The organism is Citrobacter sp. GW821-FHT07H02 (assembly GCF_059418505.1).
Genome location: NZ_JBWKPZ010000003.1, coordinates 286,054 through 343,724 on the forward strand (window position 1 = coordinate 286,054; position 57,671 = coordinate 343,724).

58 protein-coding genes (2 of these 58 only partly in view) are annotated in these 57,671 nt (G+C 53.5%); 20 read left to right on the forward strand and 38 right to left on the reverse strand.

Annotated elements, in window-relative coordinates; all coding sequences use genetic code 11:
• Positions 1-356 carry the 3' end of a formate-dependent phosphoribosylglycinamide formyltransferase gene (gene purT, locus AC07NP_RS06635; protein WP_494659945.1) on the forward strand. 823 nt of this gene lie to the left of the window's left edge, so 356 of the gene's 1,179 nt are visible here — the last part of the coding sequence; its start codon lies beyond the left edge, outside the window; the stop codon is at positions 354-356.
• 61 nt (positions 357-417) lie between these two features.
• On the opposite strand, the gene kdgA is transcribed toward purT, so the two are convergent.
• The 3 genes from kdgA to zwf all read right to left on the reverse strand — a co-directional run bounded on the left by kdgA (position 418) and on the right by zwf (position 4,618).
• Positions 418-1,059 (reverse strand): bifunctional 4-hydroxy-2-oxoglutarate aldolase/2-dehydro-3-deoxy-phosphogluconate aldolase, encoded by a 642-nt coding sequence (gene kdgA, locus AC07NP_RS06640; protein ID WP_162383794.1) that lies wholly within the window; start codon positions 1,057-1,059, stop codon positions 418-420.
• Positions 1,060-1,096: 37 nt separating this feature from the next.
• A complete protein-coding gene (gene edd, locus AC07NP_RS06645; RefSeq protein WP_494659946.1) occupies positions 1,097-2,908 on the reverse strand; it encodes a phosphogluconate dehydratase in 1,812 nt (603 codons plus the stop codon).
• A 234-nt stretch (positions 2,909-3,142) separates the two neighbouring features.
• Positions 3,143-4,618 (reverse strand): glucose-6-phosphate dehydrogenase, encoded by a 1,476-nt coding sequence (gene zwf / locus AC07NP_RS06650; protein ID WP_203358151.1) that lies wholly within the window; start codon positions 4,616-4,618, stop codon positions 3,143-3,145.
• A gap of 355 nt (positions 4,619-4,973) precedes the next feature.
• Between zwf and AC07NP_RS06655 the strand changes: the two genes are divergently transcribed.
• Both AC07NP_RS06655 and pyk read left to right on the forward strand, forming a co-directional pair.
• Complete coding sequence (locus tag AC07NP_RS06655) at positions 4,974-5,843, forward strand: MurR/RpiR family transcriptional regulator (protein ID WP_192611897.1); 870 nt, start codon at positions 4,974-4,976, stop codon at positions 5,841-5,843.
• Between the two features lie 93 nt (positions 5,844-5,936).
• Positions 5,937-7,379: a pyruvate kinase gene (pyk, locus tag AC07NP_RS06660; RefSeq protein WP_494659947.1), complete on the forward strand. Its 1,443-nt coding sequence runs from the start codon at positions 5,937-5,939 to the stop codon at positions 7,377-7,379.
• A 48-nt stretch (positions 7,380-7,427) separates the two neighbouring features.
• On the opposite strand, the gene lpxM is transcribed toward pyk, so the two are convergent.
• The 15 genes from lpxM to yceD form a co-directional block, all read right to left on the reverse strand.
• Positions 7,428-8,399 (reverse strand): lauroyl-Kdo(2)-lipid IV(A) myristoyltransferase, encoded by a 972-nt coding sequence (gene lpxM / locus AC07NP_RS06665; protein WP_494659948.1) that lies wholly within the window; start codon positions 8,397-8,399, stop codon positions 7,428-7,430.
• A 177-nt stretch (positions 8,400-8,576) separates the two neighbouring features.
• Positions 8,577-10,010, reverse strand: coding sequence for a PTS glucose transporter subunit IIBC (gene ptsG / locus AC07NP_RS06670; protein ID WP_494659949.1), 1,434 nt, complete (start codon positions 10,008-10,010; stop codon positions 8,577-8,579).
• A gap of 294 nt (positions 10,011-10,304) precedes the next feature.
• Positions 10,305-11,102: a metal-dependent hydrolase gene (locus AC07NP_RS06675; protein WP_494659950.1), complete on the reverse strand. Its 798-nt coding sequence runs from the start codon at positions 11,100-11,102 to the stop codon at positions 10,305-10,307.
• A gap of 10 nt (positions 11,103-11,112) precedes the next feature.
• A complete protein-coding gene (holB, locus tag AC07NP_RS06680) occupies positions 11,113-12,117 on the reverse strand; it encodes a DNA polymerase III subunit delta' (protein WP_494659951.1) in 1,005 nt (334 codons plus the stop codon).
• Positions 12,114-12,755, reverse strand: coding sequence for a dTMP kinase (gene tmk, locus AC07NP_RS06685; RefSeq protein ID WP_494659952.1), 642 nt, complete (start codon positions 12,753-12,755; stop codon positions 12,114-12,116). The genes holB and tmk overlap by 4 nt, the downstream gene beginning before the upstream one ends.
• Positions 12,745-13,767 (reverse strand): cell division protein YceG, encoded by a 1,023-nt coding sequence (gene yceG / locus AC07NP_RS06690; RefSeq protein ID WP_494659953.1) that lies wholly within the window; start codon positions 13,765-13,767, stop codon positions 12,745-12,747. The genes tmk and yceG overlap by 11 nt, the downstream gene beginning before the upstream one ends.
• Positions 13,768-13,769: 2 nt before the next feature.
• Positions 13,770-14,579, reverse strand: coding sequence for an aminodeoxychorismate lyase (gene pabC, locus AC07NP_RS06695; protein ID WP_494659954.1), 810 nt, complete (start codon positions 14,577-14,579; stop codon positions 13,770-13,772).
• 162 nt (positions 14,580-14,741) lie between these two features.
• On the reverse strand, positions 14,742-15,983 hold the full coding sequence (fabF, locus tag AC07NP_RS06700) for a beta-ketoacyl-ACP synthase II (protein ID WP_494659955.1): 1,242 nt from the start codon (positions 15,981-15,983) through the stop codon (positions 14,742-14,744).
• Positions 15,984-16,073: 90 nt separating this feature from the next.
• Positions 16,074-16,310 carry an acyl carrier protein gene (acpP, locus tag AC07NP_RS06705; RefSeq protein WP_000103754.1) on the reverse strand — a complete coding sequence of 79 codons (237 nt, stop codon included), beginning with the start codon at positions 16,308-16,310 and terminating at the stop codon, positions 16,074-16,076.
• Positions 16,311-16,464: 154 nt separating this feature from the next.
• Positions 16,465-17,199: a 3-oxoacyl-ACP reductase FabG gene (fabG, locus tag AC07NP_RS06710; protein WP_203358162.1), complete on the reverse strand. Its 735-nt coding sequence runs from the start codon at positions 17,197-17,199 to the stop codon at positions 16,465-16,467.
• A 12-nt stretch (positions 17,200-17,211) separates the two neighbouring features.
• Positions 17,212-18,141 carry an ACP S-malonyltransferase gene (gene fabD / locus AC07NP_RS06715; protein WP_494659956.1) on the reverse strand — a complete coding sequence of 310 codons (930 nt, stop codon included), beginning with the start codon at positions 18,139-18,141 and terminating at the stop codon, positions 17,212-17,214.
• Positions 18,142-18,156: 15 nt separating this feature from the next.
• Entirely contained in the window at positions 18,157-19,122 is a 966-nt protein-coding gene (locus tag AC07NP_RS06720; protein ID WP_203358164.1) for a beta-ketoacyl-ACP synthase III, read from the reverse strand.
• 76 nt (positions 19,123-19,198) lie between these two features.
• A complete protein-coding gene (gene plsX / locus AC07NP_RS06725; protein WP_203358165.1) occupies positions 19,199-20,278 on the reverse strand; it encodes a phosphate acyltransferase PlsX in 1,080 nt (359 codons plus the stop codon).
• Between the two features lie 201 nt (positions 20,279-20,479).
• Positions 20,480-20,653, reverse strand: a complete 174-nt coding sequence (gene rpmF, locus AC07NP_RS06730; RefSeq protein WP_000290724.1) for a 50S ribosomal protein L32 — start codon at positions 20,651-20,653, stop codon at positions 20,480-20,482.
• A 16-nt stretch (positions 20,654-20,669) separates the two neighbouring features.
• Positions 20,670-21,191 carry a 23S rRNA accumulation protein YceD gene (yceD, locus tag AC07NP_RS06735; RefSeq protein WP_192611884.1) on the reverse strand — a complete coding sequence of 174 codons (522 nt, stop codon included), beginning with the start codon at positions 21,189-21,191 and terminating at the stop codon, positions 20,670-20,672.
• Between the two features lie 197 nt (positions 21,192-21,388).
• Here yceD and AC07NP_RS06740 point away from each other — a divergent pair, with 197 nt between their 5' ends.
• On the forward strand, positions 21,389-21,973 hold the full coding sequence (locus AC07NP_RS06740; protein ID WP_192611883.1) for a Maf family protein: 585 nt from the start codon (positions 21,389-21,391) through the stop codon (positions 21,971-21,973).
• 80 nt (positions 21,974-22,053) lie between these two features.
• Here AC07NP_RS06740 and rluC read toward each other — a convergent pair whose 3' ends face one another.
• Positions 22,054-23,007, reverse strand: coding sequence for a 23S rRNA pseudouridine(955/2504/2580) synthase RluC (rluC, locus tag AC07NP_RS06745; RefSeq protein WP_203358166.1), 954 nt, complete (start codon positions 23,005-23,007; stop codon positions 22,054-22,056).
• A gap of 572 nt (positions 23,008-23,579) precedes the next feature.
• Between rluC and rne the strand changes: the two genes are divergently transcribed.
• Entirely contained in the window at positions 23,580-26,807 is a 3,228-nt protein-coding gene (gene rne, locus AC07NP_RS06750; RefSeq protein WP_494659957.1) for a ribonuclease E, read from the forward strand.
• A gap of 255 nt (positions 26,808-27,062) precedes the next feature.
• Here the strand turns inward: rne and flgL are convergent, their stop codons facing one another.
• From flgL to flgB, 11 genes are all read right to left on the reverse strand, one after another.
• Entirely contained in the window at positions 27,063-28,016 is a 954-nt protein-coding gene (gene flgL / locus AC07NP_RS06755; RefSeq protein WP_494659958.1) for a flagellar hook-associated protein FlgL, read from the reverse strand.
• 15 nt (positions 28,017-28,031) lie between these two features.
• Complete coding sequence (flgK, locus tag AC07NP_RS06760; protein WP_494659959.1) at positions 28,032-29,675, reverse strand: flagellar hook-associated protein FlgK; 1,644 nt, start codon at positions 29,673-29,675, stop codon at positions 28,032-28,034.
• 64 nt (positions 29,676-29,739) lie between these two features.
• Entirely contained in the window at positions 29,740-30,690 is a 951-nt protein-coding gene (flgJ, locus tag AC07NP_RS06765) for a flagellar assembly peptidoglycan hydrolase FlgJ (protein ID WP_494659960.1), read from the reverse strand.
• Entirely contained in the window at positions 30,690-31,787 is a 1,098-nt protein-coding gene (locus tag AC07NP_RS06770) for a flagellar basal body P-ring protein FlgI (RefSeq protein WP_203358170.1), read from the reverse strand. The genes flgJ and AC07NP_RS06770 overlap by 1 nt, the downstream gene beginning before the upstream one ends.
• Positions 31,788-31,799: 12 nt before the next feature.
• Positions 31,800-32,498 carry a flagellar basal body L-ring protein FlgH gene (flgH, locus tag AC07NP_RS06775; RefSeq protein WP_494659961.1) on the reverse strand — a complete coding sequence of 233 codons (699 nt, stop codon included), beginning with the start codon at positions 32,496-32,498 and terminating at the stop codon, positions 31,800-31,802.
• A 57-nt stretch (positions 32,499-32,555) separates the two neighbouring features.
• The gene (gene flgG / locus AC07NP_RS06780) at positions 32,556-33,338 is read right to left on the reverse strand and encodes a flagellar basal-body rod protein FlgG (protein WP_162378993.1); all 783 of its coding nucleotides are present in this window, start codon (positions 33,336-33,338) and stop codon (positions 32,556-32,558) included.
• Positions 33,339-33,351: 13 nt separating this feature from the next.
• Positions 33,352-34,107 carry a flagellar basal-body rod protein FlgF gene (flgF, locus tag AC07NP_RS06785; protein ID WP_301698630.1) on the reverse strand — a complete coding sequence of 252 codons (756 nt, stop codon included), beginning with the start codon at positions 34,105-34,107 and terminating at the stop codon, positions 33,352-33,354.
• Positions 34,108-34,127: 20 nt separating this feature from the next.
• The gene (flgE, locus tag AC07NP_RS06790) at positions 34,128-35,381 is read right to left on the reverse strand and encodes a flagellar hook protein FlgE (RefSeq protein WP_494659962.1); all 1,254 of its coding nucleotides are present in this window, start codon (positions 35,379-35,381) and stop codon (positions 34,128-34,130) included.
• A gap of 26 nt (positions 35,382-35,407) precedes the next feature.
• Positions 35,408-36,106, reverse strand: a complete 699-nt coding sequence (gene flgD, locus AC07NP_RS06795) for a flagellar hook assembly protein FlgD (protein ID WP_276292104.1) — start codon at positions 36,104-36,106, stop codon at positions 35,408-35,410.
• Positions 36,107-36,117: 11 nt separating this feature from the next.
• Positions 36,118-36,522 carry a flagellar basal body rod protein FlgC gene (flgC, locus tag AC07NP_RS06800; protein ID WP_192611873.1) on the reverse strand — a complete coding sequence of 135 codons (405 nt, stop codon included), beginning with the start codon at positions 36,520-36,522 and terminating at the stop codon, positions 36,118-36,120.
• 3 nt (positions 36,523-36,525) lie between these two features.
• Entirely contained in the window at positions 36,526-36,942 is a 417-nt protein-coding gene (gene flgB / locus AC07NP_RS06805) for a flagellar basal body rod protein FlgB (protein WP_162378998.1), read from the reverse strand.
• Between the two features lie 158 nt (positions 36,943-37,100).
• Between flgB and flgA the strand changes: the two genes are divergently transcribed.
• From flgA to flgN, 3 genes are all read left to right on the forward strand, one after another.
• On the forward strand, positions 37,101-37,760 hold the full coding sequence (flgA, locus tag AC07NP_RS06810; RefSeq protein WP_494659963.1) for a flagellar basal body P-ring formation chaperone FlgA: 660 nt from the start codon (positions 37,101-37,103) through the stop codon (positions 37,758-37,760).
• A gap of 95 nt (positions 37,761-37,855) precedes the next feature.
• Complete coding sequence (gene flgM / locus AC07NP_RS06815; RefSeq protein WP_203358174.1) at positions 37,856-38,149, forward strand: flagellar biosynthesis anti-sigma factor FlgM; 294 nt, start codon at positions 37,856-37,858, stop codon at positions 38,147-38,149.
• A 4-nt stretch (positions 38,150-38,153) separates the two neighbouring features.
• Positions 38,154-38,576, forward strand: coding sequence for a flagella biosynthesis chaperone FlgN (flgN, locus tag AC07NP_RS06820; protein ID WP_192611870.1), 423 nt, complete (start codon positions 38,154-38,156; stop codon positions 38,574-38,576).
• An 82-nt stretch (positions 38,577-38,658) separates the two neighbouring features.
• Here flgN and murJ read toward each other — a convergent pair whose 3' ends face one another.
• The 4 genes from murJ to rimJ form a co-directional block, all read right to left on the reverse strand.
• Positions 38,659-40,194, reverse strand: a complete 1,536-nt coding sequence (murJ, locus tag AC07NP_RS06825; RefSeq protein WP_494659964.1) for a murein biosynthesis integral membrane protein MurJ — start codon at positions 40,192-40,194, stop codon at positions 38,659-38,661.
• 167 nt (positions 40,195-40,361) lie between these two features.
• Positions 40,362-41,285, reverse strand: coding sequence for a Gfo/Idh/MocA family protein (locus AC07NP_RS06830; protein WP_494659965.1), 924 nt, complete (start codon positions 41,283-41,285; stop codon positions 40,362-40,364).
• A 1-nt stretch (position 41,286) separates the two neighbouring features.
• Positions 41,287-41,940 carry a YceH family protein gene (locus tag AC07NP_RS06835; protein WP_494659966.1) on the reverse strand — a complete coding sequence of 218 codons (654 nt, stop codon included), beginning with the start codon at positions 41,938-41,940 and terminating at the stop codon, positions 41,287-41,289.
• Between the two features lie 26 nt (positions 41,941-41,966).
• Positions 41,967-42,551: a ribosomal protein S5-alanine N-acetyltransferase gene (gene rimJ / locus AC07NP_RS06840; RefSeq protein WP_203358178.1), complete on the reverse strand. Its 585-nt coding sequence runs from the start codon at positions 42,549-42,551 to the stop codon at positions 41,967-41,969.
• A gap of 236 nt (positions 42,552-42,787) precedes the next feature.
• Here rimJ and mdtH point away from each other — a divergent pair, with 236 nt between their 5' ends.
• The 9 genes from mdtH (at position 42,788) to AC07NP_RS06885 (ending at position 49,520) form a co-directional block, all read left to right on the forward strand.
• Complete coding sequence (mdtH, locus tag AC07NP_RS06845; protein WP_494659967.1) at positions 42,788-43,996, forward strand: multidrug efflux MFS transporter MdtH; 1,209 nt, start codon at positions 42,788-42,790, stop codon at positions 43,994-43,996.
• A 143-nt stretch (positions 43,997-44,139) separates the two neighbouring features.
• Positions 44,140-44,700 (forward strand): lipoprotein, encoded by a 561-nt coding sequence (locus AC07NP_RS06850; protein ID WP_203358180.1) that lies wholly within the window; start codon positions 44,140-44,142, stop codon positions 44,698-44,700.
• 103 nt (positions 44,701-44,803) lie between these two features.
• Positions 44,804-45,850 (forward strand): dihydroorotase, encoded by a 1,047-nt coding sequence (gene pyrC / locus AC07NP_RS06855; protein WP_494659968.1) that lies wholly within the window; start codon positions 44,804-44,806, stop codon positions 45,848-45,850.
• A 75-nt stretch (positions 45,851-45,925) separates the two neighbouring features.
• Positions 45,926-46,171 carry a DNA damage-inducible protein I gene (gene dinI / locus AC07NP_RS06860; RefSeq protein WP_203358182.1) on the forward strand — a complete coding sequence of 82 codons (246 nt, stop codon included), beginning with the start codon at positions 45,926-45,928 and terminating at the stop codon, positions 46,169-46,171.
• A gap of 289 nt (positions 46,172-46,460) precedes the next feature.
• Complete coding sequence (bssS, locus tag AC07NP_RS06865; RefSeq protein ID WP_203361288.1) at positions 46,461-46,715, forward strand: biofilm formation regulator BssS; 255 nt, start codon at positions 46,461-46,463, stop codon at positions 46,713-46,715.
• A gap of 113 nt (positions 46,716-46,828) precedes the next feature.
• On the forward strand, positions 46,829-47,947 hold the full coding sequence (gene solA / locus AC07NP_RS06870; RefSeq protein ID WP_494659969.1) for an N-methyl-L-tryptophan oxidase: 1,119 nt from the start codon (positions 46,829-46,831) through the stop codon (positions 47,945-47,947).
• 52 nt (positions 47,948-47,999) lie between these two features.
• Positions 48,000-48,113, forward strand: coding sequence for a YceO family protein (locus tag AC07NP_RS06875; RefSeq protein WP_162380555.1), 114 nt, complete (start codon positions 48,000-48,002; stop codon positions 48,111-48,113).
• A 262-nt stretch (positions 48,114-48,375) separates the two neighbouring features.
• Positions 48,376-48,948 (forward strand): cytochrome b, encoded by a 573-nt coding sequence (locus tag AC07NP_RS06880; RefSeq protein WP_494659970.1) that lies wholly within the window; start codon positions 48,376-48,378, stop codon positions 48,946-48,948.
• Entirely contained in the window at positions 48,945-49,520 is a 576-nt protein-coding gene (locus AC07NP_RS06885; protein ID WP_203358185.1) for a YceI family protein, read from the forward strand. The genes AC07NP_RS06880 and AC07NP_RS06885 overlap by 4 nt, the downstream gene beginning before the upstream one ends.
• A 50-nt stretch (positions 49,521-49,570) precedes the next feature.
• Here the strand turns inward: AC07NP_RS06885 and trhO are convergent, their stop codons facing one another.
• Positions 49,571-50,623 carry an oxygen-dependent tRNA uridine(34) hydroxylase TrhO gene (trhO, locus tag AC07NP_RS06890; protein ID WP_494659971.1) on the reverse strand — a complete coding sequence of 351 codons (1,053 nt, stop codon included), beginning with the start codon at positions 50,621-50,623 and terminating at the stop codon, positions 49,571-49,573.
• Between the two features lie 220 nt (positions 50,624-50,843).
• Here trhO and AC07NP_RS06895 point away from each other — a divergent pair, with 220 nt between their 5' ends.
• From AC07NP_RS06895 to AC07NP_RS06905, 3 genes are all read left to right on the forward strand, one after another.
• Positions 50,844-51,764, forward strand: a complete 921-nt coding sequence (locus AC07NP_RS06895) for a Kdo(2)-lipid IV(A) acyltransferase (RefSeq protein WP_203358187.1) — start codon at positions 50,844-50,846, stop codon at positions 51,762-51,764.
• A gap of 148 nt (positions 51,765-51,912) precedes the next feature.
• A complete protein-coding gene (mdtG, locus tag AC07NP_RS06900) occupies positions 51,913-53,118 on the forward strand; it encodes a multidrug efflux MFS transporter MdtG (RefSeq protein ID WP_494659972.1) in 1,206 nt (401 codons plus the stop codon).
• A gap of 118 nt (positions 53,119-53,236) precedes the next feature.
• Positions 53,237-53,608 (forward strand): MysB family protein, encoded by a 372-nt coding sequence (locus AC07NP_RS06905; RefSeq protein ID WP_494659973.1) that lies wholly within the window; start codon positions 53,237-53,239, stop codon positions 53,606-53,608.
• On the opposite strand, the gene AC07NP_RS06910 is transcribed toward AC07NP_RS06905, so the two are convergent.
• From AC07NP_RS06910 to mdoG, 3 genes are all read right to left on the reverse strand, one after another.
• Positions 53,609-53,848, reverse strand: coding sequence for a YceK/YidQ family lipoprotein (locus tag AC07NP_RS06910; RefSeq protein ID WP_370552275.1), 240 nt, complete (start codon positions 53,846-53,848; stop codon positions 53,609-53,611). It lies immediately after the preceding gene.
• 62 nt (positions 53,849-53,910) lie between these two features.
• Entirely contained in the window at positions 53,911-56,439 is a 2,529-nt protein-coding gene (gene mdoH, locus AC07NP_RS06915; protein ID WP_494659974.1) for a glucans biosynthesis glucosyltransferase MdoH, read from the reverse strand.
• Positions 56,432-57,671: the 3' portion of a glucans biosynthesis protein MdoG gene (gene mdoG / locus AC07NP_RS06920; RefSeq protein WP_494659975.1), read on the reverse strand. 296 nt of this gene lie beyond the right edge of the window; only the last 1,240 of its 1,536 coding nucleotides appear in the window; its start codon lies off the right edge, out of view — the gene reads right to left on this strand; it ends in the stop codon at positions 56,432-56,434. The genes mdoH and mdoG overlap by 8 nt, the downstream gene beginning before the upstream one ends.

Here is a 57,671-nt window from a genome sequence, read left to right on the forward strand (position 1 = left end):
TTATCTTCAGCGAGGTGTCTCCCCGTCCACACGACACCGGGATGGTCACGATGATCTCTCAGGATCTGTCGGAATTTGCTTTGCACGTGCGCGCCTTCCTCGGCCTGCCCGTTGGCGCGATTCGTCAGTATGGCCCTGCCGCCTCGGCCGTGATCCTGCCGCAGCTCACCAGCCAGAATGTGACGTTTGAGAATGTGCAGGCGGCGGTTGGCGCCGGTCTGCAGGTACGATTCTTTGGGAAACCAGAGATCGACGGCACCCGTCGCCTGGGCGTCGCGCTGGCAACCGGCGTGAGCGTAGAAGAGGCCATCGCACGTGCGAAAGATGCCGCCGCTCAGATAAAAGTCAACGCATAAAAAAACGGGCCAAATGGCCCGTTCTGGCAAAGCCCGGTGGTGTACCGGGCTTTATATTCACTTACTGTTTCGCGCCTTCTACCGCTTCGCGAGCCAGTTGAGTAATGCGGTCGTAATCACCCGCTTCCAGCGCATCGGCCGGAACCAGCCAGGAACCACCGATACACAGCACGCTTTTCAGCGCCAGATAATCACGGTAGTTAGCCGGAGAGATACCGCCAGTCGGGCAGAAACGCACCTGAGAGAACGGACCCGCAATCGCCTGCAGCGCTTTGGTGCCGCCGTTGGCTTCCGCCGGGAAGAATTTGAACTCTTTCAGACCGTAGTCCATACCCAGCATCAGTTCAGAAACGGTGCTGATACCCGGAATCAACGGGATCGTCCCTTCGGTTGCCGCTTTCAACAGAGGCTCGGTCAGACCCGGGCTAATAGCGAACTGCGCGCCAGCTTCAGTGACTTCTGCCAGCTGCTGCGGGTTCAGTACGGTACCCGCACCGATAATCGCGTCTGGCACTTCTTTGGCAATCGCGCGGATAGCATCCATCGCACATGCGGTACGTAAGGTCACTTCCAGAACGCGCACACCACCTGCAACCAGCGCTTTTGCCATCGGCACCGCGTGTTCCAGTTTATTCACCACAATCACCGGAACTACCGGGCCCGTGGTCAGGATTGCTTCCGCACTTGTTTTCCAGTTTTTCATCAGAGTTTTTCTCTCGCCTGATTACAAAATTTTCGTTTTAAAAAGTGATACAGGTTGCGCCCTGCTCCGCACCGGAGAGTTTTTCGCGCAACGCGCTGAACATCTCACGTCCTGTCCCTACTCTTGATGAGCTCAGATCCGGGATGTGAGGCTGGCGAGCGGCAAGTTCCGCTTCATCGACCAGCAGAGTCAGTTCACCTGTCTGTCCGTTCACACGAATGATGTCGCCATCGCGCACTTTCGCCAGTAACCCACCATCGTAAGCTTCCGGCGTGACATGGATTGCTGAAGGCACTTTACCTGAAGCACCGGAAAGCCGTCCATCGGTAACTAACGCAATTTTGAAACAACGGTCCAATAATACACCAAGTGGCGGCATGAGTTTGTGCAATTCTGGCATTCCGTTCGCTTTTGGTCCCTGATGGCGTACGACTACCACGCAATCACGGTCCAACAACCCGGCCTCAAATGCCGGTAATACGTCGTGCTGGCTCTCAAAGACAATGGCTGGTGCTTCAATGATCTGGTTTTCAACCGGTACCGCAGAGGTTTTCATCACTGCACGTCCCAGGTTGCCGCTCAGCACTTTCGTCCCGCCGTGGTGCGAGAACGGCTTATCAAAGGTGGCAATAACATTGCTATCAAGAGACTTCGCAACCCCTTCACGCCAGTCCAGCTCGCCATTGTTCAGCCACGGTTCCAGGGTATAACGAGACAAGCCAAAGCCCGCCACGGTGTTGACGTCTTCATGCAGCAGGCCCGCGTTCAGCAGTTCACGCATCAGTACAGGCACCCCGCCCGCCGCCTGGAAGTGGTTAATGTCCGCCGGGCCATTTGGGTAGAGGCGAGCCATCAGCGGGACGACATCTGAAAGGTCGGAGAAGTCATCCCAGTTGATCACAATACCGGCGGCGCGCGCCATTGCCACCAGGTGCATGGTGTGGTTGGTTGAGCCGCCCGTCGCGAGCAGCGCGACAATACCGTTCACCACCACTTTTTCGTCAATCATTTTACCGACAGGCATCCATTCGTTGCCGTTGCCGGTCAAACGCGTCACCTGACGGGCTGCCGCCGCGGTCAGTGCTTCACGTAGCGGCGCATCGGGATGCACAAAGGAGGAGCCCGGTAATTGCATCCCCATAAACTCCACCACCATTTGGTTGGTGTTGGCGGTACCGTAAAACGTACAGGTGCCTGGCGCATGGTAAGAGGCGGCTTCGGATTCCAGCAGCGCCATACGGTCAACCTTACCTTCGGCATAAAGCTGGCGAATACGAACTTTTTCTTTATTTGGCAGGCCGCTGGCCATCGGGCCAGACGGCACGAAAATAGACGGCAGATGACCAAACGAGAGCGCCGCCATCGCCAGCCCCGGGACGATTTTGTCACACACGCCGAGGAATAACGCCCCATCGAACATGTTGTGCGACAGCCCGACCGCCGCCGACATGGCAATGACTTCGCGACTCAGGAGTGATAATTCCATTCCATCCTGGCCCTGGGTCACACCATCGCACATCGCAGGCACGCCGCCCGCCACCTGACCAATCGCATTCGCCTTGTGCAGCGCTTTGCGGATAATCTCAGGGTAATGCTCATAAGGCTGATGCGCAGAAAGCATGTCGTTATAGGAGGTAATGATCGCGATATTGTTACGCAACATGCTTTTCAGCGACGCTTTATCGTCGGGTTGGCACGCCGCAAATCCGTGCGCCAGGTTTCCGCACGCCAGCTGGGAGCGGTGAACCGTCGACGTTTTCGCTTGCTCAATACGGGCAAGGTAGGCAGAACGTGTCTTGTGAGAACGTTCGATAATACGTTGTGTTACGCGTAACAAATTCGGATTCATAGAGGCTCCTAAAATTTATCTGTCCGGGCCGCAGGATTACCAATGTGTTTCATCAGGGTTAAATAATGCTGAAACGCTTGTAAGCCGTAGCTCAGGGGCAAAATCGTTTCAGTCAGTGTAATAAAAAAAGCCCCGCGGGTGAATCCACGCGGGGCTTAAAAGTGCAAAAATTATTCTGCAATCTGTGTTAGATCATGTTACCGGTAAAATAACACCGTCGTGACAGATGAAGTTTTACTCAAATTCATTCCAGGAACGACCATCGCGGGTGATCATCGCCACTGAGGCAACCGGTCCCCACGTTCCCGCCTGATACGGCTTCGGCGCGTCGTTATCCATCGCCCAGGCTTCTGTGATGGAGTCGACCCATTTCCATGCTTCTTCTACTTCGTCACGGCGCACAAACAGCGCCTGAATGCCCCGCATGGTTTCCAGCAGTAAACGTTCATAGGCATCCGCCAGATGCGTCTGGTTGAACGTTTCGGAGTAACTCAGATCCAGCTTGGTAATTTGCAGGTTATGTTTATGATCCAGACCCGGGACTTTATTGAGTACCTGAATATCCACGCCTTCATCTGGCTGCAAACGGATCGTCAATTTGTTCTGCGGCAGATCCTGCCAGGACTCTTTGAACAGGTTGAGCTCCGGCGTTTTGAAGTAGACGACCACTTCAGAACATTTGGTCGGCAGTCGTTTGCCTGTACGCAGGTAAAACGGCACGCCCGCCCAGCGCCAGTTATCGATATCGACACGAATGGCGACGAACGTTTCGGTATTGCTGCTCTTATTCGCCCCCTCTTCTTCCAGATAACCCGGCACTTTTTTACCTTGCGCGAAACCGGTGGTGTACTGGCCACGAACCGTTTTTTCACGGACGTTCGAACGGTCGATACGACGCAGCGATTTCAGCACTTTCACTTTTTCATCGCGAATACTGTCAGCGCTCAGATCGGACGGCGGTGACATGGCGATCATGCACAGAATTTGCAGCAGGTGGTTCTGGATCATGTCGCGCATCTGGCCGGCCTGGTCAAAGTAGCCCCAGCGACCTTCAATACCCACCTCTTCCGCCACGGTGATTTCCACGTGATCGATGGTGCGATTGTCCCAGTTATTGACGAACAGGGAGTTGGCAAAACGCAGCGCCAGTAAGTTCAGAACCGTCTCTTTGCCGAGATAGTGGTCAATACGGTAAACCTGGCTCTCGTCAAAATATTCACCCACCTGGTCGTTGATTTCACGAGAGGTGGCCAGTGATGTGCCGAGCGGTTTTTCCATGACCACGCGCGCAGGCTTAGCATTCAGCTTCGCCTCGCCTAACCCTTTGCAGATTGCGCCAAAGGTGCTGGGCGGCATCGCAAAATAGTTAATGGTGGTGCGCTCTTTTTGATCCAGCATCTCCCCCAGGCGGGAAAAGGCTGCGGTATCGTTGACATCCAGATTGCAGAAATCCAGGCGACCACTCAGGGTATCCCACAAACCTTCATCAATTGTTTCCTTCATGAAGGTTTCGAGCGCTTCGCGTACCACCTTGGTGTAGGCTTCTTTATCCCAGTCAGCACGACCAACCCCAATAATGCGGGTATCCGGGTTTATCTGACCGGCTTTTTCCAGTTGATACAGGGAAGGCAGCAATTTACGACGCGCCAGGTCGCCTTTCGCGCCGAAAATGACCAGGTCACATGCCTGGGCTGTTTGCGTTACCGCCATGTCATTCTCCTCAGTTAACTATCCTGGTACTTCTGCCAGGTTATAGTTGTAATTTTATTACAGTGCACTGTACTGCTTTTACGTAATTCCGGAAACCGTAAACACTTATCCACCAGTGCGATCCCGGCTTGTCAGGCGTTTTGCGGCATGTTCAGCCACAAAACGGATAAAAAAGTCGTCGTTTTCACACACGTAGCCGACAGCTAAAATCAGACGTCGATCATGTAATGAAAAAAAACAACAACTATTCTATCCATTTTGCCCCCTTAATGGGCACCCGGGGGTAATATCTAACAAAATTGCCTCTCGATTTCCTATATCTCAGAAATCGTCGTCACCATGAGTTTTCTACATCATGAATATGCTGGAAAAAATCCAGGTACAACTGGAACATCTGAGCAAGTCAGAACGCAAAGTCGCCGATGTTATTCTTGCTTCCCCTGATCAGGCCATCCACTCGAGTATTGCGACGCTGGCCCTGGAAGCGAATGTCAGTGAACCTACCGTAAACCGCTTCTGTCGCAGCATGGACACGCGCGGCTTTCCTGATTTTAAACTGCATCTGGCGCAAAGTCTGGCAAATGGCACGCCCTATGTTAATCGCAATGTGGATGAAGATGACAGCGTTGAGTCCTACACGAGAAAAATCTTCGAATCCGCGATGGCCAGTCTCGATCATGTCCGCCAGTCGCTTGATAAATCTGCGGTGAATCGCGCGGTCGATCTGCTGACGCAAGCGAAGAAAATTTCCTTCTTCGGCCTTGGTTCTTCCGCCGCCGTGGCACATGACGCCATGAACAAATTTTTCCGCTTCAACGTTCCGGTCATATACTCCGATGATGTTGTCCTGCAACGCATGAGCTGTATGAATTGTAGCGATGACGACGTCGTTGTGCTCATTTCACACACGGGCAGAACCAAAAGTCTGGTGGAGCTGGCGCAGCTGGCGCGCGAAAACGATGCGATGGTGATTGCACTGACCTCTGCCGGAACGCCACTGGCGCGCGAGGCCACATTAGCGATTACACTTGATGTACCGGAAGATACTGACATTTATATGCCTATGGTCTCTCGACTTGCTCAACTGACCGTGATAGATGTGCTGGCAACCGGATTTACTTTGCGTCGCGGGGCAAAATTCAGAGATAACTTGAAGCGCGTCAAGGAAGCGCTTAAGGAATCGCGTTTTGATAAAGAACTGCTCATAAGGAGCGATGACCGCTAAAAGCAATAACATGCACACCCTTTTCGTCATCCGGCGTTATATCCGGATCAATGTTCACGCAACACCAAGTTGTTTCAGTCAACGGAGTATTACATGTCCAGAAGGCTTCGCAGAACCAAAATCGTTACCACGTTAGGCCCGGCAACTGATCGCGATAACAACCTTGAGAAAATTATCGCTGCGGGTGCGAACGTCGTACGAATGAACTTCTCTCACGGATCGCCAGAAGATCACAAAATACGCGCTGATAAAGTTCGTGAGATTGCCGCAAAACTGGGGCGTCATGTGGCAATTCTGGGCGATCTCCAGGGGCCAAAAATTCGCGTATCGACCTTCAAAGAAGGCAAAGTATTCCTGAACATCGGCGATAAATTCCTGTTAGACGCGAATCTGGGGAAAGGCGAAGGCGATAAAGAAAAAGTCGGTATCGATTACAAAGGCCTGCCCGCTGATGTTGTTCCTGGTGATATCCTGTTACTCGACGATGGTCGCGTACAGCTAAAAGTCCTGGAAGTTCAGGGCATGAAAGTCTTCACCGAAGTGACCGTCGGCGGCCCACTCTCCAACAACAAAGGCATCAACAAGCTCGGCGGTGGCCTCTCTGCAGAAGCGCTGACCGAAAAAGACAAAGCGGATATCGTCACTGCAGCGCAAATCGGCGTTGATTATCTGGCCGTCTCCTTCCCTCGCTGCGGCGAAGACCTGAACTATGCGCGCCGTCTCGCAGGCGAAGCTGGCTGCGATGCAAAAATTGTCGCCAAAGTCGAACGTGCAGAAGCCGTTTGCGACCAGAATGCGATGGATGACATCATTCTGGCTTCCGACGTTGTGATGGTAGCTCGCGGCGATCTGGGCGTTGAAATCGGTGATCCGGAGCTGGTCGGTATTCAGAAGGCCCTGATTCGTCGCGCCCGTCAGTTGAACCGTGCGGTTATTACCGCTACGCAGATGATGGAGTCGATGATCACCAACCCTATGCCGACCCGTGCAGAAGTTATGGACGTGGCCAACGCCGTGCTGGATGGCACCGACGCCGTGATGCTGTCAGCTGAAACCGCCGCAGGTCAGTATCCGGCTGAAACGGTAGCCGCGATGGCGCGCGTCTGTCTGGGCGCAGAAAAAATCCCAAGCATTAACGTCTCTAAACACCGCCTCGACGTGCAATTCGATAATGTTGAAGAAGCCATCGCCATGTCGGCAATGTATGCCGCAAACCACCTGAAAGGGGTGACGGCCATTATCGCCATGACCGAATCAGGGCGTACTGCACTGATGACCTCGCGTATCAGTTCAGGCTTACCGATTTTCGCAATGTCTCGTCATGAGCGTACACTGAACCTGACCTCTTTGTATCGCGGCGTCACGCCGGTGCACTTCGACAGCGCGGCTGACGGCGTTGTGGCGGCAAGTGAAGCGGTTAATTTGCTGCGTGACAAAGGCTATCTGGTGTCCGGCGATCTGGTGATTGTCACCCAGGGCGACGTGATGAGCACCATCGGTTCGACCAACACGACCCGTATTCTGACCGTCGAATAATTTCCCGACGCCAGAAAGTAAAAAGCCTCTCTGACGAGAGGCTTTTTTTTATTTGATTGGATAAAGGTCTTTGCGCTTATACGGCTGAATTTCGCCCGGTTTACGCGTCTTCAGCAGTTTTAAAATCCAGGTGTATTGTTCAGGATGCGGACCCACGAAGATTTCCACCTCTTCGTTCATTCTTCTGGCGATGGTGTTGTCATCCGCCGTCAGGAGATCGTCCATCGGCGGACGCACCAGAATCGATAACCGGTGTGTTTTGCCATCATAGACAGGAAAAAGCGGAACCACGCGGGCGCGGCACACTTTCATCAAGCGACCGATAGCCGGCAAGGTTGCTTTATATGTCGCGAAGAAATCAACAAACTCACTGTGTTCCGCACCGTGATCCTGATCCGGCAGATAGTATCCCCAGTAACCCTGGCGGACAGACTGGATAAACGGCTTAATGCCATCATTACGGGCATGCAAACGCCCGCCGAAGCGACGACGTACTGTATTCCAGACGTAATCAAATACCGGGTTGCCCTGATTATGGAACATGGCCGCCATTTTCTGCCCCTGTGATGCCATCAGCATCGCCGGGATATCAACGCCCCACCCGTGCGGCACCAGAAAAATCACTTTTTCGTTGTTGCGGCGCAGTTCCTCGATAATTTCCAGCCCCTGCCAGTCGATGCGTTTCTGTACTTTTTCAGGACCGCGCATCGCCAGCTCGGCCATCATTGCCATTGCCTGAGGCGCTGTCTCGAACATCTCATCGACAATCGCCTCACGCTCGGCTTCGCTTCGCTGCGGGAAGCAAAGCGACAAATTGATCAGTGCACGACGACGAGAGCTTTTCCCCATACGTCCGGCAATACGGCCCAGTTTGGCCAATATGGGGTCGCGAATTGACGCTGGCGTTAGCGCAATGCCCGCCATCGCAGCGACGCCCAGCCAGGCTCCCCAATAGCGAGGATGGCGAAATGATTTTTCAAATTCAGGGATGTACTCAATGTTATTTTTTTTCGTTTCCATGCTTTTCCAGTGTCTGATGACGCGAATGCGAAAAGTCGATCTGCTGATAGTGTAGCGGCGCGCCGTGCCCCATACAAAGTAAAAATCCGCCTTCGCGGGCGGTAGTCTCTCTTTTTTTCGTCAGACGTAAAAAAGGCAGCCATAAGGCTGCCTTAGTTCTCCCCAACGTCTTACGGCTTAGTGGCTGCGGATGTATTCATCCATTTCAGTTTTCAGGTTATCGGATTTAGTACCGAAAATTGCCTGAACACCAGAGCCCGCCACAACAACGCCCGCTGCACCCAGTTTCTTCAGGCCAGCTTGATCCACTTTCGTCACATCAGCAACGCTGACACGCAAACGCGTGATACAGGCGTCGAGGTTGGTGATGTTATCTTTACCGCCAAATGCCGCAATCAGAGCCGGAGCCATTTCACTGGTCGCGCCAGTTTTGCTGTCTTCGGTGGCATCTTCACGACCCGGCGTTTTCAGATCCAGCGCTTTGATCAGCACACGGAAAATGGTGTAGTAAATAATCGCATAACCTGCACCCACAATCGGGAACAGCCACAGCTTGCTGCTGTTACCGCTCAGCACGATGAAGTCAATCAGACCGTGAGAGAAGGAAGTACCGTCACGCATACCCAGCAGGATACAGATCGGGAACGCCAGACCAGCCAGAATCGCATGAATCACGTACAGGATCGGCGCAACGAACATGAAGGAGAACTCGATCGGCTCGGTAATACCGGTCAGGAACGAGGTCAACGCTGCGGAGATCATGATACCGCCCACTTTCGCGCGGTTTTCTGGTTTAGCAGAGTGCCAGATTGCAATCGCAGCCGCCGGCAGACCGTACATTTTGAACAGGAAGCCGCCAGACAGTTTACCTGCAGTCGGGTCACCCGCCATATAGCGCGGAATATCGCCGTGGAACACCTGACCTGCTGCGTTGGTGTATTCACCAATTTGCATCTGGAAAGGAACGTTCCAGATGTGGTGCAGACCGAATGGCACCAGGCAACGCTCAACGAAGCCGTAGATACCGAACGCAACAACCGGGTTCTGGTATGCGGCCCACTGAGAGAACGTCTGAATAGCAGTACCGATCGGCGGCCAAATGAAGGACAGGATGACACCGGTGAAGATGGCAGCCAGACCAGAAATAATAGGCACAAAGCGCTTACCGGCGAAGAAGCCCAGATACTCAGGCAGCTTGATACGGTAGAAACGGTTGAACATATACGCTGCAATCGCACCGGAGATAATCCCCCCGAGCACACCGGTATCCGCCAGGTGTTTTGCTGCGATTTCTTCAGCAGGTAAATGCAGAACCAGCGGCGCTACCACAGCCATGGTTTTAACCATGATGCCGTATGCAACCACCGAGGCCAGTGCCGAAACGCCGTCGTTGTTAGTAAAACCGAGTGCAACACCGATAGCAAAGATCAATGGCATATTGGCAAAAACAGAACCGCCTGCTTCCGCCATTACGTGTGAAACTACGGCTGGCAGCCAGCTGAAGTTTGCGGAACCGACGCCCAGCAGGATACCTGCGATAGGCAGTACGGATACCGGTAGCATCAGCGATTTACCGACCTTTTGCAGGTTAGCAAATGCATTCTTAAACATAATTGAGAGTGCTCCTGAGTATTTTGTGCTTTCTACGTTCTCACGCATTGGCGAGGGGGGAGAACCCCGCCGTGGACAGGACATCTAAGTGCCCTTTTATTTATTACACAGAGTAAAATAATTCAGATCAATTTTGTTTGACGGCTATCACGTTTCAGCTGTAGCCCATGTCAATATCGTCAAATACTGTCGAAATCCGTATCTGAATGTTTCAAACCGACCATTCACCGCCCATTTTATGGCGGTGAACTCTACGCGTTTTGCGTATTAATTACGAGCTTAAAAAAAACTCTGCTAGCGGATGGATTGCAGGCGAGAAGCGTCGATATGGAACAGGCGGGAGAAGTTATCGGTGGTTACCTGCGCCAATTCTTCAACGGCAACACCTTTCAAAACAGCCATATACTCTGCAACATCACGAACCATAGCGGGCTGGTTCTCTTTCCCGCGATGCGGCACCGGAGCAAGATATGGCGAATCCGTTTCCACTAACAGACGATCCAGCGGTACGTAGCGGGCTGCATCACGCAACTGCTCAGCATTACGAAAAGTCACGATACCGGAAAAAGAGATATAAAATCCGAGATCCAGTAACTTACCCGCCGTTTCTCTGTCCTCTGTAAAACAGTGTAGTACGCCACCGCAATCCGTCACCTTTTCCTGGCGTAAAATTGCCAGCGTGTCAGCGCGTGCATCGCGGGTATGAACAATGACCGGCTTATTAAGCTCACGGCCAATCTGGATATGGTGAATGAAAGATTCCTGCTGGCGCATCTTTGTTTCAGGGGTGTAGAAATAATCCAGCCCGGTCTCTCCCATCGCGACAACGCCCTCTTCAGCGGCGAAACGACGCAGCTCTTCGACATCATACGGTTCATCCTGATTTAACGGATGTACGCCGCATGAGAAAACCACATTGTCGCGGTCGCCGACCAGTTCGCGCATTCCGCGATACCCCGGCAGCGTTGTCGCCACCGCCAGGCAAAACTTCACATCGCGTGCAGCGGCTTTCGCCAGCACGTCATCCACGTCCTTATGCAGTGATTGATAATCCAGGCCATCCAAATGGCAGTGTGAGTCGACTAAAAACATAATGTCTCTCTCAAAGATGGGAAACGGGCAACACGGTGCCCGGTTGCAGATAATGTTCAATACGGAGGATGAGATCGGTAAGTACCAGTTCGCGGTTTACCCCGACCACATTGATAAGTTGCTCGCGGCAATGACAAACATCGCTGAGGATGGCCTGAATATGTGCCGCAGGTAGCCGTTGTGCTATCAGCGGAACCAGCGTTTGGACATCCACATTGGTAAGGTACGAAGCACCGTGGCGGAACTTCAGGGCATCCATCAGTAAGGTTGCCAGCCAGTGTAGACGGGTCGCCGCCTGTTCATGATTCAGTGCGGAAAGCAAGATATACCAGTCGTTGGCCTGCAGAGTGTTAGCCAGCGCCTCACAGAGTGCACCACGATGCGCCCAGCTCTCTTCCTGAAGCAGCGTCAAGGCGGCGCCAGGAGACCCCGCACTCAGGCGAAGCGCCGTGAGTAACGCGTCTTGTGACGCTGTCACTTCTCGTGCAAGCCAGGAAATTGCATAGTTTTCTGCCGGGGGCGCCAGGTGGTGAAGTCGACAACGACTGCGTAATGTGGCCAGCAATCGCGCGGGTTCGCGACAGGCGAGGAAGAACCAGGTTTGAGACGGCGGCTCTTCCAGCGTTTTTAACAACGCATTGGCGGCAGCCTCTGTCAGTAACGACGCTTCGGGGATCCACACCACCTTCGCGCCGCCAAGTCGGGAGCGTTCATACAGTTTTTCGCTGATGTCGCGGACGGCGTCAACCCCGAGGGTACTTTTCCCTTTTTCGGGCAGCAGTGAGTAGTAATCCGGATGCGTTCCAGCCTGCATCAACTGGCAGCCCCGACAGTGTCCACAGCTTTTATGTCCTTCCGGACGCTGACACAACAGATAGCGGCTAAGGGCATAAATCAGCGCATCGTCGCCCATACCAGGCAGCGCCTGAATCAGTAGCGCATGGTGACCACGACCCGACTGATAGCTTGCTACCAGTTTTTCAAAGTCCGGTCGTAACCATGGATACCATTTCATGCGCCCTGCTCCTTCACCCACTCGGTGACGGTGGCGCGAATATCACTCATAACCTTTTCCAGCGTCTGGGTCGCATCAATCGTGCGGATACTGGCATCCTGCGCCGCCAGCTCCAGATAACGGGCGCGGGTTCGATTGAAGAAATCAAAAGACTCCTGCTCAATGCGATCCAGTTCGCCACGCGCACGGGCGCGTTTTAGTCCGACTTCAGGGGTGACATCCAGATAGAGTGTGAGATTCGGGCGAAAGTCCCCCAGCACGGCATCACGCAGCGTCGCCAGCATACGCTGATCGATACCGCGACCGCCACCCTGGTACGCCTGCGTGGAGAGATCGTGACGATCGCCAATCACCCAGGTTCCCTTAGCCAGCGCAGGTTTGATAACCGTTTCCACCAGTTGCACGCGGGCGGCATAAAACATGAGCACTTCGGCTTTGTCTGTAATCACTTCATCGCCGACCGATTTGATGTCCAGCACCAGGCTTCTTAATTTTTCCGCAAGCTGCGTACCGCCCGGCTCACGGGTAAAAATCATGTCGCGGATACCCAGTTGCTCGAGCGTCTCTACCACGACATTTCGCGCCGTGGTTTTGCCCGCGCCTTCCAGTCCTTCGATGACGATGTAATTACTGCCCATTTTTTTCCTTAAGCACTTTCAGGTAGTCCTGCACTGACCGGTTATGGCCGGCAAGATTAGTATTAAACGTGTGACCACCTTTGCCATCGGCCACAAAATAGAGATACGGGGTTTTAGCTGGGTGCGCAGCAGCCTTCAACGACGCCTCACCAGGCATGGCAATCGGCCCTGGGGGCAACCCTGAGATAGTATAGGTATTATACGCGGTCGGGGTTTCCAGGTCCGCACGGGAAAGTTTGCCATCATAGCGCTCCCCCATTCCATAGATAACCGTCGGGTCGGTCTGCAAACGCATCCCCGTACGAAGACGGTTGATAAACACCGATGCCACCTGGTCACGCTCACTGGCAACCGCCGTCTCTTTTTCGATGATGGAGGCCATGGTAACCAGCTGATTCTGATCTTGATAGGGCAACCCTTCCGACCGACCTTCCCAGACACCCTCAACGGCTTTGACCATCTTTTGGTGGGCGCGCTTCAATAACGCAACGTCGGTCGTGTTGGCGGTGTACATCCAGGTATCTGGCCAGAACCAGCCCTCCACCCACTCAGGATTTTCCAGCTTCAGCGCCTGCGCGACCGTCTCGTACTTGTCGTCGCTCAGGGTGTGCTTGATGTAAGGGGCTTCTCTCAGCTGTTTGAGGTAATCACTCAGCCGCATCCCTTCAACCAACCGTAGCGGAAACTGGGCCTCTTTCCCACTTTCCAGCAGGATAAGCATCTCCCTTACGGTCATATCAGGCGTGAGTCGATACGTCCCCGCCTTAAAATGCGAGAGCTCTGGCTCGATGCGCAATAACCACTGGAACACGCGAGGGCGATTGATGACCTTATCAGCATAAAGCTGCTCCCCCAGCGCCTGGCGGCCCGTCCCGGCCTTCAGGCTAAAGACCGTCTCTTCTTTAATCAGCAGTTTGCTGTCCGCCAGTTGGCGAACTTTCCACATTCCCACTCCAGCAGCAATGCCCAGCACAACCAGCATCAGAAGGAAAACGTATAACAATTTTTTCATGGCTAATTCGGGTGCTCACAACGTGGGGCTAAAAAATCAAACAATGTGCGTGAAGACAACAGCCTGTCACCGCAGGCGCGCACTGGAACCACAGGCATCAGGGCGTTGCAAACCACCATTTCTTCAGCCTGCATCAGTTCCTCTTCTCTGGCATTCACTTCGACAACCTCAAATGGCGATTGCGCCAGTATACGAATACAGAATTGTCGCATAATGCCATTCACTCCGGCCTGGTCCAGACGTGGGGTATACACCCTGGTCCCTATACGCCAGAACAGATTCGCGGCACAGCATTCCGTAACCCATCCCTCACTGTCAAGAACCAGCGCCTCATCCGCGTTTGTCTGCTCAAGATGAGAGCGGATTAGCACCTGCTCCAGCCTGTTCAAGTGTTTTAAGCCAGCGAGATAAGGATTCCGCCCGAGACGAACCGGGCTTAACGCCAGGGTAATTCCCTCACGACGCCAACGATCATAATGGGCAGGCCAGGCAGAAACTGAAAGAAGTCGGGTGGCTGCCGTGCAGTTCGCCGCGCTATATCCTCTACCGCCGCTGCCACGACTGATGATCACTTTCAAAACGCCACGTTCATGTCCCACTGCCAGTTGCACCATTTCTCGCTGCAACAACGCCCATTCACTGAAAGGGATCAAGAGCTTCTCGCAGGCATTCTGTAAACGCTCCAGATGAGCATTCAGCAGGGAAACGCTTCCCCCGACGATTTGCGCCGTGGTGAAGCAACCATCGCCGAATTGTATCGCCCGGTCACTGGCAGCAAGGGTTTCCTGCTCACGGCCATTAATCAAGAACATAGTGGCTCCTTATGCGTGGTCGGGTAGTTTGGCAGGATGGATAACACAGGACAAGGGAAGAAAACTGAATAAAAAAGGCCCGGCAAGCGGACCTTTTTTATTTTAATCACCAAATGGCGCTTCGCAATGAACAGGCCCGCGCATTGGCTGGCCTAAATTGCATCAGATCTTTTTAAAGATCAGCGAGCCGTTGGTGCCGCCAAAGCCGAAGGAGTTACACAATGCGTACTCCATTCCGCTGACCTGACGCGCTTCGTGAGGAACGAAGTCCAGATCGCAACCTTCATCTGGATCATCCAGGTTAATGGTCGGCGGAACAGCCTGATCGCGCAGCGCCAGGATAGAGAAAATAGACTCTACCGCGCCAGCCGCGCCCAGCAGGTGGCCGGTCATGGATTTGGTGGAACTGACCATCACACGGGTCGCCGCATCACCAAATACCGATTTCACGGCCTGGGTTTCCGCTTTGTCGCCTGCTGGCGTCGACGTACCATGTGCATTGACATAGCCAATCTGACCCGGTTCGAGTGCGGCATCACGCAGCGCGTTAACCATAGCCAGCGCCGCGCCTGCGCCATCTTCCGGCGGTGACGTCATATGATAAGCATCGCTGCTCATACCAAAGCCGACAACTTCAGCATAAATTTTTGCGCCACGCGCTTTCGCATGTTCGTACTCTTCCAGTACCACCATGCCTGCACCGTCGCCCAGCACAAAGCCATCACGTTCTTTATCCCACGGGCGGCTTGCCGCTTGCGGGTTTTCATTACGTGTAGACAGTGCACGAGCCGCGCCAAAACCACCCACGCCGAGCGGGGTACTGGCTTTTTCAGCACCACCCGCAACCATCGCATCTGCGTCGCCGTATGCAATGATACGCGCGGCATGACCGATGTTGTGTACGCCAGACGTACAGGCTGTAGCGATAGAGATGCTTGGCCCACGCAGGCCATACATGATGGTCAGGTGTCCTGCCACCATGTTAACAATCGTCGACGGGACGAAGAACGGGCTGATCTTACGCGGCCCACCGTTTACCAGTGAGGTATGGTTTTCTTCGATAAGTCCGAGACCGCCAATACCGGAGCCGATTGCGGCGCCAATACGGGTTGCGTTCTCTTCCGTCACTTCAAGACCAGAATCCTGCATGGCCTGAGCGCCAGCGACAATTCCATATTGAATGAAGGCATCCATCTTGCGCTGTTCTTTGCGCGAGATGATGTCATCACAGTTAAAATCCTTTACTAAGCCAGCAAATTTAGTTGCATAGGCGCTAGTATCGAAATGGTCGATCAGGCTGATGCCACTCTGACCGGCAAGGAGAGCTTTCCAGGTAGACTCTACGGTATTGCCGACAGGAGACAACATGCCCAGTCCGGTCACAACTACACGACGCTTAGACACGGTTGTCCTCCAGGGAGGGAAAAAATGATTCTAGTGGGACAAAATAAAGATAAAACTCAGGCGGTCGAGTGACCGCCTGGAGATGTTCACTTACGCCTGGTGACCGTTGATGTAATCAATGGCAGCCTGAACGGTAGTGATTTTCTCAGCTTCTTCGTCCGGAATCTCAGTATCAAACTCTTCTTCCAGAGCCATTACCAGCTCAACGGTGTCAAGAGAATCTGCGCCCAGGTCTTCAACGAAGGAAGCATTGTTGGTTACTTCTTCCTGCTTAACGCCCAGCTGTTCGCCGATAATTTTCTTAACGCGTTCTTCGATAGTGCTCATACTCTTAAATTTCCTATCAAAACTCGCTTTCGCGATGGTTTTCGTAGTGTATAAAATGTTGAAAAATTTGCAACTAAATCCCGGCAGGTCTTACCACGATTTTACGTTATTTTGAGGCCATTCGCTCTAATAACGCAAATCTTTTTCATCGTGATTAAACCATGTACATTCCGCCGTTGACGTGCAGAGTCTCACCAGAGATGTAACTTGCTTCGTCAGAGGCTAAAAATGCAACCGCACTGGCGATTTCCTGAGCGCCGCCGAGGCGACCCGCAGGAACCTGCGCCAGAATACCCGCACGCTGATCATCTGACAGCGCACGCGTCATGTCCGTTTCAATAAAGCCCGGAGCAACAACGTTTACAGTAATACCACGGGACGCAACTTCACGCGCCAGTGATTTACTGAAGCCGATCAAACCCGCTTTCGCCGCAGCGTAGTTAGCCTGACCTGCATTTCCCATGGTACCAACCACAGAACCGATAGTGATAATACGACCATGACGCTTTTTCATCATAGCGCGCATTACCGCTTTTGACAGACGGAAAACAGATGACAGGTTGGTTTCGATAATATCGTTCCACTCATCATCTTTCATTCGCATCAACAGATTATCACGAGTGATACCGGCATTATTAACCAGGATATCGACTTCACCAAATTCTGCGCGAATTTTTTCCAGAACAGATTCAATAGATGCAGGGTCGGTCACATTCAACATCAGACCTTTACCGTTTGCACCTAAGTAATCGCTAATGGCCTGAGCGCCACTTTCGCTGGTAGCAGTACCGATAACCTTCGCGCCACGGGCAACGAGTGTTTCAGCAATTGCGCGGCCAATGCCACGGCTTGCACCGGTAACCAGCGCGACTTTTCCTTCAAAACTCATGGTTTTCCTCTTTTATTGCTCAAGCGCCGCAGACAGCGCCGCTGGCTCATTCAGTACCGAGGCTGTCAGGGTGTCAACAATACGTTTCGTCAGACCAGTGAGAACTTTACCTGGGCCCACTTCATAAAGGTGCGTAACACCCTGCGCGGCGATAAATTCTACGCTCTTCGTCCACTGCACCGGATTATACAGTTGGCGTACCAGTGCATCACGAATTGCATCAGCGTCAGCTTCACATTTCACATCAACGTTATTCACGACAGGTACCGTCGGCGCGTTGAAGGTGATTTTCGCTAACTCAACAGCCAGTTTATCGGCTGCGGGCTTCATCAGCGCACAGTGTGACGGAACGCTGACCGGTAATGGAAGCGCACGTTTTGCACCTGCGGCTTTACAGGCTGCGCCAGCACGTTCAACGGCTTCTTTGTGCCCGGCAATGACCACCTGACCCGGTGAGTTAAAGTTAACCGGGGAGACAACCTGACCTTCAGCAGACTCTTCGCACGCTTTGGCGATGGAAGCATCGTCCAGACCAATAATAGCAGACATGCCGCCAGTCCCTTCTGGGACCGCTTCCTGCATGAATTTGCCACGCAGTTCAACCAGACGCACGGCATCAGCAAAATTCATGACGCCAGCGCAGACCAACGCAGAATATTCACCGAGGCTGTGTCCCGCCATCAGCGCTGGCGTTTTACCGCCCTGCTGCTGCCATACGCGATACAGTGCCACGGAGGCCGTCAACAGTGCTGGCTGAGTTTGCCACGTTTTATTCAGTTCTTCCGCTGGACCTTGCTGCGTCAACGCCCACAGGTCATAGCCCAGCGCCGCAGAAGCTTCAGCAAATGTTTCTTCTACGATGGGGTATGCTGCAGCCATATCAGACAGCATCCCAACGGTTTGAGAACCCTGACCAGGGAACACAAAAGCAAATTGCGTCATGTTTAATTCCTTATACTAGAAACGAACCAGCGCGGAGCCCCAGGTGAATCCACCCCCGAAGGCTTCAAGCAATATCAACTGACCGGCTTTGATCCGTCCGTCACGCACGGCTTCGTCGAGCGCGCACGGTACAGATGCAGCAGAAGTATTGCCATGACGGTCAAGCGTAATGACGACTTTCTCTTCAAGCTTGTCGGGATCAATCCCCAGCTTCTTCGCCGTTGCGGAAATGATGCGAAGGTTCGCCTGGTGTGGCACCAGCCAATCCAGGTCGGAGCGAGAAAGACCATTAGCTTCCAGCGTCTCATCAACGATGCGCGCCAGTTCAGTCACCGCGACTTTAAAGACTTCGTTACCAGCCATCGTCAGATGAATCGAGTTTTCCGGATTCACGCGATCGGCATTTGGCAGCGTCAACAATTCACCGTAGCGTCCGTCTGCATGCAAATGCGTCGAAATGATGCCCGGTTCCTCGGATGCGCTCAGAACAACAGCGCCAGCGCCATCACCGAAGATAATGATCGTCCCACGATCGGTCGGATCGCAGGTGCGTGCCAGGACATCAGACCCCACCACCAGTGCATGCTTTACTGAACCTGATTTTACATACTGGTCGGCAACGCTTAAGGCATAGGTAAAACCAGCACACGCCGCCGCAACGTCAAACGCCGGACAACCTTTAATGCCCAGCATGTTCTGAATCTGGCAAGCGGCACTTGGGAATGCGTGTGTTGAAGATGTGGTCGCAACCACGATCAAACCAATTTGTTCTTTATCGATGCCAGCCATTTCAAGCGCGCGGTTTGCGGCAGTGAAGCCCATCGTCGCGACTGTTTCATTTGGCCCAGCAATATGGCGTTCACGGATACCTGTACGAGCGACGATCCACTCATCAGATGTCTCTACCATTTTTTCCAAATCGGCGTTAGTACGCACTTGTTCAGGCAGATAGCTGCCAGTACCAATAATCTTCGTATACATGTACGCTCAGTCACTTTTCGGTTATATACCACCACGAACAAACTGCTGGTGCGTTAACAGCGAGACGGCCACATGATTACTTGTGTGTCCGCGAACTCCCGCTTTTGCCACCATCCAGCAATTCGAATCCGGCTGGGTATACAGATTCCAGGCGAGCGGCAATTCGCTGAGGAACTTGTCGCTGCACCGCCTGCACTGCCTGTTCAATCGCGACCGCAAATGCTCGCTGATTGGCCGCACCATGACTTTTGATCACCGTGCCGCGCAATCCTAACAGACAGGCGCCATTATACTGGTCGGGGTTGAGGTGACTGAATCGCCTCGTTAGGCTTTTTTGTAACCAACGTTTTAATAACAGCAGCCACCACGACCGTTTTTTACCCTCACCCTGAGATTTCAGCAGTGAGAGGAACATTCTGACAACACCTTCCATTGTCTTTAATGTGACATTACCTGTAAATCCATCACATACCAGAACATCGGTTTTCCCCGTCAATAATTCATTAGCTTCAAGATAGCCGATGTAGTTGATGGAAGGGATTGTTTTTAGCACCACTGAGGCATCCCGAATACTGTCGAGACCCTTGGTTTCTTCTTCGCCGATGTTAAGTAGCGCCACTCGAGGGTTGGTTATGCCAACCACCTCCTCCGCTAATACGGAGCCCATAATGGCGAACTGCACTAACATCGTGCTGTCGCAATCGACGTTGGCGCCAAGATCCAGCACCACCGTTTTGCCCTTTTGCTGATGCGGTAAAACCGTCACCAACGCCGGACGCTCAATCCCCTCAAGGGGTTTGAGCAATAATTTCGCCAGTCCCATCAGCGCGCCCGTATTACCGGCGCTCACACAGGCCTCAGCTCGACCTTCTTTCACCAGCTCCAGGGCCACACGCATAGAGCTACCGCGACTGGCGCGGATCGCTTGCGAAGGCCGGGCATCACTGGCAATAACTGACTGTGCAGGGATAATCTGCAGACGCGAACGTTGTTCAAAGTCAGCTTTGGCAAGTAATGGCGTGATTGTATCGGGATTCCCGACTAAAAGAAGTGTGAGTTGCGAATTAGAATTCAGTGCCTGCAGTGCTGCAGGCACTGTCACGGAAGGGCCAAAATCGCCCCCCATGACATCTAACGCCAGGGTTAGACGTGTCAAGGTATCGTCGCCGCCCGGTTTGGTGTTTCCCCGCTTACACGGGGAAATCCTCACTAAGCTTCATCACGCTTGTACTCTTCGGCATTCACACCGCAGGCGCACTGACCGCGCTTATTCACCCCAGGGCAGAGTAACCTGTGCAGTGGGGATCCTCTCGCTTGCCGGTTTCCTGAAATACGAAATCCGTTGAGTAACGCGTGATTACTTAGCGATTACCTTGCGACCGCGGTAGAAACCGTCGGCAGTGATGTGGTGACGCAGGTGTTTCTCACCAGAAGTTTTGTCTACAGACAGGCTGGTGACTGCGGTCAGAGCGTCATGAGAACGACGCATGCCACGTTTGGAACGGGTTGGTTTATTCTGTTGTACGGCCATGGACCTTACTCCTCAATTACTTACGCTTTAAGCTGGCTAATACGGCAAATGGGTTTGGTTTTTGCACTTCAACAGGCAATTCACCAAAGACCATGTCCGCCTCGGACACTTCACAGTGTTCAGAATCATGCACCGGAACTACCGGCAAGGAGAGGATAATTTCATCTTCTACCATTGCAAGCAGATCGATTTCACCGAATTCGTTAACCTCAATCGGCTCATACGCTTCCGGGAGTGCTTCAGCTTGTTCGTCAGAACGGACAGGACTGAAACAATACGTTGTGTGTACATGGTGTGGAAACGGCTTCCCGCAACGCTGGCATTCGAGCGTTACCGAAACCTTCGCATCACCCGTAATAACGGCGAGACGTTGGTTATCGATAGCGAACGACATGGAGCATTCCACATCACTGTCCACACTGACTACAGAATCGGCGACGCGCTCAGCCAGATCGGAAGGAAAGATACCTTCATAATCGAGGCGTTTTTGAGCCGTACGAACCGGATCAAGAGTCAGGGGTAATTTTACCTTTTGCATAGGGCGCGCATATTAACTTTGTAACGTCATATAGTCAAAGAAAAAGGCAACGTGCGGTTGCCTTTTGCCAATAATTCGCACACATTGCGAGTCACAGTCTTAAAATCAATCAGGACAAGCCGCTGTGGCACGCTTGAACGTCCCGGCGCCTAGTTTAAAATGGCTCACATCATTACGCTATATCTGGGGAAAAAAATATGCCGCAACTGATTCTCGCTTCAACGTCACCCTGGCGTCGCGCGTTGCTCGAAAAGCTGTGTATCCCCTTCGAATGCGCAGCCCCAGAGGTCGACGAAACCCCGATGCCAGGCGAAGCGCCGCGACATCTGGTATTGCGTCTGGCACAGGAAAAAGCACAATCTCTCGCCCACCGTTTCCCAAATCATCTGATCATTGGTTCCGACCAGATTTGCGTTCTGGACGGCGAAATTACCGGTAAACCGCTAACCGAAGAAAAAGCACGGCAACAATTAGCGAAAGCCAGCGGGAATATTGTGACGTTTTATACCGGGCTTGCGCTTTATCATTCCGCAACCGGGCACTTGCAAACAGAAGTCGAGCCTTTCGATGTCCATTTCCGTCATCTGAGCGAAACGGAAATCGAGGACTATGTCCGCAAAGAACGCCCATTACATTGTGCGGGGAGCTTTAAAAGCGAAGGACTCGGCATCGCGCTTTTCGAGCGCTTAGAGGGACGAGACCCGAACACGCTCATTGGGCTGCCGTTGATTGCGCTGTGTCAGATGCTGCGCCGGGAAGAGATGAACCCGCTGAAGGCCTAGTGTGACAGCCTGATGCCGCGCGCAAGCGTCTTATCTGGCCTACAATGGAATTCCCCCATAGGCCAGACAAGCAAAGCGCCTTAGGCTTTGTTACGCAATACCTGAAGACAATGCTTCAGTTGGTTATCCATCGGCGCTTCGATACGTAACACTTCTCCGGTGCCGGGATGGGTAAACTTCAGCGCTGCGGCATGGAGAAAGAGTCGCGATAACCCTGTGCCCGCCAGCTGTTTATCGAACTCACGATCGCCGTAACGATCGTCAAATGCGATAGGATGTCCGGCATATTGGGTGTGAACACGAATCTGATGGGTTCTTCCAGTAACCGGACTACAACGCACCAGCGTGGCGAACGCATAGCGTTCTTCCACTTTGAAACGTGTCTCCGACGGCTTACCTTCCTGGTTTACCCGCACAATACGCTCACCGCTTTGCAGAATATTCTTTAATAAAGGTGCCTGGACCGTTTTGACGTGCGACTGCCACTGACCGCGCACCAGCGCCAGGTAATCTTTTTGCATTCCCTTTTCGCGCAACTGTTCATGCAGCGAACGCAAAGCAGACCGTTTTTTCGCCACCAGCAATACGCCGGAGGTGTCACGGTCAAGGCGATGCACCAGTTCCAGGAAACGTGCTTCTGGTCTCAGTGCGCGTAAACCTTCAATCACCCCGAAACTGAGCCCGCTTCCGCCATGCACAGCCGTACCGGAAGGTTTATTCAGCACCAGAATGTGCTCATCCTCATAGAGAATGACGTCTGCCAATGCCGCGACTTTTTGCAGATGCGGCGAAACCGCCTCTTCTTCGCGTTCGGCAACACGCACTGGCGGAATACGCACTTCATCACCGGCTTCCAGCTTATACTCGGGTTTGATGCGCTTTTTGTTCACCCGCACTTCGCCTTTACGCAAAATGCGATAAATCATACTTTTTGGCACGCCTTTAAGTTGCGTGCGTAAAAAGTTGTCGATTCGTTGCCCAGCTTCGTCTGCTGAAATGGCAATCATTTTTACGGATGGAGTCTCTGTTTTCATGGTGGGCGATTCTAAATAGCCATTGAGATTAGCGCCACTCATTTTTCTATGCTTATATTTACTTTTACACCCGTTCACTCACCGTCCACTTCTTCATTTTGGCGGTTATTAAACCAATCACTCTGCAGAAGTGAAAAAACTGTGAGTAACCGGGTGATAAATGGTAAAAGTCATCTTGCTATAACAAGGTTAGCAGTGGAATAATGAGGCTGTTTCCGTGTTGAAACTTGCTAAAACAAGAACTTTTACGGAATAACCCATTTTGTCTGACCGATCATCAACGCAGCAATGGCGTAAGACGTATTGATCTTTCAGACAGTTAGCGGGCTGCGGGTTGCAGTCCTTACCGGTAGATAGGATCTTCTCTGGAGAGTAATACCCAGACTGTTCCCCTGATAATTGCGCTGTGTTTCCGTTTGAAATACAGGCAACCGACACTCTGCGCCTCTTTGAGCTGACGACAACCGTGAGGTTGGCGACGCGAATAGTCACGAGGCCATCGGTTCACACCCGGAAAGGCGTTACTTTGCCCGCAGCTTAGTCGTCAATGTAAGAATAATGAGTAAGTTACGATGAAAAGAATGTTAATCAACGCAACTCAGCAGGAAGAGTTGCGTGTCGCCCTTGTAGATGGGCAACGTCTGTACGACCTGGATATCGAAAGTCCTGGACATGAACAGAAAAAAGCAAACATCTATAAAGGCAAAATTACCCGTATTGAACCGAGCCTGGAAGCCGCTTTTGTTGATTACGGCGCTGAACGTCACGGTTTCCTCCCGTTAAAAGAAATTGCCCGCGAATATTTCCCCGCCAATTACAACGCCCATGGTCGTCCAAACATTAAAGATGTGTTGCGCGAAGGCCAGGAAGTTATTGTTCAGATTGATAAAGAAGAGCGTGGCAACAAAGGTGCCGCGCTGACGACATTTATCAGTCTGGCGGGGAGCTATCTGGTGCTGATGCCGAACAACCCGCGTGCGGGCGGCATCTCTCGTCGTATCGAAGGCGACGATCGTACCGAGTTAAAAGAAGCGCTGGCGAGCCTGGAACTGCCTGATGGCATGGGGCTCATCGTGCGTACCGCTGGCGTCGGCAAATCTGCCGAAGCGCTGCAGTGGGATCTGAGCTTCCGTCTTAAACACTGGGAAGCCATTCAGAAAGCGGCTGAAAGCCGCCCTGCTCCGTTCCTGATCCACCAGGAAAGTAACGTTATCGTTCGTGCTTTCCGTGACTATTTACGTCAGGACATCGGTGAAATCCTCATCGATAACCCGAAAGTGCTCGAACTGGCGCGCCAGCACATCGCAGCGCTGGGTCGCCCGGATTTCAGCAGCAAGATTAAGCTTTACACCGGTGAAATTCCGCTGTTTAGCCACTACCAGATCGAATCGCAGATCGAATCTGCATTCCAGCGCGAAGTCCGCCTGCCTTCCGGCGGTTCCATCGTTATCGACAGCACCGAAGCGTTAACCGCTATCGATATTAACTCTGCTCGCGCTACGCGCGGCGGTGATATCGAAGAGACAGCGTTCAACACCAACCTGGAAGCGGCGGATGAAATCGCTCGTCAGCTGCGTCTGCGTGACCTCGGCGGCCTGATTGTTATCGACTTTATCGATATGACCCCGGTTCGCCACCAGCGCGCGGTTGAAAACCGTCTGCGTGAAGCGGTACGCCAGGATCGCGCGCGTATTCAGATCAGCCATATTTCCCGCTTTGGCCTGCTGGAGATGTCCCGTCAGCGCCTGAGCCCATCTCTGGGTGAATCCAGCCATCACGTTTGCCCACGCTGTAGCGGCACCGGCACCGTTCGTGATAATGAATCGCTGTCCCTGTCTATTCTGCGTCTGATTGAAGAAGAAGCGCTGAAAGAAAACACCCAGGAAGTGCACGCGATTGTTCCTGTGCCGATCGCTTCATATCTGCTGAACGAAAAACGTAACGCGGTGAATGCGATTGAAACGCGTCAGGATGGCGTTCGCTGTGTGATCGTACCAAACGATCAGATGGAAACTCCGCACTACTCCGTGCTGCGTGTCCGTAAAGGCGAAGAAACACCGACTCTGAGCTATATGCTGCCGAAACTGCATGAAGAGGCAATGGCATTACCTTCTGAAGAAGAGTACGCCGAGCGTAAACGCCCTGAGCAACCGGCGCTGGCGACCTTTGCCATGCCAGAAGTTCCGCCTGCACCAGAACCTACAGAGTCCGTTGTTAAAGCCACTGCGCCGAAGGCAGCCGCAGTGACCGTTGCAGCCGCCGCTGCACAGCCGGGTCTGTTAAGCCGTTTCTTTGGCGCGCTGAAATCCATGTTCGCTGGCAGTGAAGAAGCGAAACCGGTTGAGCAAGCAGAACCCAAAGCGGAAGAGAAACCGGAACGTCAGCAGGATCGCCGCAAGCCGCGCCAGAACAATCGTCGCGATCGTAATGACCGCCGTGATAACCGCAATGAGCGTGGTGACCGCAGTGATCGTGGCGAACGTTCAGAAGGCGGTGAAAACCGCGAAGAGAACCGTCGTAACCGCCGTCAGCCTTCGCCGCAAAATGCAGAGTCGCGCGACAACCGTCAGCAGACGGTCAATGACGTTAGCGAAAAAGCCAAATCCGGTGATGAGCAGCAAGCGCCGCGTCGCGATCGTAATCGTCGTCGTAGCGACGACAAACGTCAGGCGCAGCAGGAAGTTAAAGCGCTCAACCTTGATGAGCAACCGGTACAGGAAGTTGAACAGGAAGAGCGCGTTCGTCAGCCTCAACCGCGTCGTAAACAACGCCAGCTGAACCAGAAAGTACGTTACGGTGAGAGCGCAGCGGTTGACGTCGAACTCGCGGCCACTGCGGTCGTTGAGAATGTTGCGACCCAGGCTGTAGAGCAAACAGCACCGGTTCAACGTACTGAGCTGGCAAAACTGGATCTGCCGGTTGTCGCCGATACTACCGTAGAACAGGAAGAGAACGCCGACGCGCGCGACAACAACGGTATGCCGCGTCGCTCACGTCGTTCACCTCGTCATCTGCGCGTCAGTGGCCAACGCCGTCGTCGCTACCGTGATGAGCGCTACCCGGTTCAGTCACCGATGCCGTTGACCATCGCCTGTGCTTCTCCGGAAATGGCCTCTGGCAAAGTGTGGATCCGTTACCCGGTTGTTCGTCCTCAGGATGCTCAGGTTGAAGAGCAGCGTGAACAAGAGATCGCACCGGTAGTCACCCAAACCACCGCGATGGAGCCGCAAGCCGTTGCCGTCGAGCAGATTGTAGAGGCGCCAGTTCAGACCGAAACGGTTGCTGTCGAGCCGCAGTCTGTTGTTGTGGAAACGACTGTTGTGGAAACGACGCACCCGGAAGTCATCGCAACGGCCGTTGCTGAGCAGCCACAGGTTATCGCGCAAGCGGATGCCCCTGTTGCCGAAGAAATCATTTCTGAAGCGAAAGCAGTGGAAGAGGTTCAGGAAACCGTAATCACCGAACCTGCGGACGTTGTCGCTGAACCTGAAGTGGTTGCCGAGGTCGCTGAACCTGTCGTTGTGGTGGAAGAAGACGCGAAAGTCGAGGTGATTGCACCTGTTGTCGCGGCTGAAGTCATTGAAGAGACCGCGCCTGTCGCCGTTGAATCTCTGCCAGCAAGCCACCACGCCACTGCGCCGATGACCCGTGCTCCGGCACCGGAATATGTTCCGGAAGCGCCGCGGCACAGCGACTGGCAGCGTCCTGAGTTTGCCTTTGAAGGTAAAGGGGCTGCCGGGGGTCACAGTGCAACGCATCAGGCGTCAGCGCAACCAACGCGTCCTCAGCCGATAGAATAAGCAGAAAAACCGCTAAAGCCGACCTTCTGGTCGGCTTTTTTTTATCCTTAATTCGGTCGCTGCGGCTTGTCAATGCCGCTTTTGTGTCTGTAAATCGCCCATGTTCGCGTTGCAGATAACACATAACCATCGTGCGCAGTTTTGTCTTATCACTACGTTATTTATGCTGGATCAGGCGCAAAAAAAAAGCCCGCTCCGGGGTGATGGAGCGGGCAGATAAAACATACCCGGTTTCACGGTATGTTTTAAAAAAGATTATCGGTTTAGCTGAAACAGCGACATACCCTGCATATCGGTAAACGCTTTATAAGACGCCTGTAGCGCCGCCTGTTGCATCACATACGAAGAGATTGCCGCATTCCAGTCCACGTCGACCAGGTTGCTCATTTGCTGCGTCTGGCCCAACGCGCGATCGCTTCCCAACGCATCCAGTGAATCAAGCTCCCTCAGTTCCGTCCCCAACTCTGCCCGCACCGTCAGTACGTTATTCAGCGAGTTTTTTAAGCCCCGGTTGGTTTTATCAATCGCCGCCGACGCTTTATCTCTTGCCACATCATCGCCCGCCACAGGCGTGTTCAGCGCGTCGATAGCGCTATCCAGCATTTTGAACAAGCTGGTTTCAGAAGCGCTGCCGTCTGGCTCCGGCACAGCATTACTGGTGATTTTATTAAAAATCTGATCGCCGGTGTGGCCAATCACCATCGTGCGGGAAGCATCAACCTGTTGGGTGACACTCTCACGACCACCGCGGTATGCGCCGTCCGTCTGGGAAAACGGCGCGCTTTCAGTCTTATAACCGGCAAAAATATAGCGCCCGTTACCATCGGTGCTGTTCGCCAGGTTCATCAGATGATCGCGAATCCCCTGCAAGTCTGTCGCCAACGAGGCACGGTCATCGTCACTTAAGGTACCGTTACCCGCATTGACGATTTTCTCTTGTGCACTATGAATCGCCGTTGTCGCCTGGTTTAACACATTCTCTTCCAGCGACACTTTTTGCCTGGCAAACGAACGCGCCAGCGTGTACTGACTGTTCTGCGCCTGCGCCTGAGACAAGACAACGGCCTGCGAAGCGGCAATCGGATCATCCGACGGATTGATAACACGCTTGCCCGTGGACATCTGCTCGCCGTACTTCATCCATTCGGCCTGGGAATTGGTGATGCCACGCATATTCTGCTGGTACATCATCTGGGTACTGATACGCATTTAAGCCCCTCTCCTTTAGCGAATGTTCATCAGCGCATCAAACATCGAACTGGCCGTTTGCAGGACTTGCGCATTCGCCAGATAGTACTGTTGATAACGTTGCAGGTTGCCATACTCTTCATCAAGATTGACGCCAGAGATTGACTGCTGCTGGTTCGTCAGTTGGGTCACCACATTGCCCTGGGTGGTGCTACTGGTTTTCAGCGTGGCGGTTTTATTCCCCACATCACTGACCAGCGTGGCGTAAGCATCGTTAAAGGTTTTATTGCCGACGGTGGCTTTGGTTTGCAGATCCAGCAGCGCCTGACCGTTGCGGTTATCACTCTGGCCGGAATCCTTAAGGCCGGACATGGCGATTTTCGACTCATCGGTGACCATGACCTTCATGTTAACAATGGCGTCACTGACCGGCTTTAACGTAAAGCTGTCATTGGCTTTCGCTCCCGGCGTTCCGCTGACCGTCACTTTCAGGCCGTCAATATCCAGCTTACCGTTGGCATCGGGTTTTGCTTCGAAAGTGGTGTTATCCGCAAGACGCGTGACCTGCCACTTACTGCCGTCGTACACCACTTTATAATCCGTGGCCTGCACTTTTGTGCTGTCATCCACTTCAGCTGTTAATACCGCATTACCGCTATTTTTGGCGTTACCGATAACCGAGGGTTTTCCGATAGCGAAAAAGTCTTTACCGGCATCGCCGTTGGCATCAAAACCCGCTTTGTGCTGGGTATTAAATTCAGTGGCCAACGCCAACGCCAACTGGCCCAGGGTATTACGGGTCTGGTCCAGATCCTGAGAGCGGAACGTCATCAGGCCGCCGAGCGAGCCGGTATTGAGCAGTTTCTCAGGAATTTCAATGTTTCCGGCCGCCGCATCAACATAGGCAACCGTGGTCCGCGAAGGATCGGCGCTGGATGGCACCGCCGCGAGTTGACGTGCATTACTGCCCTGTACCAGGGTGTATCCGTTTGCCATCGTCAGGTTATAGGTGCCGCCATCCTGGACGCTGACCTCAACGCCGACAATTTTGTTTAACTCGCTCACCAGCTGATCGCGCTGGTCAAGAAGGTCGTTTGGCGATGCCCCTGCCCCCACGCCGGTCAGACGAGAGATCTGGTCATTCAGGCTGGCAATCTGTTTCGAATAGTTGTTGATCTGCTCAACGCTGGACGAGATAGCCGTGTTGACCTGCTTATCCTGATCGCGCAGATATTGATCGGTGGTCTTAAACTGGTTTACCAGTCCGTTCGCTTTTCCAATCAGCGCCTGACGCGCTGCGGGATCTTCCGCGTTACTGACCAACGTTTGCAGACTGGTGAAAAAGTCCTGCATCGAGGTCGAAATTGAGCTGGTTTTACTGGAAAGCAGGTTGTCGATTTTCGACATTTGCTCAAAACGGGTGGTCAACCCGCTGCTCTGGTTTTCGGCTGCACGCAGCTGATTGGTGATAAACGCGTCATACTCGCGCTGCACGCCTGAGACATACACGCCATTGCCGACCCAACCACCCGCACCTAACGTACTGTTCGCTTGCGACATAATGGTGGTTTGTCGGGTATATCCCGCAACGTTATAACTGGCGATGTTGTTACTGGCGGTATTTAACGCAGCCTGGGCCGCGTTAAGTCCACTCATGGCGTTGTTAATCAAGCTGGACATGGAGATTCCTTTTAATCCTTCAATACAGGTTATTATCGGCAGCGGCTTGCTGGACTTGAGCTATTTAGAAGAGATTGTCGAGATTCGCGCTGTACGTTTTGTTCACTTTTTCGCTCATCGACTTCAGCTGTTGGATCATGCTGGTTAATTTGCGCGCATAGTGCGGATCAGTGGCGTAACCCGCGTTTTGCAAGGCTTGTGCGCCCTGCTCCGCACTGGATGCTGACGTCACGCCAGCGTAGCGCGGGTTACGGGTTAACAGCCCCACATAATCCGACAGCGCCTCCAGATACGAGCTGTAGACGCGGAATCGGGCTTTCACCTTTTTCGCCTCACCGTTTTCAAATTCCGTGGTGGTGATTTCCGTGGTGGGGCCCTTCCAGCTTCCCGAAGCCTTAACACCAAAAATGTTAAAGCTGGGTTCGCCGTTTTCACGGCGAATTTGCCGCTGCCCCCACCCGGATTCCAGCGCCGCCTGCGCCAGAATCAGGTGGTGCGGGACGCCGCTCTGCTCGCTTGCCAGGCGTGCGGGGAGGGAAAGCTGAGCAAGAAACGTTTTGCTGTCGCCCGAGAGCGGTTCATCGTGGCTCTCGGGGGTTTTGGGCATCGCTTTTCGTACCAGTTGCGTCAACGCCTGATTTTGATAGCTGGTCACCGTTTCCAGTGAGAACTTCATCGGTATCTGTGGCGCGTCATCGGCAGGCTGGGCCTGCCCCTCAGTCATTTGTTTGACCATCATCTCCGCCAACCCAAGACCTTTACCTGCCGTCATCTGTTGCGCAATTTGCTGGTCGTACATACTGGTATACAGGCGTGTCGAGTCGCTGCTAAACACGCCATCTTTCGGCAGCGCTTCACGCATGCTTTTCAACATCATCTGCACGAACATCCCCTCAACCTGGCGGGCGACCGGGCGGAGGTTCGCCGCCGGGTCCTGCCCTGCTTTGGCCTTCAGATCGTTGAGCGACTGGGCATCCCAGGCCGCACTGGCCAGCAGTTTGCTTTCTCCAATCATCAGATAATTTCCAGCTTCGCCCGTAAGCATCCTGCGCTTTGCATGGACTGCAGAATGGACATCAAATCCATCGGCGTCGCGCCCAGGGCGTTAAGCGCCCGTACCACGTTGTTCAGGTTCGCGCTGGAGCGCACGCTTTGTAGTGACCCCCCGCTCTGGCGCAGGTCGATCTGCGTTTGCGGTGTAACGACCGTTTGCCCACCGCCAAACGGCGTATCCGGCTGGCTGACGTTAGCCTGGCGATTCACCGTCACCGACAGGTTGCCCTGCGCGACAGCACAGCTGTCCAGCGTCACTTCACGGTTCATCACCACGGAGCCGGTTCGTGAGTTAATCACCACTTTCGCGTCCTGCGGCGTGACGTTCACTTCCATATTCTGAATATCGGCGAGGAAACGGACCTGAGAGCTGTTGCCGCTCGGCACCCGCACCTGGATCGTGCGCGCATCCAGCGCCGTCGCGCTGCCAAAACCCCGGGAGCGGTTGATGGTGTCGGTGATCTGCTGCGCCAGGGTGAAATCTTCATTGTTGAGCTGCAGATTAAGGGTATTACCCCCACCAAACTGGCTCGGCAGTTCCCGCTCAATCACCGCGCCATTGGTAATGCGCCCGCCATTCAGTTGGTTCACCTGGACGCTGCTGCCTCCGGCGGACGCCCCGGCCCCGCCGACCAGAATATTCCCCTGCGCCAGCGCGTAGACCTGACTATCGACCCCTTTTAGCGGGGTCATTAACAGTGTCCCGCCACGCAAACTTTTGGCGTTGCCCATTGAGGAAACCACCACATCGATGGTCTGCCCCTGGCGACCAAACGCCGGAAAACTGGCGGTGACCATTACCGCCGCCACATTTTTCAGCTGCATGTTCGTCCCGGTCGGGACGGTAATCCCCATCTGAGAGAGCATGTTATTGAGCGTTTGCGTCGTGAACGGGGTTTGCGTGGTCTGATCGCCTGTGCCGTCCAGCCCGACCACCAGTCCGTAGCCAATCAGCGAGTTTTCACGCACGCCCTGAACACTGGTCAGATCGCGGATACGATCGGCATGCGCAAAGGTCGTCGCCAGCAGCAGTACGACGCCAATAAAAGATTTAAACACTGGAAACCTCGCTTACATCGGCGACAAGTTAAGGAAGAAACGCTGCAGCCAACCCATATTCTGCGCTTCGTTTATGTAGCCGTTACCGACATACTCTATGCGTGCATCCGCAACCTGCGTTGACGGAACGCTGTTGCTGCCGCTGATCGTGCGTGGATTCACGACCCCGGAGAAGCGGATGAATTCAGTGCCCTGGTTGATGGCGATCTGTTTTTCACCCACCACATGTAAATTGCCATTCACCAACACCTGATCGACGGTAACCGTCAGCGTGCCGCTAAAGGTGTTGCTGGCGTTCGCGCCGCCTTTGCCATTGAAAGAGTTTCCGCCGGAAGCGTCTACGTCCGCACGCGCGTTACCGAATAATCCTTCCAGATAGCGAGGAACGGTGTCGAAGCCAAAATTCGTTTTGCCATCACGGCTGGCATTGGCTGAGGAGCTTTTGCTGGCGCTGACGTTTTCCTGCAAGACAATCGTCAACGTATCGCCAATGTTACGCGGACGTCGGTCTTCGAATAGCGGCTGATAGCCGTAATTCACCGGTTGTGCAGACTGAAAGATGGAGCCATTCGCCACCTGCGTCGGGCCAGGTATTGGTTGTGCCGTCGTCGCGCCCTGCACGAGCGGCGTGGCGGGGATCCAGGCACATCCTGTCAGTGAAACCACCAGCAGGGCTATCATCGGGTATGGGTGAAGCGCGTATTTTCGCATTGCCTTCATCTTCAAAATCAGTGTGCCGGTGAGGTTTTCACCCCACCGGCCAACACGTTAGAGTTGCGTCAGTTTCTGCAGCATCTGATCGGTCGTCGACACCGCTTTACTGTTGATTTCGTAAGCGCGCTGAACCTGGATCATATTCACCAGCTCTTCCGCGACGTTCACGTTGGAGGTTTCGACATAGCCCTGATACAACAGACCCGCACCGTTCAAACCCGGCGTACTTTCGTTTGGCGCGCCCGACGATTGCGTTTCGGTGTACAGGTTCTCGCCGATGCTTTCCAGACCGGTGTCATTCATAAACGTGGTCAGGTTCAACTGGCCAACCTGAACGGGTGCCGCCTGTCCCTGCTGCGTCACGCTCACCACGCCGTCACGGCCGATGGTGATGCTGAGTGAGTTCGCCGGGATCGTGATCGCAGGCTGAACCTGAAAACCGCCCGCCGTCACCAGTTGACCGTTTTGATCGACCTGGAATGAACCATCACGGGTGTAGGCCGACGTGCCATCCGGCAGCATGACCTGGAAAAAGCCCTGCCCTTTGATGGCGACGTCTTTGCTGTTGTTGGTCTGAGACAAATTGCCCTGACTGTGCAGACGCTCCGTGGCGACAGGACGAACACCGGTACCAATTTGCAGACCGGAGGGTAATGTCGTCTGCTCTGAAGACTGGGCGCCAGGCTGGCGAATCGTCTGGTAAAGCAGATCTTCAAACACCGCGCGCTGACGCTTAAAACCATTGGTGCTGACGTTTGCCAGGTTGTTGGCAATCACATCCATATTGGTTTGCTGGGCGTCGAGACCGGTTTTGGCGATCCATAATGAACTGATCATAAAATGTCCTGTATTAACTCATCGACAGCAGTTGGTTAGCGCGGCCTGCGTTGTCATCAACGCTGCTGATCACTTTCATCTGCATTTCAAAACGACGGGCGCTGGCGATCATGTCGCTCATGGCGGAGACGGCACTGACGTTGCTGCCCTCCAGGACGCCTGACATGACACGAATGGACGGATCGGCCTGCAGGGCCGGGCCACGGGTCGCCTGTGTCGCCGCGGTCAGACGGAACATGCCGTCGTCGCCGCGCTGCACTTCATTGCCCATCGCTTTGACCAGTTTCAGACGTCCCACCGGCGCCACCGTGTTCGCCGGATCGCCGGGATTCAGGGCCGAGATGGTGCCATCCGCCGCGATGGTAATTTCGGAGCCTTCCGGCACGGCGATCGGACCCGCTTCGCCAATCACCGGGTGCCCCTGAATCGTCAGTTCGCCGGTCGGACTCACCTGGATACTGCCGTTGCGGGTATACCCTTCGCTGCCGTCGGCGGTTTGTACGGCCAGCCAACCGTCCTGCTGCAACGCGACATCCAGCGGTCGTGAGGTGTAATCCATCTGCCCCGGGGTCATATCGGCCCCTGGGGTAGAGGCCGTGACCAGGGTGCGCGTCGGTAAAGAAAGCCCTTCAACCGGCACCGCGCGCAACGCAGTGAGCTGCGCACGAAAACCCGGCGTTGAGGCATTGGCCAGGTTGCTGGCCGTCACCGCCTGTTGATTCAGGGTCTGACTGGCCGCCCCCATGGCGGTATAAATTGCGTGATCCATTAAGCCATCCTGTCAGGCGCTTAGCGCAGGTTGACCAGCGTGTTGAGGATCTGATCCTGGGTCTTGATGGTCTGCGCGTTAGACTGATAGTTACGCTGGGCGACAATCATGTTCACCAGTTCTTTACTCAGATCCACGTTAGAGGCTTCCAGCGCGCCGTTGGTCAACTTACCGAAGTTACCGGTACCCGCCGTACCCAGCAGCGCAACACCCGAAGACTGTGTGGCAGCCCAGACGTTATCCCCCTGAGAAGCCAGCCCTTCGTTGTTGGCAAAGTTCGCCAGTACGATTTGCCCCAGAACCTGTTTCTGCTCGTTGGAGTAGTTCCCCACCACGGTGCCATCATCATTAATCTGATAGCTCACCAGATCGCCCGGCTTGTAGCCGTTCTGGTTAGTGGCCACGATGTTGCTCTCGCCGGTGTTTTGCTGCATGGAGTTCAGGAAACTGAGGGAGAAATTGGCGGGCTCTGCGCCGTTCACCACGCCAGTGGCGACGTTGATTTGCGTTGGCCACGGGGTTGCCGGAGGAACAGGAACGGCTTCTGTCGCCGTCTTGCTCATTCCTAAGAACACGCCATTTTCATCAAAGCGCATAAAACCCGCCGATTTTGCGGCTTCGCCGGTCGTCGAATCCTGAGTATGCACTTCCCAGGTATTGTCCGAGTTTTTGACATAGAAGACGTTCATGTCATGGGCATTACCCTGGCTATCAAATACCGTGACGGTGCCTTTTTTGTTGTAGGAATCCGCATCGCTTGGGCTGAATGGCGTTTTGGTCGGTACTTTGTCGGTAGAGTTCAGGTTGATCTGCATGGACGCGGTGGTGGTGGTTTTTGCCGCCATCAGCGTGTTAGGGATCGTAATCGGTGCCGGGTTCGCGCCCTGTTGGATCGTCGGCGGCGTACCGGTGGCCGGATAACCGGTCAGTTGCAGACCCTGCATGTTGACCAGGTTGCGATTTTCGTCGAGTTTAAACTGACCGTTACGGCTATAAAAAACAGACCCGTTGCTATCCACCATACGGAAGAAACCGTTCTGGCTGATGGCAACGTCCAGGCCACGCCCGGTGTTGGTGGTGGTGCCATCGGTAAAGTCCTGGGTGATCCCCGCCACTTTAACGCCCAGCCCCACTTTGGAACCGGCAAACATATCGGCAAATGAGGCCGACCCGGATTTAAACCCATAGGTGGCGGAGTTGGCGATGTTATTACCAATGACATCGAGGTTGGTGGCTGCAGCGTTCAGGCCGCTGACCGCTTGAGAAAAGGCCATGTCTTACTCCTGATAAGTGTGAAGGCTTAGATGATCTGCCGTACTTCGTCGAGTGTGGTGGTTCCGTAGGTCCCTAAATCCAGCGTGTTACCGCCATTGTTGCGGATAACGCCCTGTACCATCGCAAACTGCAACGGCTGTGCGACCAGTTGCGTACTGCCGTTGCTGGCGGTGATCGCCACGTTGTAGGAGCCGTTCGGCGCGGTGGTCCCGTCGGTGAGAGTCCCGTCCCAGGTAAAGGTGTGCACGCCCGCCTTCAGTCCGCCGATATCAATGGTGCGAACCACTTTGTTGTCTTTATCGGTAATCGTGGCGGTGACTTTGTCAGCAGGCTGTTGTAGCTCAACGCCAAACGGCGTGGTGGTGGTGATGGCCTCTTCTTCGGTTCCTTTACCTGCCAAAATGGTGGTGCCCGGAATCATGACCCCGTGACCAATCAGGGTGCTGGCCTGCATCGACTGGCTGTTGTCGATCTGCCCTGAAATCGCCCCCAGCGTGGTGTTCAATTTTTCGATTCCGCTGACGGTACTGATCTGCGCCAACTGCGAGGTCAGCTCGTTGTTTTCCATCGGGTTCGTCGGATCCTGGTTTTTCAGCTGCGCCACCAGCAAGGTCAGGAAACTGTTTTGCAGATCGGCGGAATTGCTCCCGGTTAACGAACTGCCGCTACTGGCAGATTTGACGCCCGTGTTCGTCGGGTCATTCATATTGACGGCAATAGACATACGCGCCTCCTTTACTGGCCAAGTGTCAGCGTTTTAAGCATCATGCTCTTCACTGTGTTGAGTACTTCGACGTTTGCCTGGTAGCTGCGCGATGCCGACATGGTGTTCACCATCTCGCCAACCGTATCCACATTCGGCATCTTGACGTAGCCATTGGCATCGGCCAGCGGGTTGCCGGGTTCAAACACCAGTTTGTCTGGCGCCTGGCTTTCAATGACATCCGCCACCTTCACGCCGCCCGTCGCGGCACCGGGTGCTGCATCAACCTGAAAAACGACCTGTTTTGCGCGGTACGGCTGGCCATCTGGCCCCGTCACGCTGTCGGCGTTCGCCAGGTTACTGGCGGCGACGTTGAGCCGTTTGGACTGCGCCGTCAGCGCCGAACCCGCAATATCGAAAATGTTTAACAGCGCCACGGATTAGTTCCCTCCCTGTAGCACGTTCATCATGCCTTTGATTTGGCTGCTCATTAGGGTGAGCCCCATCTGGTATTTCAGACTGTTGTCGGCAAACTGCGTACGCTCCCTGTCCATATCGACGGTGTTACCATCGAGAGAAGGCTGGTCTGGAATACGGTAGAGCAGATCCGCAGAGGGAGACGCCAGCGTCTGGGCCGGAATGTGTTGCGCAGAGGTCAGTGCCAGTGAAACACCGCTGGTTTCGGCCCGTCCTTGCACCATCACTTTTTTGAGTTCACTGGCAAAATCCATGTCTCGCGCCTGATACCCCGGCGTATCAGCGTTGGCGATATTCGCCGCCAGCACCTCCTGACGTTGGGCACGCAAATTGAGCGCTTCTTGTTGAAAACGTAAGGCGGCATCGAGCTTGTCGAGCATATCTCCCCCGCAAATGACAAAATTCAGCCGACAGCTTAAATCCCATCACGCGCGCGTTATCGCCGGAATAAACGCAAAATGCGTCGCTATTTGTTCCGTTGATGGCGGCGGCACACAGGTAGAATCCAGCCATTGCTTACAACAGGCGGGAGATGACGATGCAAACGTTAAAACGGGGAATCGCTGTGATGGCGCTGCTCTTCAGCCCGTTGTCGATGGCACAGGATCTGAACGCGCAGCTGACTGACTGGTTTTCGGCGCGTCTGGTGGGGTTTAGCGATGAGGTGGTCGTCACCCTTCGCACATCGCCCACGTTACCTGCACAGTGTGAGCAACCGGCACTGAGTGTGCCGGGCAGTGCGAAATTATGGGGTAATGTGAACGTGCTGGCGCGCTGCGGCAATGAAAAACGTTACCTTCAGGTCAACGTCCAGGCGACCGGCAACTACGTCGTAGCCGCCGTTCCCGTCGCTCGGGGTGGAAAACTGGGCCCGGCCAGCGTGACGCTAAAACGCGGACGTCTGGATCAGCTGCCGCCGCGCACGGTGCTGGATATCAATCAGATTCAGGATGCCGTCAGTTTGCGCGATCTCGCTCCCGGTCAGCCCGTACAGCTCACCCAACTGCGCCAGGCCTGGCGAATAAAAGCCGGTCAGCGCGTGGTGGTGATCGCCAGCGGCGATGGGTTTAGCGTCAATGCGGAAGGTCAGGCATTGAACAATGCCGCCGTTGCGCAAAGCGCGCGTGTCCGCATGCTGTCAGGCCAGGTGGTCAATGGAACCGTCGACCCTGATGGGAATATTCTTATTAATCTATAATACGTTAAAGATTTTGTCGTGGCTGCCGATATGAATAATCAACGAAATAATGATAGCTGGTCGCTACTACGCAACCCCTCGATGAGGAAAATAACATGAGCATTGACCGTACCTCACCTTTGAAACCCGTTAGCACTGTCCAACCGCGCGACACCGGCGACACGCAGGTACAAAAAACGCGTCAGGAAAAAACATCGACGACGAAGAGTGCCAGTGTGACGTTAAGCGATGCTCAGGCGAAGCTGATGCAACCCGGTTCCAGCGATATCAATATGGAACGCGTTGAAGCACTGAAAACGGCGATTCGTAACGGTGAACTCAAAATGGACACCGGCAAAATTGCCGACGCATTGATCCGTGAAACACAGAGCTACCTGCAGAGTAAATAAAAGTATGACTCGTCTGTCAGAAATACTGGATCATATGACGGCCGTCCTCAATGACCTGAAAACGGTGATGGATGCCGAGCAGCAGCACTTATCTGCGGGTCAGATTAACGGTAGCCACTTACAACGTATTACAGAAGAAAAAAGCTCGTTGCTGGCCACCCTGGATTATCTGGAACAACAGCGTCGTCATGAACAAGCGGCGCAGAAAAGCGCAAATGATGATTTTGCCGAGCGCTGGCAGGTTATTACTGAGAAAACGCAGCACCTTCGCGACCAAAACCGACACAACGGTTGGCTGCTGGAAGGGCAAATCGCACGCAATCAGCAGGCGCTTGACGTACTCAAGCCCCATCAGGAACCGGCGTTGTATAGCGCCAACGGTCAGACATCCTCTTCCCACCGCGGCGGTAAAAAAATCTCTATCTGATTGCCGGTTGGCAATCATCCCCTGCCAGACCTGCGTTTTGCAGGTCTGACAGGCGCAACGCCATCAGGCATCATTTCGCATATCACGCCGTCCGGCGGACAAACTCTTTCACTTTAAATCCGAGAATGGCAAGCGCTGCAAAATAGGCCGCGATACCCGCCACCACCACCGCCATTAAGCGTAACAGACGCCACAGCATGGTCCCTTGCGACCACTCCGGCATAATAGAGAGCATGCCGACCAGCGCCGCTGACATCACCAGCACGGAAATTACCAGACGGGTCAGGAACCACATCCAGCCCGGCTGAGGGGTGAAGATCTTTTGCTTACGCAACTGCCAGTACAGCAGAGAGGCATTCAGACACGCCGCCAGACCAATCGACAGCGACAATCCCGCATGTTTCAACGGACCAATAAACGCCAGGTTCATCAGCTGCGTCATAATCAACGTCACGATGGCAATTTTGACTGGCGTTTTGATGTCCTGGCGCGAATAAAAGCCGGGCGCCAGCACTTTCACCACAATTAAGCCGATCAAACCGACCGAATAGGCCACCAGCGCCCGTTGCGTCATCGACGCATCCATCGCGGTGAATTTTCCGTACTGGAACAGCGAAACGATCAGCGGCTTCGACAGAATGCCCAGCGCCACCGCGCTCGGTAACGCCAGCAGGAAGCAGAGGCGCAACCCCCAGTCCATCAGGCGGTTGTATTCATCGTGATTGCCGCTGGCGAAGCTTTTCGACAGCGATGGCAGCAGAATCGTCCCGAGCGCCACGCCCAGTACGCCGGACGGGAATTCCATCAGTCGGTCAGCGTAATACATCCAGGAGACCGAACCGGACGCCAGAAACGAGGCGAAAATGGTGTTGATGATTAGCGAGATCTGGCTTACGGAGACACCGAGAATCGCCGGCCCCATCTGTTTCACCACACGCATCGAACCCGCATCGCGAAAGTTAATACGCGGCAATACCAGCATGCCGATTTTCTTCAAATGCGGCAGTTGATAAACCAGTTGTAAAACACCGCCAACCGTCACCGCCCAGGCCAGCGCTAAGACCGGCGGGTCAAAATACGGCGCCGCAAACAACGCGAAGCCGATCATGCTGACGTTCAGAAAGGTAGGCGCAAACGCCGGAATCGAAAAACGGTTCCAGGTATTGAGGATTGCCCCGGCGAGTGACGCGAGTGAGATCAGCAGTATATAAGGAAAGGTAATTTGCAGCAGTTGGGTGGTGAGGGCGAATTTATCTGCCGTGTTCGCAAACCCTGGGGCCGTGACCATTATCACCCACGGCGCGGCCAGCATACCCGCCACGGTCACTACCGCCAGCGCAAGGGTCAGCAAGCCTGAGACATAGGCAACAAAAACCCGGGTCGCATCTTCACCCTGTTTGCTTTTATATTCCGCCAGAATAGGCACAAACGCCTGTGAAAATGCCCCTTCGGCAAAGATACGGCGCAGCAGATTGGGTAATTTGAATGCCACAAAGAAGGCATCGGTGGCCATCCCGGCACCAAAAATTCTGGCGACAATAGCGTCACGCGCAAAACCGAGCACACGTGAAAACATGGTCATTGAGCTAACGGCAGCCAGTGATTTTAATAAATTCATGTATGTTTTATTCCAGACTCTACGGCAAAACGCCTGCAAAGCAGGCGTTGGAAGAGGCGTAATATCAAGTGGGGTATAGTCTACCTGGATTAAGATGAATTACTACCGCCAGATGTTACAGGGTCTGCAGACCCTGCGCTTTCTGAACGCCTCAAAAAACTGTCACCCTATTCGCTGATCGCATCGCGCCACAGTTTCTCCACCACCCGCTGCGCCAGAATCGCCTGTTCACCGGCGGTTTCCGGAACCGTCTGATTTTCCACACATTCAATAAAATGACGTGCGCATCCGGTAAATCCACGCTGCTCTAACGTGGTTTGCCAGCCGGGAATCGGTTTGAGCACCACGCCCTGCCCACGCTCTTCACGCCATTCGCGCATGTCTGTCACCTCATAAACGCCCCCGTCGGTCACCGCCTGCACGGATTCGCGCTGACTCCCGGCACGTCGATGCATACTGGTGGTGATTTGCAACTGTTCTGCCGCAAAATGGTGTTCGGCATACAGCATCTCCCCCGCATCCGTGGTCAGCAAGGTTCCGCTTTTGAGTTGCGATGCGACCCCCGCCAGCCACAGCGCCGTGTCGACCACGTGCAGATAATCATCGAGGAGTGTAAAACGCAGATCGTGCGGCCCTACGCTGTCAGCGCGGTGCTTGTCCATGCGTAAGGAGGTCGCTGTTGAGAGTTGCGCCTTTAAATCGCGGTACAGCGGCGCAAACCGACGGTTAAACCCGACCATCAGCGTCAGTTTTTTGCGGGCCGCCAGTTCGACCAACCGCTCGGCATCGCGCAGATTCTCCGCCAGCGGTTTGTCGACACAAACGTGCACCCCGGCATTCAGTAATTCGCTGACCACCTGGTAGTGGGTCGCCGTGCTGGAGTGAACAAAAACAGCGTCACAGGTTGACGCCAGATTCACCAGCGAGTCGGCGTAAGGTATCCGCCAGCTTTCGCAAATACGCAATGCTTTGTCCCGTGATGGGGACCAGGCGCCCTGTAACGTCCAGTCACCGGAGGTTCCCAGCACCGGCAGCCAGGCTTTTTGCGCGATCCCGCCCAGCCCTACCACGCCAATCCGCAATTTTTTCACCTTAGTCTCCCAGATGCGCCAGCAACGAATCGAGCCGCTGTTTCAGCTCCGCTACTTCACTCTCCAGCGCCTCTACGCGGGCGTGCAGATCGGCAGATCCCGCCTGCGCCTGCGGTTCATCCGTCGGGGCAGCCTGTTCATCCACCTCGCCACAAAACAGATGCATATAACGACTTTCACGCTTACCCGGTTCACGCGCCAGACGCACCACATACGGGCCGTCCTCCCGGGAGGCAAGTTTCTCCAGCGTGGCTTCTACTTCTGCCATATCGCTGAATTCATACATACGGGAGGCACGGCTGCGCAGTTCACCCGGTGTTTGCGCGCCGCGCAGGAGCAGTGTGGTCACGACGGCGACTTCGCCCGCGCTCAACTTTAAATTGCCAAATTCGGAGTTGCAAAAGCGCTGTTCATACTTGGTGACGCGATTGCCAAACCCGCTCACCGTGCGCAGAAAATGACGTTTGACCAGAGCATCAAGCTGCTGCTGGACCTCATGCTCCGATAAGTTCATCACCGGTTCACGGTTGGTTTTTTGATTGCAGGCCACCACCACGCCGTTCACCGACAGAGGATATTGTTCAGGCGTCGTCACCTGTTTTTCAAGCAGACAGCCAATCACTCGCGCTTCAGTGGCGGTTAATTCATATTTCATTGTCTTTCTCCATCGCGTCCAGAGGATTAACGTCCGGGGGTCCATTCAGTTGTTGTCAACGCCGTCAGCACGTGATCGCGCCATTGCCCATCAATCAACAGGTAATCTTTCGCATACCCCTCTTTTTCAAAACCGAGTCGCGCCAGTAAATCGCCGCTACGGTTATTGTGCGGCATATAATTTGCCATAATCCGGTGCATGTGTTGTGTGCGTTGCATATAACGAATTGCCGAGCTTAAGGCTTCGAACATCAGCCCCTTTCCCTGCCACTTCTGGGCAATGGAATACCCCAGATAGCACGCGTGAAACGAGCCGCGGACCACGTTGGAAAAATTCGCCACGCCAATAATTTCTTTTTCGTCCGGATCGAGCAGCGCAAAATAGAATGCCGTACCCTGCTTATGAAACTCAGCGATCATGCTCAGCCGCGTCTGCCAGCCCGACGGAAAGCAGTGACTTTCATCGCGAATGGGTTCCCAGGGTTTTAAAAAATGACGATTTTCTGCGTAATAATCTGCCAGACGCCAGGCATCACGCTCATGCACTAAACGCACGACCAGACGGTCGGTTGTTAAGCGCACTTTTGGCACGTTACTGCGATAGCCAAACATTCTATACCCACTCCTTCCCGTAACGTCTTCACACCCCTGATAACGTTACTATACCTGCGGCCACGCACTCTGTGAAAAGTGCAAATAGTCATTTTTTGGATTATTCACACATTTTGATGAAATCTCTCTATCAAGACGGACTCTTGATAAAAAAATATTGTCCCCGCGAGGGTGGGAAAAGCCCTGGCGACACCGCAGAATAGGAGGTGCACATCTTTTATTTCCCGGGAGGGGAAATGTCGCGCGTCTCGCAGGCGAGGAACCTGGGTAAATATTTCCTGCTCATCGATAATATGTTGGTGGTGTTGGGCTTTTTTGTCGTGTTCCCGCTTATTTCCATTCGATTCGTCGATCAAATGGGATGGGCCGCCGTCATGGTGGGGATTGCGCTCGGCCTGCGCCAGTTTATTCAGCAAGGGTTGGGGATATTTGGCGGGGCCATCGCCGACCGCTTTGGCGCCAAACCGATGATCGTCACCGGCATGCTGATGCGCGCAGCCGGATTCGCCACCATGGGCATTGCTCAGGATCCCTGGCTGTTGTGGTTTTCCTGCTTCCTTTCAGGTCTGGGCGGCACGCTGTTTGATCCGCCACGCTCCGCGCTGGTGGTCAAACTGATCCGCCCGGAACAGCGTGGCCGGTTCTTCTCTTTGCTCATGATGCAGGACAGCGCGGGCGCGGTGATTGGCGCATTACTGGGCAGCTGGCTGTTACAGTATGATTTTCGTCTGGTCTGCGCGACCGGCGCGGTGCTGTTTATTCTCTGTGCCGCGTTCAACGCCTGGCTACTCCCGGCCTGGAAGCTTTCGACCGTGCGTACCCCCGTCCGTGAAGGGATGGGACGCGTCATGCGGGACAAACGGTTTGTCACCTATGTTCTGACGCTGGCGGGGTATTACATGCTGGCCGTTCAGGTGATGTTAATGCTACCTATCATGGTCAATGATATCGCAGGCTCTCCGGCCGCCGTGAAATGGATGTACGCCATTGAAGCGTGCCTGTCCCTGACTCTCCTCTACCCCATTGCGCGGTGGAGCGAAAAACGTTTCCGTCTCGAACACCGGTTGATGGCTGGCCTGTTGTTAATGTCGCTCAGTATGCTGCCTATTGGACTGGTGAGTGATTTGCAGCAACTCTTCACGCTGATTTGCACATTCTATATCGGTTCCATTATTGCAGAACCCGCCCGTGAAACGCTCAGCGCGTCACTTTCAGATGCACGTGCGCGCGGCAGCTATATGGGCTTTAGCCGTCTGGGGCTCGCCATTGGCGGGGCGATTGGCTATATCGGCGGCGGCTGGTTGTTCGATATGGGCAAAATCATGGACCAACCCGAACTGCCCTGGGTCATGCTGGCGATTATCGGCGTTATCACCTTCCTGGCATTGGGATGGCAATTTAGCCATAAACGCACCCCGAACGGAATGCTGGAGCCGGGAGCCTGATTGATGCCCGGTTCGCTGCTGAAAAAAACGGCTGTTGCATTGGGCGGCCGTTATTTCAGTTTTTTCTGCTGGCGCGTTGCGTGCTGGTGCCACATGCTGCTTTGTGTCAGGATTACAACACGGGCATCATGTTGAGGAACCCCATGAAAAAGATTTTTTTTGCCGCTGCGTTATTAGTTAGCGGCCTGTTGGTTGGCTGTAATCAACTCACACAGTACACGATCAGTGAACAAGAGATTAACCAGGCACTGGAGAAACGGAATAACTTTTCCAAAGATATTGGCTTACCCGGCGTTGCCGACGCGCATATTGTGCTCTCCAACCTGAGCAGCCAGATCGGTCGGGAAGAGCCTAATAAAGTGACGCTTACCGGCGATGCGAATCTCGATATGAGCTCATTGTTTGGCAATCAAAAAGCCACCATGAAACTGAAGTTGAAAGCGTTACCTGTCTTTAACAAAGAGAAAGGTGCCATTTTCTTACAAGAGATGGAAGTGGTGGACGTCACGGTAACTCCGGAGAAAATGCAGCCGGTATTACAAACGCTGATGCCTTATCTCAACCAATCGCTGCGCAATTATTTTAATCAGCAACCGGCCTACGTTCTGCGGGAAGACAGCAGCGAAGGCGAAGCGTTAGCGAAAAAATATGCCAAAGGGATTGAGGTGAAACCGGGTGAAATTGTCATCCCGTTCACCAATTAACGTTCAGAGGGCGCATTAGCGCCCTTTTTTTCGTGCAAACGAAAACGTTTCCGCATATCCTTTGTTTCCGGCAAAAAGACCATCCCTCAGCCGGAGCATATTAATGACAGCACCATCCCAGGTTTTAAAGATCCGCCGCCCAGACGACTGGCACGTTCACCTTCGCGATGGCGACATGTTAAAAACCGTCGTGCCCTACACCAGTGAAACCTATGGTCGCGCGATCGTGATGCCTAACCTGGCGCCGCCCGTCACCACCGTTGACGCGGCTATTGCGTACCGCCAGCGCATTCTTGATGCGGTTCCGCAAGGACATGATTTTACACCGTTGATGACCTGCTATCTGACGGACAGCCTGGATCCCAATGAGCTTGAACGCGGATTCAATGAAGGCGTTTTCACTGCCGCAAAACTCTACCCGGCCAATGCCACCACCAACTCAAGCCACGGGGTTACCTCCACCGACGCTATCATGCCCGTTCTTGAGCGCATGGAAAAACTGGGGATGCCGCTGCTGGTACACGGCGAAGTCACCCATGCGGAGATCGACATTTTCGATCGTGAGGCTCGCTTTATCGACAGCGTCATGGAGCCATTACGCCAACGTCTGACTGCGCTTAAAGTGGTCTTCGAGCACATTACGACCAAAGACGCGGCAGAGTATGTTCGCGACGGCAACGAGCTACTGGCGGCCACGATTACGCCTCAGCATTTGATGTTTAACCGCAACCACATGCTGGTTGGTGGCATTCGCCCGCACCTGTACTGTTTGCCGATCCTCAAACGCAATGTCCACCAGCAGGCATTGCGTGAACTGGTTGCCAGCGGTTTTAACCGCGCTTTCCTGGGAACAGACTCGGCGCCGCACGCGCGTCATCGTAAAGAGACCAGCTGTGGCTGCGCGGGCTGCTTTAACGCCCCAACGGCGCTCGGCAGCTATGCAACCGTCTTTGAGGAGATGAATGCGTTAGAGCACTTTGAAGCATTTTGCTCACTGAACGGTCCTCAGTTCTATGGTTTGCCCGTCAACGATAACTACATTGAACTGGTACGCGAAGAGCAACACATTCCGGAAAGCATCGCCCTGACAGACGATACGCTGGTGCCTTTCCTGGGTGGCGAAACGGTACGCTGGTCGGTAAAAAAATAAAAAAAGTGTGGCCAACTGTTGTCACTGGGTTATTTTAACTGTATAAATATCCAGTATACTCAACAGGGGGCCATTATGCGTATTGAAGTCACCATTGCAAAAACTTCTCCTTTACCGGCTGGCGCGATAGACGCGCTGGCCGGTGAACTCTCCCGTCGTATTCACCACTATTTTCCGGATAACGAAGGCAACGTCACCGTTCGGTATGCTGCCGCTAACAATTTGTCAGTTATTGGCGCGACAAAAGAAGATAAAGCGCGCATCAGCGAAATCCTGCAAGAAACGTGGGAAAGCGCGGATGACTGGTTTATCAACGAATAAAAAATGATATGCAGTAATCTTCATTTTGCCGGGTCGCCCCGGCTTTTTTTATTTACGCAACTGTTCGGATTTTAATCTCTTTCTCAACTTAAATGCACAATATGCAAATAAAGCATGAACTACATGCTGTTTTATTGTTCATCTAATTCTTAAAAAGCAGAAATTTATGCTGCTCCCTCTTTAAATTTTCAGTGAATACCCTTATTTATTGATATACTGAAGTTGCTTCAGATAAAACACGCATTGAACCTCGAAAACCGTTGTCTAGTAACACGTATTAGGGGGCATGATGGAAAAGAATAATGAAGTCATTCAGACTCATCCGCTTGTAGGATGGGACATCAGCACCGTTGATAGCTATGATGCGCTGATGCTGCGTTTGCACTACCAGACCCCGAATCGCCCTGACCCGGATGGAACTGAAGTTGGTCAGACGCTCTGGTTAACCACTGATGTTGCCAGACAATTTATTTCGATATTAGAAGCAGGAATCGCCAAAATTGAATCTGGCGATTACCAGATAAATGAGTATCGTCGTCATTAACGTGACGAGGACCTCCTCCCAAAGGCACCTTCACGGTGCCTTTTTTAATTCCTTGTTGAATAACGCCGGTCAGTTATTTACCCTGCAATCATCGTGATAGCAGAGAGAAGCTGATGAACTACGACTTAATCATTATTGGCAGCGGTTCCGTTGGCGCGGCTGCCGGATATTACGCCACGCGTGCTGGCTTAAAGGTGCTGATGACCGATGCGCACATGCCGCCACATCAGCAGGGTAGCCACCACGGCGACACCCGATTAATTCGCCACGCCTACGGTGAAGGCGAAAAATACGTTCCGCTGGTGCTGCGGGCGCAAACGCTGTGGGACGAACTGTCAACGCACAATGAAGATCCCATCGTTATACGCTCAGGGGTTATCAATTTTGGCCCCTCTGACTCCACTTTTCTGGCCAATGTGGCACAAAGCGCGCAACAGTGGCAGTTGAACGTCGAGCGACTGGACGCCGCCGCGATAATGGCCCGCTGGCCTGAGATCCGCGTGCCGGAAAACTACATCGGCCTGTTTGAGGCTGATTCCGGGTTTCTGCGTAGTGAGTTAGCCATTAAAACCTGGGTTCGCCTGGCGGAAGAAGCCGGTTGCGCACAACTCTTTAACTGCCCTGTCTCTGCCATTCATCATCATGATGACGGTGTGACGGTCGTGACCGCCGATGGGGAGTATCACGCGAAGAAAGCGCTGGTCAGCGCCGGTACCTGGGTTCAGTCGCTGCTTCCTGAATTGCCTATCCAGCCCGTGCGGAAAGTGTTCGCGTGGTATCAAGCGGATGGCCGTTACAGTATCAAAAATAACTTCCCAGCATTTACCGGCGAATTACCTAATGGCGATCACTATTACGGTTTTCCTGCCGAAAATGACGAACTGAAAATCGGTAAGCATAATGGCGGCCAGTTGATTCATTCCCCGGAAGAGCGTAAACCGTTTGCTGCCGTCGCCAGCGATGGTTCAGAAGCCTTCCCATTCCTGCGCGCCATTCTGCCGGGAGTTGGCTGTTGTCTGCACGGTGCTTCCTGCACGTACGACAACTCCCCCGATGAAGATTTTATTATCGACACCCTGCCAGGACACGAGAACACGCTGATTATCACCGGACTTAGCGGTCATGGTTTCAAGTTTGCCTCTGTACTGGGAGAGATTGCGGCTGATTTTGCGCAGGATAAACCGTCAGCCTTTGATCTGACGCCATTTCGACTTTCACGCTTTACGGAATAATGACTTAATGGCCTCGGTATGGAGGCCATTTCTTTTTAAGGGGTATCCGCTTGTGCTTCGTTTATTTCATTATCTGGTCAACAATATTCGCGAACACTTTATGCTTTACGTTATTTTGTGGTCGCTGTTGGCAATTATGGATGTTATTTATATCCTGTTTTTCTAAGTCAGAACCATTGACATAAATTGACAAAAGTTGATATTTCTCTAAATTTAGTTTAGATAATTTGAATAACCGAAAAGCCCCCTAACCCGCACAAACAATGAGAACTTACGTACAGTTTCTCGAAACTTCTGATGCTTAAATTCAGGTTAAATCAAATTTATTGAAGTAAAAATAAATATCATTCATATTGTTATTTTTTGGTTGCAATAATCCCCTCAACACGCCATTTTCATTCACTCTTGAAATATTCATTGGTGTGTCTATGCAATTCACTAATACCCCACAACGCTATGGCGTGATTTCTGCTGCGCTGCACTGGCTGATAGCCATCGTGGTCTATGGCATGTTCGCATTGGGTCTGTGGATGGTGACGCTCAGCTATTATGACGGCTGGTACCATCAGGCGCCGGAGCTGCATAAAAGCATCGGGATCCTGCTGATGATGGGACTGGTTATCCGGGTTGTCTGGCGGTTCATCTCGCCGCCTCCCGCCGCCCTCAAAAGCTACTCACGCCTGACGCGCCTCGGCGCAACGCTTGGACATATCACCTTGTATGCCCTGCTGTTTAGCATCGTGCTCAGCGGCTATCTGATCTCCACCGCAGACGGTGAACCGATTAGCGTGTTTGGCTGGTTTGAAATCCCGGCCACCCTTGCCGATGCCAGCGTACAGGCCGATCTTGCCGGAAGCCTGCATCTGTGGTTTGCCTGGGGCGTTGTGATTTTGTCTCTGCTACACGGGCTGATGGCCCTCAAACATCATTTCATCGATAAAGACGACACCCTGAATCGCATGTTAGGAAAATCGTCATCTGACTATGGAGTTCAAAAATGAAAAAAAGCCTGCTGGGAGTCACTCTCGCCTCGTTGTTGTTCACCGCCGGTTCTGCCGTTGCTGCAGACTATAAGATTGATAAAGCGGGACAACATGCCTTCGTTAACTTCCGCATCCAGCATCTGGGTTACAGCTGGTTATACGGCTCGTTTAAAGACTTCGACGGGACATTCACCTTCGATGAAAAAAATCCGGCCGCGGATAAAGTCAATGTGACGATTAACACCAATAGCGTTGATACCCACCACGCCGAACGTGACAAGCATCTGCGTAGCGCCGACTTCCTGAACGTTGCAAAATTCCCACAGGCGACCTTCACTTCTACCAGTGTGAAGAAAGACGGCGATGAGCTGGATATCACCGGCAACCTGACGCTCAACGGCGTGACCAAGCCGGTAACACTGGAAGCGAAGTTGACAGGCCAGGGCGATGACCCCTGGGGTGGAAAACGCGCAGGCTTTGAAGCGGAAGGAAAAATTAAGCTGAAGGACTTCAACATCACCACCGATCTTGGCCCGGCTTCGCAGGAAGTCGATTTGATTATCTCGGTCGAAGGCGTTCAGCAGAAGTAACCGGTTGAGAAATGCCGGATAACGTGTTTGCTCCGTTATCCGGCTAAACGTTATTCCGCTGGATCCGGGATACCCAGTTTAGTATTCAGGCGACCGCGTGATTTATTGAAGATTTTATTGCCGTTTTCACGGCCCGCACGCCGCCGACGCTGTTCCTCTTCCGGTAACGCACTCTCTTCACAACAGAGCTCGCTGCAACAGCCCTGATACTTCTCGGCGCAGGCTGGACACTGAATAAACAACAAATGGCAGCCATCGTTTCGGCAATTGGTATGACTGTCGCACAGCACGCCACACTGGTGGCAATGGGCAATCACCTTTTCAGAGATCCGCTCTCCCATCCGCTCATCAAAAACAAAATTCTTCCCAATAAAGCGAACCGGAAGCCCCTGTTCACGCGCCCGGCGCGCATACTCAATAATGCCACCTTCAATATGCCAAACCTTGCTAAAACCGTTATGCTTCATCCAGGCGCTGGCTTTTTCACAGCGAATACCACCGGTGCAGTACATCACGATTTTTTTGTCTTTGTGTTCCTGCATCATCTCGACCGCTTTCGGTAACTGCTCGCGGAAGGTGTCTGCGGGGATTTCCAGCGCGTTCTCAAAATGGCCCACTTCGTATTCGTAGTGGTTACGCATGTCGATGAACACCGCATCGGGATCGTCGAGCATGGCGTTCACTTCAGCCGCCTTTAGATAGTCTCCCACGTCGCTGGCATCAAAGCTTTCATCCTCAATACCGTCGGCCACAATCCGGTCACGCACCTTCATACGCAGTACCCAGAATGATTTACCGTCATCATCCAGAGCAATATTAAGGCGCAGACCGGCAAGTGCAGGATCAAAGGCGTAAAGTTGTTCACGGAAGGCATCTACATGGCTTTGCGGAACGCTGATTTGCGCGTTAATACCTTCATGAGCCAAATAAACACGCCCGAAAACATTCAACGCCGTGAACATCTGGTACATCGCATCACGCGTGCTTTGCGGATCCGCGATAGTGAAATATTTGTAGAAGGAGATCGTTGTACGCGGTTCTGTCTCAGCCAGCATCCTGGCTCTGAGCGCATCATTCGATATGCGGTTGTGTAACACTGGCATGGTGTACGTATCCTGCGATTGATAAAAATGAAAATCGGGCGGCATCATAAAGCAAACCTCGCCAATTTACATCCACACATTTTACGCTACATTTCAGGCTTCGCATTTAAAAAACTACCAACAATTGCCGTTTTTATCACCACTCTATAGCCGCAAATTTTTGCTACGCGCGAAAAAATGCAACAATACAGGTAATTGTTCGTTTATAGACAGGATAGACATGACGAATTTACCCAAATTCTCCGCCGCATTACTCCATCCACGTTATTGGTTAACCTGGCTGGGCGTAGGCGTTCTTTGGTTGGTTGTACAACTGCCCTACCCGATTATCCACAAACTGGGCTGTGGATTAGGTCATCTGGCGCTGCGATTCATGAAGCAACGCACCAGAGTGGCATACCGTAATCTGGAACTCTGCTTTCCACAAATGAGTGAGCAAGAGCGCCACCAGATGGTGGTCAAAAATTTTGAGTCCGTGGGTATGGGATTGATGGAAACCGGCATGGCCTGGTTTTGGTCAGACCGTCGGATGTCCCGCTGGACTGAAGTGATCGGCATGGAGCATATTCGCGACGTTCAGGCACAAAAACGCGGGATCCTGCTGGTTGGCATGCATTTTCTGACACTGGAGATCGGAGCCCGCATGTTTGGCCTGCAGGAGCCCGGTATCGGCGTCTATCGACCAAACGACAATCCGCTGCTGGACTGGCTGCAAACCTGGGGACGCCTGCGTTCCAATAAATCCATGCTCGATCGTAAAGACCTGAAAGGCATGGTCAAAGCGCTGAAAAAAGGGGAAGTCGTCTGGTATGCGCCGGATCATGACTACGGCCCGCGATCCAGCGTATTTGTTCCCTTTTTTGCAGTAGAACAAGCCGCTACTACATCCGGAACCTGGATGCTCTCCCGTATGTCGAATGCCTGCCTGGTGCCTTTTGTTCCGCGCCGTAAACCTGACGGCAAAGGGTATCAACTGATTATGTTACCGCCAGAGTGTTCTCCGCCTCTGGATGATGCCGAAACCACCGCGGCCTGGATGAATAAAGTGGTTGAGAAGTGCATCATGATGGCTCCCGAGCAGTATATGTGGCTACATCGTCGCTTCAAGACACGCCCTGAAGGCGTCCCCTCCCGCTATTAAACTGCACACGCAGCCCTTCATGGGCTGCACAACTCGCCTTTTAGCTTTAAACGCGCCCGTCCATTGCAGCGCCCCTGATGCAGGCGCATAATTAGCGTGCTTATTTTTATTCATCAGCGCGCCACCGCGCCTCGCACAGTGGAAAGCTATGTCACCCTCAGATGATGTTCCCATAAACTGGAAACGCAATCTCACCGTTGCCTGGCTGGGCTGTTTTTTAACCGGGGCGGCATTTAGCCTGGTCATGCCATTCCTACCGCTTTACGTCGAACAACTCGGCGTGACGGGTCATAGCGCCCTTAACATGTGGTCAGGTCTGGTGTTCAGCATCACCTTTTTGTTTTCCGCCATTGCCTCCCCCTTCTGGGGCGGACTGGCGGATCGTAAAGGTCGTAAAATCATGCTGCTGCGTTCCGCGTTGGGTATGGCTATCGTGATGGTGTTCATGGGGCTGGCGCAGAATATCTGGCAGTTTCTCGTCCTGCGGGCCTTATTGGGTCTGCTGGGTGGCTTTATCCCCAACGCTAACGCGCTGATCGCCACGCAGGTTCCCCGCAATAAGAGCGGTTGGGCACTTGGCACGCTCTCTACCGGGGGCGTCAGCGGTGCATTGCTCGGCCCGCTGGCGGGCGGATTACTGGCGGACCATTACGGTCTGCGTCCGGTTTTTTTCATTACCGCCAGTGTGTTGTTTTCCTGTTTTTTACTGACGCTCTTTTTTATTCGCGAACATTTTCAGCCGGTCAGTAAAAAAGAGATGCTCCGTCTTCGCGAGGTCGTCGCCTCACTGAAGAACCCGCGATTGGTGCTGAGTCTGTTCGTCACCACCCTGATTATTCAGGTTGCCACTGGCTCTATTGCGCCGATCCTCACACTGTATGTGCGTGAGTTAGCGGGTAACGTCAGCAATATTGCGTTTATTAGCGGCATGATTGCTTCAGTCCCTGGCGTCGCTGCCTTACTCAGTGCCCCCCGACTCGGTAAACTCGGAGACCGAATTGGACCAGAGAAAATCCTGATCGTTGCGCTGGTGATTTCGGTGTTGCTGCTGATCCCTATGTCCTTTGTACAGACCCCCTGGCAACTCGGGATCCTGCGCTTTTTACTGGGCGCTGCGGATGGCGCCCTGCTTCCTGCCGTCCAGACGCTGCTGGTGTATAACTCGACCAACCAGGTGGCCGGTCGGATCTTCAGTTACAACCAGTCTTTTCGCGACATCGGTAATGTCACAGGACCACTGATGGGCGCCGCTATCTCCGCAAATTACGGTTTCCGCGCCGTATTTTGCGTTACCGCTGGCGTGGTGCTGTTCAACGCCCTCTACTCCTGGAATAGCCTGCAGCGACGCCGGTAAGTGTCTGGAGCACGCCGCATCTCAGACATCTGAATGATTTTTGCGCATTCATACTTGCAAAACCAAAGAATCAGCTATTATTTCCCTGAATACCTCGTCAAATCAAAGGGAGACACTGATGACCATGTATGCCACGCTGGAAGAAGCCATCGACGCAGCCCGTGAAGAATTTCTGGCTGACTCAGGCCTCGAGCAAGATGAAGCGAATGTTCAACAGCTCAACGTGCAAAAATACGTACTGCAGGATGGCGACATCATGTGGCAGGCCGAATTTTTTGCCGACGAAGGTGAAGAAGGTGAGTGTCTGCCTATGCTGAGCGGCGAAGCGGCGCAAAGTGTCTTTGACGGCGATTATGATGAGATTGAGATTCGACAGGAGTGGCAGGAGGAGAATACCCTTCATGAATGGGATGAAGGTGAATTCCAGCTTGAACCGCCACTTGATACCGAAGAGGGGCAAACCGCCGCCGATGAATGGGATGAGCGCTAGTTATTCATAGGGGCCGTGGTGAATATCCAGCGGGAGCAACAGCGTATCAAACACCAGGGAAAAGGGCAGATCGAGAATGGTGACATAGCGCCATGCCGAATCCCGAACATCCCACTGCACACCGGGATAGTATTGGTTGCCATGCCCCTGACCGGGAATGGTTCTGCTAATAATGCTGCCGCAACCGCTAAGTAACAGCACCATGATGCCTACTGCCAGTGTTCGCACTGGATACCTCATCAATCATTTATTGAGCCCAAAAAAAATACCGGCACCTGGCCGGTATTTTCATCTCGCTTCGTTTACTTCTTCCTGAGCGCCTGCGGGTTCAGAGTAATTCCCTGATAGTAATTCACCCATGACGAATATCGCTCAGGTGAATTCCAGACACGATAGTGTAAACGCGCCATCGTCACCGGGTCACTCAATAGCACCAGACGGCGGTCGCGATTCAGTTTCTCAGGCGTTTCGTTCAGCGCCTGTTCCACGTGACGATCACGCGCAATCTCCAGCACCTGACTCGCACGGTGACGGGCCGTTGCCATCGCCGTCGCCAGCGCATTGAATGACGGGTTAAACACGGCATGCATGAAACCATCGTCCAGCGACCGGTTACGGTTCATCGACAGATACTTATCGGTATCCACCAGCACCTGTGGCGGCGAGTACTCTTCCGGGATCAGGAACAGCTTCCAGCGCTTGGTGCGCAGACCCACCGTTGAACGGCTGGAGATCACCGAAACAAACGGTGACAGGATCAGCGAAAAGACAATCGGCGCCAGCCAGAACAGAAAACGTAAATCCAGCCAGGCCATACCGACAGCCCACACCAGGCCCAGCAGCAGCTGAGAACCATGACGCATAAAGGCTTCGCCCCACGGGGTGGAATCGTCATCACGCTGCGGCGAGTTCCAGACCACTTCCCATCCGAGGAATGCGCTCACCACGAACACCGTATGGAACAGCATACGTACAGGCGCCAGCAGCACGGAGAATAACACCTCCAGCAACAGCGATAACGTCACGCGAACAAAGCCACCGTACTCTTTTGTCCCTTTACACCAGATGAGCAAAATACTCAGCAGTTTAGGCAGGAACAACAGCACCATGGTGGAGGCAAACAGGGCGATGGCCAGCTCAGGACGCCACTGCGGCCAGACCGGGAACAGCTGACGCGGCTGCAGGAAGTATTGCGGCTCCGTCAATGCGTGTACTACCTGCAACGCGGTTGAGAGCGCAAGGAACATAAACCACAGCGGCGCAGACAGATAAGACATCACCCCGGTCAGGAACACCGCACGGTGAACCGGATGCATCCCTTTCACCAAAAACAGGCGGAAGTTCATCAGGTTGCCATGACACCAGCGACGGTCACGCTTGAGTTCATCCAGCAGGTTTGGCGGGAGTTCTTCATAAGATCCCGGCAGGTCGTAGGCAATCCAGACGCCCCACCCTGCACGACGCATCAGCGCTGCTTCCACAAAGTCGTGAGAGAGGATAGAACCCGCAAACGATCCTTCACCCGGCAGCGGTGCCAGCGCGCAATGTTCGATAAACGGTTTCACGCGGATAATGGCGTTATGGCCCCAGTAATGCGACTCGCCCAGTTGCCAGAAGTGCAGCCCGGCAGTAAACAACGGTCCATAAACACGGGTCGCAAACTGCTGGCAGCGCGCATACAGGGTATCCATCCCGGAGGCTTTCGGCGAAGACTGGATAATCCCGGCATTCGGGTTCGCTTCCATCAAACGCACCAGTCCGGTCAGACACTCACCGGTCATCACCGAGTCGGCATCCAGCACCACCATATAGCTGTACTGATTACCCCAGCGACGGCAGAAATCATCGATGTTTCCGCTTTTACGCTTAACACGACGACGACGGCGGCGGTAGAAGATCTGCCCCTCGCCCTGCACTTCGGCAATCAGCTCCATCCACGCTTTTTGCTCTGCCACGCAGATGTCCGGATTGTAGCTATCGCTCAGAATGTAGACATCAAAATGCGCCGCATTGCCGGTTGCCTTAACTGACTCCCACGTGGCACGCAGACCTGCGAATACACGGTCGACGTCTTCGTTGCAGATAGGCATGATCAACGCAGTACGGTGTTCAGGGTTAAGGGGTTCGTCCCCTACCGTTGACGCCGAAATACTGTATTTGTCACGACCGATGAGCAGTTGCAGGAAGCCCATCAACGCGGTCCAGAATCCCGCAGAGACCCAGCAGAACAACACGGCAAACAGGATCAGGATCCCGGTTTGCAGGATGTACGGCAGCAACTGCATAAAGGAGACCAGCAGATCTTGCCCGATCATGTCGGAAGGGTTGATCAACGCCCACCCCTGATAAGGAAGAATAGTCTTCATATACCAGGTGGCGACAACCGTTTGCGCCAGGGTCAACAATAAAAGCGTGTAGCGACGGATTGTGCCGACGGTACGCCACTTTTGTTCGTTTTCCTGCTCTTCTTTCGTCAGGCGGGAAAGATACCGCGGCGTAACGTCGCGTCCACGTAAACGGTCCCAGAAACGTCCCACGGGGTTGGTGCGCCAGGGATCGGGAAACATTGAGGAACGCGTCGCTTTCGGCATTGCCTGCAACTGGTCACGCCCTTCATCATCCTTAATCAGTTGCCCTTCAGCCAGCGACTCCGGCCAGGCCTGCTCCAGGCGCGCTTTAACCGATCCCTGCGGCGAATCGTCTTCTCGGGGGTAAGTACGATGCTCAGCATCCAGCGCCTCGTGTACGGCGCGGATGTCAGTTTTCGGCAACGCCGCTTTCTCAATATCTGAAAGCGGCAGCGCGTCAATATACTCAGTAGTGTTATTCATTGGCAGGTAACTGGTAGCTCCAGGTTTCGCTCAGCGGCTGATCGACATTGACCAATGCAGCGCGCATTTCAGTAGGTTGCTTCGCATCTTTCACTTTCACGCGCAGCATTAAACGCCATCCTTTGGTAACTGGATTGTAGCGCACACTGCTGTCAACAATTTCACCGTTATCGCCAATACTGGTTTGTGCAGTTACCGGAGTATCCTGCGGCAGTTTTTTCATGTCCGTACCGGCGAAGTCCACAACAAACGCGATGGTGCCGTCAGGCTGTCGAATAAGGTTAGATTGCTTCACATCCCCGGTTGAACGACGGGTCTGCTGCACCCAGGCGTTATCCGGCGCGTGAAGTTTGTCTTCGTCACGGCTGAACGTCAGGGTGTACTTGAAGTTCATCTCTTTGCCGGCTTCTGGCAATTGATCCGGCGTCCAGTAAGCCACGATGTTGTCGTTGGTTTCGTCATTGGTTGGAATTTCAACCAGTTCGATTTTCCCTTTGCCCCAATCGCCTTTCGGGGTGATCCAGGCGCTTGGACGCAGGTCATAGCGGTCGTTTAAATCTTCAAAACGAGAGAACTGGCGGCCACGCTGCAACAGGCCAAACCCTTGCGGGTTTTCCATGGCAAAGCTGCTCACCGCGAGATGTTTCGGGTTGTTCAGCGGACGCCAAATCCACTCGCCATTACCGGCGTGGATGGACAAACCGTTAGAGTCGTGAAGTTCCGGACGATAGTTCGTTGCCGGAGACGGCTGGTTAGGTCCAAACAAGAACATACTGGTTAATGGCGCAACGCCCAGCTTGCCGACTTTGTCGCGCAGATAGACTTTAGACTGCACATCCACCACGGTGTCACGCCCAGGCATGATCACAAAACGATAAGCCCCTGTCGCACGCGGAGAATCCAGCAATGCATAAATAGTCAGACGTTTGTCTGTCTGTTTTGGTCGTTCGATCCAGAACTCGCGGAAGCGGGGAAACTCTTCGCCAGATGGCAGCGCGGTATCGATCGCCAGACCACGGGCAGACAGACCATAAACCTGACCTGCACCAATCACACGAAAATAGCTGGCGCCGAGCATGCTGACGATTTCATCGTTTTTATCTTTGCTGTTGATCGGATACAGCACTTTGAACCCGGCAAATCCGAGATCTTTTACGGTGTCTTTGTCATGCTGCACATCGCCAAAATTAAAATAATCTGGGCTATATTTAATGCGTTTTACCGCTGTTGCG

Bases quoted from the DNA above. Each gene is read 5' to 3' on its own strand.
- dinI (WP_203358182.1), top strand. From the start codon at position 45,926: ATGCGTATTGAAGTCACCATTGCAAAAACTTCTCCTTTACCGGCTGGC.
- fabD (WP_494659956.1), bottom strand. From the start codon at position 18,141: ATGACGCAATTTGCTTTTGTGTTCCCTGGTCAGGGTTCTCAAACCGTT.
- flgL (WP_494659958.1), bottom strand. From the start codon at position 28,016: ATGCGTATCAGTACCCAGATGATGTACCAGCAGAATATGCGTGGCATC.
- ptsG (WP_494659949.1), bottom strand. From the start codon at position 10,010: ATGTTTAAGAATGCATTTGCTAACCTGCAAAAGGTCGGTAAATCGCTG.
- edd (WP_494659946.1), bottom strand. From the start codon at position 2,908: ATGAATCCGAATTTGTTACGCGTAACACAACGTATTATCGAACGTTCT.
- AC07NP_RS06675 (WP_494659950.1), bottom strand. From the start codon at position 11,102: ATGTTTTTAGTCGACTCACACTGCCATTTGGATGGCCTGGATTATCAA.
- AC07NP_RS06895 (WP_203358187.1), top strand. From the start codon at position 50,844: ATGACGAATTTACCCAAATTCTCCGCCGCATTACTCCATCCACGTTAT.
- AC07NP_RS06720 (WP_203358164.1), bottom strand. From the start codon at position 19,122: ATGTATACGAAGATTATTGGTACTGGCAGCTATCTGCCTGAACAAGTG.
- bssS (WP_203361288.1), top strand. From the start codon at position 46,461: ATGGAAAAGAATAATGAAGTCATTCAGACTCATCCGCTTGTAGGATGG.
- flgJ (WP_494659960.1), bottom strand. From the start codon at position 30,690: ATGATTGGAGAAAGCAAACTGCTGGCCAGTGCGGCCTGGGATGCCCAG.
- flgK (WP_494659959.1), bottom strand. From the start codon at position 29,675: ATGTCCAGCTTGATTAACAACGCCATGAGTGGACTTAACGCGGCCCAG.
- lpxM (WP_494659948.1), bottom strand. From the start codon at position 8,399: ATGGAAACGAAAAAAAATAACATTGAGTACATCCCTGAATTTGAAAAA.
- flgM (WP_203358174.1), top strand. From the start codon at position 37,856: ATGAGCATTGACCGTACCTCACCTTTGAAACCCGTTAGCACTGTCCAA.
- pyrC (WP_494659968.1), top strand. From the start codon at position 44,804: ATGACAGCACCATCCCAGGTTTTAAAGATCCGCCGCCCAGACGACTGG.
- rimJ (WP_203358178.1), bottom strand. From the start codon at position 42,551: ATGTTTGGCTATCGCAGTAACGTGCCAAAAGTGCGCTTAACAACCGAC.
- flgA (WP_494659963.1), top strand. From the start codon at position 37,101: ATGCAAACGTTAAAACGGGGAATCGCTGTGATGGCGCTGCTCTTCAGC.
- tmk (WP_494659952.1), bottom strand. From the start codon at position 12,755: ATGGGCAGTAATTACATCGTCATCGAAGGACTGGAAGGCGCGGGCAAA.
- flgH (WP_494659961.1), bottom strand. From the start codon at position 32,498: ATGCGAAAATACGCGCTTCACCCATACCCGATGATAGCCCTGCTGGTG.
- flgN (WP_192611870.1), top strand. From the start codon at position 38,154: ATGACTCGTCTGTCAGAAATACTGGATCATATGACGGCCGTCCTCAAT.
- AC07NP_RS06910 (WP_370552275.1), bottom strand. From the start codon at position 53,848: ATGAGGTATCCAGTGCGAACACTGGCAGTAGGCATCATGGTGCTGTTA.
- fabG (WP_203358162.1), bottom strand. From the start codon at position 17,199: ATGAGTTTTGAAGGAAAAGTCGCGCTGGTTACCGGTGCAAGCCGTGGC.
- AC07NP_RS06835 (WP_494659966.1), bottom strand. From the start codon at position 41,940: ATGAAATATGAATTAACCGCCACTGAAGCGCGAGTGATTGGCTGTCTG.
- solA (WP_494659969.1), top strand. From the start codon at position 46,829: ATGAACTACGACTTAATCATTATTGGCAGCGGTTCCGTTGGCGCGGCT.
- murJ (WP_494659964.1), bottom strand. From the start codon at position 40,194: ATGAATTTATTAAAATCACTGGCTGCCGTTAGCTCAATGACCATGTTT.
- kdgA (WP_162383794.1), bottom strand. From the start codon at position 1,059: ATGAAAAACTGGAAAACAAGTGCGGAAGCAATCCTGACCACGGGCCCG.
- rne (WP_494659957.1), top strand. From the start codon at position 23,580: ATGAAAAGAATGTTAATCAACGCAACTCAGCAGGAAGAGTTGCGTGTC.
- AC07NP_RS06905 (WP_494659973.1), top strand. From the start codon at position 53,237: ATGACCATGTATGCCACGCTGGAAGAAGCCATCGACGCAGCCCGTGAA.
- AC07NP_RS06880 (WP_494659970.1), top strand. From the start codon at position 48,376: ATGCAATTCACTAATACCCCACAACGCTATGGCGTGATTTCTGCTGCG.
- flgG (WP_162378993.1), bottom strand. From the start codon at position 33,338: ATGATCAGTTCATTATGGATCGCCAAAACCGGTCTCGACGCCCAGCAA.
- AC07NP_RS06885 (WP_203358185.1), top strand. From the start codon at position 48,945: ATGAAAAAAAGCCTGCTGGGAGTCACTCTCGCCTCGTTGTTGTTCACC.
- holB (WP_494659951.1), bottom strand. From the start codon at position 12,117: ATGAAATGGTATCCATGGTTACGACCGGACTTTGAAAAACTGGTAGCA.
- mdoH (WP_494659974.1), bottom strand. From the start codon at position 56,439: ATGAATAACACTACTGAGTATATTGACGCGCTGCCGCTTTCAGATATT.
- zwf (WP_203358151.1), bottom strand. From the start codon at position 4,618: ATGGCGGTAACGCAAACAGCCCAGGCATGTGACCTGGTCATTTTCGGC.
- yceD (WP_192611884.1), bottom strand. From the start codon at position 21,191: ATGCAAAAGGTAAAATTACCCCTGACTCTTGATCCGGTTCGTACGGCT.
- mdtH (WP_494659967.1), top strand. From the start codon at position 42,788: ATGTCGCGCGTCTCGCAGGCGAGGAACCTGGGTAAATATTTCCTGCTC.
- flgF (WP_301698630.1), bottom strand. From the start codon at position 34,107: ATGGATCACGCAATTTATACCGCCATGGGGGCGGCCAGTCAGACCCTG.
- AC07NP_RS06740 (WP_192611883.1), top strand. From the start codon at position 21,389: ATGCCGCAACTGATTCTCGCTTCAACGTCACCCTGGCGTCGCGCGTTG.
- rpmF (WP_000290724.1), bottom strand. From the start codon at position 20,653: ATGGCCGTACAACAGAATAAACCAACCCGTTCCAAACGTGGCATGCGT.
- yceG (WP_494659953.1), bottom strand. From the start codon at position 13,767: ATGAAAAAATTGTTATACGTTTTCCTTCTGATGCTGGTTGTGCTGGGC.
- rluC (WP_203358166.1), bottom strand. From the start codon at position 23,007: ATGAAAACAGAGACTCCATCCGTAAAAATGATTGCCATTTCAGCAGAC.
- trhO (WP_494659971.1), bottom strand. From the start codon at position 50,623: ATGCCAGTGTTACACAACCGCATATCGAATGATGCGCTCAGAGCCAGG.
- flgB (WP_162378998.1), bottom strand. From the start codon at position 36,942: ATGCTCGACAAGCTCGATGCCGCCTTACGTTTTCAACAAGAAGCGCTC.
- flgD (WP_276292104.1), bottom strand. From the start codon at position 36,106: ATGTCTATTGCCGTCAATATGAATGACCCGACGAACACGGGCGTCAAA.
- flgE (WP_494659962.1), bottom strand. From the start codon at position 35,381: ATGGCCTTTTCTCAAGCGGTCAGCGGCCTGAACGCTGCAGCCACCAAC.
- mdtG (WP_494659972.1), top strand. From the start codon at position 51,913: ATGTCACCCTCAGATGATGTTCCCATAAACTGGAAACGCAATCTCACC.
- acpP (WP_000103754.1), bottom strand. From the start codon at position 16,310: ATGAGCACTATCGAAGAACGCGTTAAGAAAATTATCGGCGAACAGCTG.
- AC07NP_RS06655 (WP_192611897.1), top strand. From the start codon at position 4,974: ATGAATATGCTGGAAAAAATCCAGGTACAACTGGAACATCTGAGCAAG.
- pyk (WP_494659947.1), top strand. From the start codon at position 5,937: ATGTCCAGAAGGCTTCGCAGAACCAAAATCGTTACCACGTTAGGCCCG.
- pabC (WP_494659954.1), bottom strand. From the start codon at position 14,579: ATGTTCTTGATTAATGGCCGTGAGCAGGAAACCCTTGCTGCCAGTGAC.
- AC07NP_RS06850 (WP_203358180.1), top strand. From the start codon at position 44,140: ATGAAAAAGATTTTTTTTGCCGCTGCGTTATTAGTTAGCGGCCTGTTG.